The organism is Hydrogenophaga sp. (genome assembly GCF_036675665.1).
Classification (GTDB): Bacteria; Pseudomonadota; Gammaproteobacteria; order Burkholderiales; family Burkholderiaceae_C; genus Hydrogenophaga.
In genome coordinates, this window is the sequence record NZ_JAKFEO010000112.1 from 1 (window position 1) to 55,619 (window position 55,619).

Below are 55,619 nucleotides of genomic sequence, written 5' to 3' on the forward strand. Positions count from 1 at the left end.
GGACAGCAGGATGGGCAGCAGCAGCAGGTTGGTCACGATCAGCATGGCCACGCCGATGCTGGCGATCAGCGCCAGGTCCTGGATCACCTTGATCTGGATGATGAACAGCACCGCGAAGCCCACCGCGTCGCACAGCAGCGCGGTCAGCCCGGCCACGAACAGGCGGCGGAAGGTGTAGCGCGCGGCCACCACGCGGTGCGTGCCGCGCCCGATGTCCTGCATGATGCCGTTCATCTTCTGCGCGCCATGGCTCATGCCGATGGCGAACACGAGGAACGGCACCAGCACCGAATACGGGTCGAGCTCGAAGCCCAGCAACGCGAGCACGCCGAACTGCCAGACCACCGCCACCAGCGAGCACGCCACCACCAGCGCCGTGCTGCGCCGGCAGCGCGTGTAGCCGTACAGCAGGGCCGTGGTGATGGCCAGCGCGAGCAGGAAGAACAGCAGCACCTGCTGCAGGCCTTCGATCAGGTCGCCCACCACCTTGGCAAAACCGGTCACGCGGATCTGCAGCGTGTCGCTGTCGTAGCGCGCGCGCAGCGCCTCGATCTGGCGCGACAGCTCGCCGTAGTCCAGCGCCTGGCCGGTCTCGGGGTTGTGGTCCAGCAGCGGCACGAAGACGATGCTGGACTTGAAATCGCCCGCCACCAGCTGGCCGATCTCGCCCGAGCGCTCCACGTTGGCGCGCAGTTCGGCCAGGCTTTGCGGCGAGCCGTCGAAGGCATCGGGGATCACCGGTCCGCCGTCCAGGCCTTCTTCGGTCACGGCCACCCAGCGTGTGTTGGAGGTCCAGAGCGATTTCATGAACGGGCGGTCCACCCCGGGCAGCAGGAAGATCTCGTCGCTGATCTTCTGCAGCGTCTCCAGGTAGCGCGGGTCGAAGATGGTGCCCTCTTTGGCTTGCACCACCAGGCGCAGCGCGTTGGTCTGCCCGGCCAGGTCGCCCTTGTGCGCGAGGTAGTTGGCGATGTAGGGGTGGCCGGTGGGAATGGTCTTCTCGAAACTGGCGTTGAGCTGCAGCCGTGTGGCCTGCCAGCCCAGCACCAGGGTGAGCAGCAGGCTCAGCAGCAGCACCCAGGGGCGGTGGTTGAAGAAGGCGCGTTCGATGGAAGAGCCCGATGCCGGGTCGAAGTCCTCCAGCCGTGTGACGACGGGCTGGGCGTCGAGGGGGGAATCGTGGTTCATGGGAACAGGGTTCACTCGATGGGCAATGAGGCCAGGCGGCGCATGCCGCGCAGGCTGGCCAGCACCAGGGCGCCGTCGGCGGCCAGGACGGCGCCGGCGATGGGCAGGGCTTCGCGCACCGGCAGGCGGCGCAGGGTGGAGGCGTCGGGCGGCGCGGCAAACACCTCGCCCACCTGGCTGACCAGCACGAAGCCGCCGTTGGGCAGCACGGCGCTGGCGCCCAGCGTGGCGGTGGTCTGGCTGTCCAGCCGCTCCCAGCGAGCGGCGTCGGGGCCGGCGCGGTAGGCCGAGCCGCGCAGGCCGTGGGCGATCAACTGGCCACCTGGGGTCTGCAGCAGCCCGAGGAAGCTGCCCTTGTAGGGCGAGGGCAGGGCCGAGAAGCTGGCGCCGCCATTCACCGAACGCATCAGCAGGCCCTGCTCGCCGGCCACCACCAGTTGGCTGGCGGTGGCGCGCAGGCCATAGAGGTGCAGTCCCTGCGGGTTGGCCGCTCGCGCCGAGCGCGATTGCCAGGTCTGGCCGCCGTCCACCGTGGCGAACAGCAGGCCGTAGGCGCCCGCGGCGAAGCCGCGCCGCGCGTCGATGAAGCTCAGGTCGAAGAAAGGTTTGTCCGGGCCTTCGTCCACCAGGGCTTGTGCATCGGCGAGGGCCGCGGTGTCGCCCGATGCGCGCGCGGCCTCGGCCACGCGCGCGGCGGCGGCGATGCCGTCGAGCTGCTTGCGCCAGCTCAGGCCACCGTCGTCGCTGTGCAGGATGGTGCCCAGATGACCGGCGGCCCAGCCGTGGCGTTCGTCGGCGAAGCTCACGCAGGTCAGCGTCACCTGTACCGGCACGGCCGCCTGCCGCCAGTGTTGGCCGTGGTCGTCCGACAGCAGCACCGTGCCGCGCTCGCCCACGGCCACCAGCCGGCTGCCGGCCCGCGTGACCGCGAGCATCGCGGCACCCAGCGCCTTGGGACTCATCAGGGCCGGGCGCGAGAGCGCGGCCGGGGCCGCAGCGGTCTGCGCCGCGCGGGCGCTGGCGGGCAGCAGGCCCGCCACGGCCCAGCCCGCCAGCCCCGCGATGGCGCGGCGGCGTGCAGCCGATACCAGGGCCACCGCGGAACCGGCTTCGCCGGGCCGCAGGTGGCGCCCCCCTGGGGGGGAGGCGCCGAAGGCGCTTCGGGGGGGAGCCATCACCGGCCGCCCTCGTTGGCCAGCGACTCGGGGCTGAACACCGTGCGCGCCATCGGCGGCGTGACCTCGTACTGCCGGGGCAGTTCGTTGGAGGCCATGTTCAGGTAGTAGGCGCCGGTCTGCAGGTCGTAGCCGCCCCACATCACGAAGCTGGTCACGGCCGGGATGTCGGGCGCGGTGAGCATCAGCGAATAGTTGGTGCGCCAGAGCTGCCCCTTGGCGTCCCAGCCGTCGAACAGCACGATCTGCCAGGAGTCTTCGTCGATGTAGTACTTGCGCTTGGGCACCACGTGGCGCTTGCCCGCGGCCAGCGTGGCCTCGACTTCCCACACCCGGTGCAGTTCCCAGCGCACCTGCGCCGGGTTGAGCGTGCCCGGCGTCACCAGATCGTCCACCTTGGCGGCGGCGGCGCGGTTGTTGTTGTAGGGGATGTAGACCTCCTTCTTGCCGACCAGCTTCAGATCGTGCTTGTCGATCGGGCCGAACAGGTTGAAGGCTTCGTCGAACAGGCCGATGCCCGAGGTCACCGAGTCGGGCGTGTCGTAGGCCACCGAGGGGGCCTTGCGCACGCGGCGCTGCCCCACGAGGTACTGCCACAGGCCGCGCGGCGCCGATGCATTGACGCCGTCGTGCGCCAGGATCGCTTCGCCGGCCTTGGAGCCCGGGGCGTTGGCCACGAACTTGCCGAACTGGTAGAAGCCGTCGAACTTGTCCAGGCTGCCACCCTTGTCGTAGTAGGTCTGGCTGATGGTCTGCACACCGCCCGAGGCCATGCTGCGCTGGCCGTCGGCGGTCACCACCCACACGCGCACCGGCATGGTGTAGTTGCCACCGCGCCAGGCCAGGCGGTGGTTCCAGATGGCCTCGTAGCCGTCTTTGGGAATGGGAAAAGGAATGCCACCGTAGGCGCCTTCCACGCCATGGCCCTGTTCCACCGTCTTCGCCCGGGTGGCATTCAAAAACGTGTTGTCGTACACGAACTGCGGCATGGCGGCGCTGCGCCGCGTGGGGTAGACGTCGATGCGGAAGTCCGGGTGCTTCTTCATCAGCGCCTGCACACCGTCGGTGAGCTTGTCGGCGTGTTCGGCCATGTTCTTCGCGCTGATCGACAGCAGCGGCTTGTCGGCGGCGAAGGGGTCGGGGCGCGCGTCGCCGTTGCGGTAGGCCGCGGGGGCCTTGGTGAGGCCACCGTCCCAGGCCGGGATGGTGCCGGCCTTGTTGCCCGCTTTTTCTGCGCCCACCGGCGTCAGGCTGGACTTGAGCCTGGCGGCTTCATCCGCGCCGACCGCGGCCAGAGCGGGGAGGGTGACGGCCATCATGGCGGCCAGGACCAGGGAATGTTGTGTGGTTTTCATGGGGTGTGTGCGGGAGGTTCAGAAAGTCCGGGAGACGTTGAGCGAGAGGTAGTCGCGGTCCTTGAGGGACTGACCGAAGGACAGCATGCGGGTCGGGGTTCTCGGGTCGGCCACGGTGAAGGTGTTCTCCGTGCCGAAGAACGTCGTGTAGCTCAGGCCGAAGTTCCAGGCGTTCTGGTACTTGCCCTTGATGCCGATGCTCAGGTCGCCCGCGTTGCTGGCGCCGCCGGCGAAGTTGAAGATGGCCGAGGAGCGACCGCCGAAGTTGTAGCCCAGGCCGATCGGGATCGACAGGTCCAGACCGGGCAGTGCCTGGAAGTACTGAGGCTCGAAGATCATGCGAAAGGCGAGGGCGTCGCGGGTGGTGTTCGGGTCGAGCCCGCCAAAGCCCACCGCGCTGGGGTTTCGGGTCACGCTGAGCAGGCGGTTCCAGGCCAGTTCGGCCACCAGGGCACCACCGTCCCACAGGCCCGACTTGTTGAGCACATAGATGCCTGAGAGGTTCAGGTGTGCCGTCTTGCCGATGGCGTAGCAGGGGTTGCTGGCGTCGCCGCTGCAGTTGGCCGGCGGCATGAAGGGCGCGCCACCGAGCACGGCCGGGTCGTTGGTCAGAGGCGCATCGGCGCGCACCGAACCTTCGAGCGCCCAGTTGAGCTGGCCGATGGACGAGGTCACGCTCGCCCCCAGGGTCTTGATGCCTTTGGCGTAGACCCTGTGCGCGTTGCCGTTGATCAGATCGAACACCGGCACCGCGGGGGTCTTGTCGTGGTAGCGCGCCGCGTAGAAGCCGAACTCGTAGTCGCTGCCCGCGGGCGACCACCGCAGTTGGGCGCCGAACTGCCCGCTGTTGCCCGGCAACTGGTCCTTGCTGTTGTCGGTCACCAGCACCGGTGGCAGCGGTGGGCCGAAGAACACCTGGCCGCCACCGATGTAGTCCTGGTTCGAGAAGTAGCTGCCCACGCCCGGGATCTTGCTGGGCCGCCACTTGAGCTGGTAGTAGCCACCCAGCGTCACGCTGTTGCTCACCTGCAGGGTGCCGGAGATCTGCTCCACCGGCAGCAGCACTTCCTTGAACTGCCAGTTGGGCACCGAGACGATCTTGGCCACGTCCACCGGGCCCTGGGCCGCGGCAATGCCGTTCTGTCCGAAGAACAGGCTTTCACCGTACTGCAGGGCGTGTTTGCCAATGCGGATCGAGCCCGGCAGGTCGCCGAGCGAACCCTTGGCGAAGACGAAGGCGTCGAGCACCTCGCCACCACGGCCGTGCTGGCTGCGCGTGGCCGGAATGAACGCGTTGGCCGCCTGGCCCGGCTGGTTGTTCACGCCCATCGTGCCCGGGTTGTCGTTGCGGCCCAGGTACTTCGAGTCGTACCAGGCCGCGTGGCTGAAGCGCAGGCCCCAGTTGCGACGGCTGTAGTCGAACTCGGTGAGCAGGTCCAGGCGGTTGGACACCACACCTTTGCCGAAATTGAGGTCGCCGTCGTTCTCGTTGGTCACGCCACCATCGCCGCGCGCCGCGGGCGAGGTCAGCACGGCCGAGGGGTCCTTGAGCCGGTAGGCCAGGCTGACCTTGGGCGTGAAGTCGAGCCGCATTCTGGTGTCGGGGTCGTCCGACTTCAGTTCGATCGCGAAGGCGGGCAGCGCACAGGCCAGGCCGCAGGCCAGGGCCAGCGCATGGTGTCGGTGGGCGGTGAAGTTTCTTTGCATGCTTGTCTCCTCGTTGTGGGTGGGGGGCTCGGTCGGGGGCATGTCATGGATGCCCTTTGTTCTGATCAGATGTAGGTCGAGGCCAGGCCGCCGTCGACCGGCAGGTTGATGCCGCTGACCCAGCGCGACGCGTCGCTGCACAGGAAGGCGATCACCGGGGCCACCTCGTCGCTGAAGGCGGGGCGCTTCATGCGGTGGGCGTCTTTTTCCACGCGCTCGTGGCCCAGCATCTGCACGAAGTCGCCCAGGATGGGCGTGAACACCGGGCCGGGGGCCACGCAGTTCATGCGCACGCCGCGCGCCAGGAACTGCTTCTGCGACTGGGTGTAGGTCCAGACGATCAGGGCTTCCTTGAAGTACTGGTAGCAGGTGTCCTGCGGCACCGGGTGTTTCGCGAGCCAGGCGGCGCCGGTCTCGAAGCTGGGGGTGGCGCCCAGTTCGCGGTGCAGCTCCAGCCGGGCCGGCCATTCGGCGCCCAGGATGGACGAGACGTTGACGACCGAGCCGCCCTCGGTCATGCGCTCCATCACGCGCTGCGTGAAGTGGCGCAGGCCCAGGTAGTTGACCTGGCCCACCAGCTCGGCGGGCGCCGTGCCGGGCACGCCGGCGATGTTGGCCAGCGCGTCGATGTGCACGGGCAGCTGGGTCATGGCCGCATCGATGGCAGCGGGGTCGCCGAGGTCGATCTTGACGAAACCGTCCAGCGTGAGCATGGGGTCGTTGCGGTCCACGCCGATCACGCGCGCGCCTTGCAGGCGGGCGAGTTTGGCGAAGTCCGAACCGATGCCCGAGCCGCAGCCCGTGACAACGATGGTCTTGTTGGCGAGCGTCATGTGCGTTGTCTCCTGGTGTTGTGGGTCGAGGTCAGAACGGGAACGCGGGTGGGGCGTCCTTCACCGTGATCCACTGCCACTGCGTGTACTCATCGATGTCGGCCGGGCCGCCCACGCTGCCGCCGTTGCCACCGATGCCGGGGCCACCGAAGGGGTTGGTGCACTCGTCGCAGACGGTCTGGTCGTTGATGTGGACCATGCCGGCGCGCAGGCGCTGGCCGATGGCCATGGCGCGGCCGATCGAGGGGCTGATCACCGCGGCGGCCAGGCCACCCTGGCTGGTGTTGGCCAGTTGCACGGCCTCGTCGTCGGTGCGGAACGTGACCAGGTTGACCACCGGGCCGAAGGGCTCTTCGTCGAACGAGCGGATGCCGGGCTTCACGCCCGAGAGCACGGTGGGCTGGTAGAAAAGGCCCTCATGGGTGCCACCGGCTTCGAGCACGGCGCCCTGCCTGATGCTGTCCTGGATGACGTCATCGAAGTGCTTCAACTGCCTGGCGTCGATCATCGGACCCAGGGCCACCTGGCCACTGGCGCCGTCGCCCACCGGCAGGTGCGTGGCCTTGCCGACCATGCGCGCCTTGAAGCCGTCGGCGATGGACTCGTGCACCAGGATGCGGTTGGCCGCCATGCAGATCTGGCCCTGGTGGAACCAGGCGCCGAACGCGGCGGCGCTGGCCGCGGCATCGAGGTCGGCGTCTTCCAGCACGATCAGGTTGTTGGCGCCCCCCAGCTCCAGCGACACCTTCTTCAGGTGTTCACCGGCCAGCGCGCCGATGCGCCGGCCCACGGCGGGCGAACCGGTGAAGGCGATCATGGGCACGCGCGGGTCGACCACCAGCGCCTCGCCGGCTTCGGCGTCGCCCGGCAGCACCTGCAGCACGCCCGCCGGCAGGCCGGCTTCTTCGAACACGCGGGCAATGATGAAGCCGCCGCTCACGGGGGTGCGCGTGTCGGGCTTGAGCACCACCGCATTGCCCAGTGCCAGCGCCGGGGCCACCGCGCGCAGGCTCAGGATCAGCGGAAAGTTGAACGGCGAGATCACGCCCACCACGCCGTGCGGCACCCGCCGCGCGAACGACAGCCGGCCGGCCGCGGCGGGCAGCACCTGGCCCTGGGCCTGCATGGGCAGGGCGGCGGCCAGGTGGCACAGCGTGATGGACTCGTTGACCTCGTGCTGGCCCTTGGGCACGATGCCGCCGGTCTCGCGGGCGACGGCCATGGCGAGCTCGGCGAAGTGTTGCTGGAAGAGCGCGGCGGCGCGGTGGAACACGGCCGAACGTTCGCGAGGCCCCATGGCGGCCCAGGCGGGCTGGGCCGCTTGTGCCCGGCCGATGGCGGCGCGCATGTCGGCCGCGCTGGCGATGCCCACCTGCGAAAGCACCTGGCCGGTGGCCGGTTCCTTCACATCGCGCACGCTGGCGAGCGCGGTGGACCACGTGCCGTCGAAGGCCTTGCCGGACGTGAGGCGGTTGTCGAGCCAGACCGGATTTTCGGAAACACCCATTGTTTTGCTCCTGTTGATCGTTCATGCACGCCACACGGCGGCTGCAACAGGTTTCGCAACGGGCGTACCAGCGCGGGCCGGCATCCCGGTCTGGAGGTCGGCATTTCCGCGTTTTTTCAGAGGAGCCGATCAGGACTTTCCCTAGGGGGTCCATGCGGGTCTGAATGGCCTGCTGAGGACTTAAAAAAGTTACTATCAATCAACAAATTTGATGTTCACATTTCATCAAAACATCCATTTATTGATGTTCGCCATGTCCAAACAACGCATTTCCCTGGCCGATCTGGCCCGCATCGCGAACAGCAGCAAAGACGGACACCGGGCCGAACCCGGGCATCTGGTGATGGCCGGGTTCGACACCAGCGGCATCAGCCAGCAGGCGCATCCCACGGTGGCCGACCTGAGCGAGTGCCTGTTCTTCTCACCGGGGGACGGCCGCATCTGGCTGCAGGACCAGCGCATGGTGCTGTTGCATTCGGAGTCGCTGGGCTCGTTGCGCCGCGAACTCATCGACAGCATCGGCCTGGACACCGCGCGGGGTCTGCTCACGCGCGCGGGTTACGTCAGTGGTGCGCGCGACGCGCAACTGGTGCGCCAGCAGTGGCCCGACGCCGACCCACCGGCTGCCGCGATGGCGGGCACGCGCCTGCATGCGCTGGAGGGCGTGGTCCAGGTGGAACTGGTGCACGCGGCCTACGACGCGGTCACTGGTGTCTACGAAGGCGAATTCCTCTGGCACAACTCCAGTGAGGACGACGAGCACATCGCCGCCTATGGCGTGGGCGGCTCACCCGCCTGCTGGATGCAGGTGGGCTATGCCACCGGTTATGTGAGCACGCTGTTCGGGCGGCTGATCGTTTTTCGCGAACTGAACTGCCGGTCCTCAGGTGACGCCCACTGCCGCGTCATCGGCAAATCGGCCGAACACTGGGACGACGTGCAGCAGGACCTGCGCTACCTGAATGCGCAGGCCTTTGTGGGTGCCTCCGCAGCGGAGGGCGGCTCGGTGCCGGTGGTCGATCTGCAGGCGTATGCGGCGGCCAACCCCGGCGCCGAGCAGAGCATGGTGGGCACCTCCTCGTCGTTCAACGCGGCCTGCCACATGCTCCACCGCGTGGCGCCGACCACCGCCACCGTGCTCTTCACCGGCGAGTCCGGCGTGGGCAAGGAGATGTTCGCCAGCACCTTGCACCGCATCAGCCCGCGCAAGGACAAGCCCTTCGTGGCCATCAACTGCGCGGCCATCCCCGAGACCCTCATGGAAAGTGAACTCTTCGGCGTGGAGCGGGGCGCCTACACCGGCGCCGGCGCTTCCCGCCCAGGCCGCTTCGAGCGCGCCCATGGTGGCACGCTGTTCCTGGACGAGGTCGGCACCCTGAGTTATGTGGCCCAGGGCAAGCTGCTGCGCGCCTTGCAGGAGGGCGAGATCGAGCGCGTGGGCGGCACACGAGCCATCGGTGTCGATGTGCGGGTGATCGCGGCCACCAACGTGGACCTGCGCCAGGCGGTGCGCGAAGGGCGGTTTCGCGAAGACCTGTTCTTCCGCCTCAACGTCTTCCCCATCCACCTGCCCCCGCTGCGCGACCGGCGCGACGACATCCCGCTGCTGATGAGCCACTTTCTGGGGCACTACAACAAGCGCCACCACCGCCAGGTGGCGGGCTTCAGCCAGGCCGCGGTGAAGGCCATGTACAACTACGCGTTCCCGGGCAACATCCGCGAGCTGCAGAACCTGGTGGAGCGCGGCGTCATTCTGGTGAGCGACGGCGAAGCCATCGATGTGCACCACATCTTCAGCAGCGGCGAGTCGCTTGCGCAGGACGTGCTCTCGCTGGCCTGGCGCGATGGCGGTCCCGCCACGCTGAGCCTGCTGGGGTCCCGCACACCACCCGCGCCGGACGAAGCGACGGGCGTTCCGAAGAGCGGTGCGCTGGAGCAGGCCGAACTGGCGCTGCTGCGCCAGGCCATCCGCCGCAGGGGGGGCAACCTCGCGGCCGCGGCGCGCGACCTCGGCGTCAGCCGCGCGACCGTGGCCTACCGGGCGAGGAAATTCGGTCTGACCGTCTGATCGGAAGTCCCCGCACCGCTGTCTTGGGCGGATGGGCCTGGCGTCTCAGATCAAGGCCAGCGCCATGAGCGGGAAGACGGCAATCAGCAGCAGCACGATCAGCATCACGGCCACATACGGCAGGGTGCCGGCGAAGATGCTTTCCACCGACACCCGGGGATCGTTGAGGGTGGATTTGACGGTGAACACCGAGATGCCGAAGGGCGGTGTGAGCAAGCCGATCTCCACCGCGATGACGGTGATGATGCCGAAGTGGATGAGGTTGAAATCGAGACCCGCCGCGATCGGCACCGCCACCGGGGTCATGATCAGCAGGATGGAGCTGGAGTCCAGGATCATGCCCAGCAACAGCAGGATCACCACGTACAGAAACAGGAAGCCGTAAGGGCCGAGGCCTGCGTCCTGTACCAGATCGCTGATGGCCATGGGCACGCCGGCCACCGACAGCATGCGGCTGTAGAAGCCGGCCGCCACCAGCAGGATCAGGATGCCCACCGACACCGCGCCGGTTTCGGTGAGCACGCGCCACAGGTTGCCACCGCCCAGCTTGCGCCGCAGGATGGCGATGATGAAGGCGCCGAAAGCGCCCACGCCGCCGGCTTCGGTGGGCGTGAAGAAGCCCGAGTACAGACCGCCCAGCACCAGCGCCACCAGCGCGGCAATGGGCACCAGCCTGGCCAGCATCTCGGTGGTGGTGAGCAGGCGCGCGGTGCTGCGTTCGGCGGCTAGCTGGGCCTGGCGCTTGAGGTCGAACACCAGGCCGGGTGTGAAGCGGGCCATCAGCATGATCATGGCGGCGAAGGCCGCGGCCATGGCGAAGCCGGGGATGATGCCGGCGATGAACAGGGTGCCGATGGACTGCTCGGCCAGCACGCCATAGATGATGAGCAGCAGGCTGGGCGGGATCATCATGCCCAGCACCGAACTGCCGGCCACCGTGCCGGCGGCAAAGCTGGCGCGGTAGCCGTGCGTCACCATCTCGGGCACGGCGACCCGGGTGAACACGGCGGCAGACGCGATGGACACGCCGGTGACGGCGGCAAACACGGTGTTGGCCGCCACGGTGGCCACGCCCAGACCGCCGCGCAGGCGGCGCAGCAGGGTTTCGGCCACATCGAACGTGTCCTTGCCGACGTTGGAGATCGAGACCAGCAGCCCCATCAGCACGAAGAGCGGAATGGTGGCGAAGATGTAGTCGGCCACGCCGTTGTAGGCCGAGAGGTACAACAGGCGCATGGCCATGTCGACGTCTTCGCGAATCAGCCAGATGCCGGCAAAACCCACGGCCGTGAGAGCCACCGCGATGTGCAGGCCGATCAACACGAGGAATACCAGGGCTCCGATCAGGAGCCCGCCCATGGCCAGTTCGCTCATGCCTGTGCTCCGGTGGACGGTGGCTGGCGCAGCAGCGAAGGAATGCAGGCGAGATAGGCCACGGCAGCCACCACCGAGCCCAGCACGATGAGGGCACGGAACGGCCAGGTGACGACGGTGAAGACGCCTTGCACGCCGAAGTACTCCTTGATCTTCATGGCTTCGGTGAGCTCGGGCCAGGCGATGAAGGCCAGCGCGAAAAAGAGGAGTGCGCCAATGACCACGTTGAACACCTCCAGCGCCTTGAAGGTGGCTGGCGAGCGTTTGCCGATGATGCGCAGCAGGAAGTCGCTGCGGGTCATGCGGCCCGAGCAGACGGCCGCGGCCAGCTGCAGGAAGACGATGGAGGCGACCGAGCGGGCGGCGAATTCGGCCACGCCGGTGATGGGCGCGTCGAAGAAGTTGCGGCCCAGCACATCGGCCACGATCAGCAGCATCATGAGGAAGATCCACACCGTGCCCACGGCGGCCAGCACGTTGGCCACGCCCTGCAGCGGGTTGGCGAGGCCGGCCACCGCTGGGGTTTCGCTGGCGAAGTCGGGTTCGTTGTGCACAGGTCACCTGTGAAAGCGGAGAGACACACCACCCGGCAACGCGTCGGCGCCACCGGGTGGACAAGGGGGGCGGTCAGCGGTTCTGCAGATCCCAGTCGCGCAGGGGCTTCACGCCACGCGCGCGCAACTCGTCGAAGTACGCCTTGAGCACCTGCTTGCCCGCCTCACCCGTGCCTTGCAGCCAGGGCGCCACGATGTTGGGCAGGCTGTTGACCCACTTGGCCTTCTCGGCCTGGGGCAGGTCGGTGATCTGCAGGCCGGCGGCCTTCATGGTGTCCAGCGCGGCATTGGCGGTCTTGGTGACGTGTTTGCCGTGCGCGATCGAGGTGGCCTTGCCGGCCTTGAGCATCGCGTCCTGCACGTCCTTGGGCAGGCCGTCGAACACCTTCTTGTTCACCGCCACGCTGCCGAAGTACATGGCTCCGATGTCGATGCGGGTCAGGTTCTTCGCCACTTCGTACACGCGGGCCGGGCCGATGCCGCTGGCAAACGACAGCGCGCCATCGGTCACACCGGTCTGGATGTTGGTGTAGTAGGTGGTCAGCGCGCCGTCCACCGGGGTGGCGCCGGTCTCGCGCAACCAGTTGGCCGAGGTGCCGGGCGCGTTGATGCGCTTGTTCTTCAGGCTGGCCATGTCCTTCACCGGGAAGGTGGCGTAGATGTCGTAGCTGTCGGTGATCAGCGAGGACAACGGCACCATGTTCTGGGCGGCCCAGCTGTCGCGCAGGGCGGGCACGCTGGCGTTGAGCTTGTCGAAGATCTCGATCAGCTGTTCGTGGTTGGTGGTGGCGAAGGGGGTGAAGTAGGTCACGTTCTGCAGCGGCATGGCGGAGTTCTCCCACACCGTGCCGACCATGCCCACGTCCACGATGCCGTCGCGCACGGCAGCGCGGGTGTCGGTGAACTTGTAGAGCGTGCCGCCGTAGTTCTCGCGCCAGCGCACCTCGTACTTGGCGCCGCCTTCCTTCAGCAGGCGGTCCACCTCGGGCTGGAACACTTCCTTCATCGCGAAGGCCCAGATGTTGGTGGTGGGGTGGCTGGAGCCGATGTTGACCGTGACGCGCTGCTGCGCCATGGCGGATCCGGTGGCCAGCGTGGCGCCCATGGCGATCAGGGCCGCGACGGCGATTCTCTTGAGTTGCATGTTGTCTCCTCGGTGGGTGTCATGGCTGAGCTTTCAGCCGGGTGGGCAGGGCGCCGGTGCCCCCGCACCAGCTTCATCAAAAGGGTGGGTCAGCGTTGGGACGGGCGCTTGCGCGTGCTCCCGGTGGTGTCGGCAAACTGATCGCGGCTGGCGTGCAGGTAGGCGCGCACGCGGTCGCGCACCAGCTGTTCGTCGTAACCCTCGTGGGCGCTTTCGCTGTAGACGTCCTGCGCGTAGATCCAGCGGCGCATGGTGATGTAGAAGAAGCCGCCGTGCAGGCCCATGAGCAGCTCCATCTCGCGCTCGCTGGGTTTGGCGCGGCTGACCAGGCCGCGGAAGCGGCGCGTCTCGCGGATCAGGCGCGGGAACAGGCGCGCGCGCAGCATGGCGAAGAAGCGGTCGGTGATGGTGTGGTCGGTCAGGCCCGAGAACACCAGGATGCGCACGAACTCCTTCGAGAGCGTGATCGTCACGTACTCCCAGTAGAAGGCGGTGAGCTTGTCTTCCACCGCCATGTCGGGGTCGTCCAGCAGCGCATCCCATTCGGCGCGCCAGCGGCCTTCGAACACTTCGAGATAGACGCGGTCAACCAGCGCCTGTTTGGTGGGGAAGTAGTGGTAGAGCAGGGCGTGGGTCACGCCGATGCTTTTGGCCAGGTCGCGCAGCTGGCCATTGAATCCGTGCACCGAGAAGAACTGGATCGCGCCGTCGAGGATCTGGCGCTCGCGCTCGACCACGCCCATGCGCCTGCGTGCCGGGGCTTCCGGTGCTGGCTTTTGAGCCTTCCTGGCCTTGTCAGGGTTTGTCTGGATGCGCATGCTATTTACCAACGGGTCAATGATTCGTACCATTGTTAACCGACTGGTAAACAAAAACACCCGTGAAAACCCGAGGATTCAAGGCATGGAATTGACTGGAGACATCCTGATCGGCGCACCCCGCGAGAAGGTCTGGGCCGGGCTCAACGACCCGGAGATCCTGACGCGCTGCATTCCCGGCTGCGAAGCCATGGAAGCCACCAGCCCGACCGAGCGCACCGCCCGCGTGGCCGTGAAGATCGGCCCGGTGCGTGCGCGCTTCGTGGGCCATGTGCGCATGGAAGACATCCGCGCCAACGAAGGCTGCGTGCTGCGCTTTCAGGGTTCGGGCGGCGCGGCCGGCATGGCCAAGGGCCACTCGAACGTTGAACTCACCGACGAGGCCGGTGGCACACGCCTGCGCTACACCGCGCAGGCCGCCATCGGCGGCAAGCTGGGCCAGGTGGGCGGCCGCATGATCGACGCAGCCTCCAAGCAGATGGCCGACCAGTTCTTCACCGCGTTCAACGAACAGATGGTGGGTGTGCCGGTGGTGGAGGCTGTTGAAGCAGCGCCCGCGGAAACCGCGGCAAGCGCCACCGCTGCGCCGCAGCCCGCCTTCGTGCCGCGCACCGTCCACGCACCCCAGCCCGCCGCCAGCGGCGAAGGCGTGCGCGTGCTGTGGTTCGTGCTCGGGTCCCTGTCCACCGGCTTCGGCGTGTGGATCGCTTCGCTGTTGACTGCTTGAGGACCGCCCGATGAAAGCCGCCGCCTTCGACTACGTCAAACCCGCCTCCATCGACCAGGTCATTGCCCTGCTGCAGGAACACGGCGACGACGCCCGCCTGCTCGCCGGCGGCCAGACGCTGATGGCCACCCTGAACATGCGCCTGTCCGAGCCGCAACTGGTGATCGACATCACCGGCATCGAATCCTTGCGCGGCATCAGCGTGCAGGGCCAGGTGCTGCGCATCGGCGCGCTGGCCACGCACACCGACATCGAGTTCAGCCCGCTGGTGGCGCGCCACGCCCCGCTGCTCAAGGCGGCCGCGCCCCACATCGCGCACCGCGCCATCCGCAACAGCGGCACCTGGGGCGGCTCCATCGCCTACGCCGACCCCGCGGCCGAGTGGCCCACCTGCCTGCTGGCGCTGGGCGGCACGGTGGTGGCGCGCGGGCCGCAAGGCGAACGCCGCATCGCGGCCGACGATTTCTTCACCGGGCTCTACAGCACGGCGCTGCGGCCCGACGAGCTGCTGGCCGCCTGCGAGATTCCGCTGGCCGGCGCGGACCACTGGTTCGGCTTCAGCGAGCTGGCGCGCCGCCACGGCGACTACGCCATCGTGGGCCTGGCCGCCACCGCGCGGCGCGAGGGCGCGGCCCTGCACGACCTGCGCATCGTGCTGCTGGGTGTGGACGCCACGCCCGTGCGCGCCCGCCAGACCGAAGCCCTGCTGGAGGGTCGCGCGCTGGACCTGGCCACCGTGACGCAAGCCGTGGCCAGCCTGCGCAGTGAAATCGACCCGCTGCCCGACCTGACCAACACCCCCGACACCAAGCGGCATCTCGCCGGCGTGCTGCTGCACCGCATGTTGCCCACTGTGGCCACTGCCAGCGCCTGAGCCTCCAAGGAACACCATGGCAGACCTGTACCCGATCAAAGTCACCGTCAACGGCAAGCCGCACCAGTGCAGCGTGCAGCCCCGCACCCATCTGGTGGATTTTTTGCGCGAAGACCTCGGCCTCAAAGGCAGCCACCTCGGCTGCGAACACGGCGTGTGCGGCGCCTGCACCGTCGAGCTCAACGGCCAGATCGTGCGCGGCTGCCTCACCCTGGCCGTGCAGGCCGACGGCGCACGCGTGCAGACCATCGAGGGTGTGAGCCAGTCCGGCGTGATCCGCGACCTGCAAGAGGCCTTCGTGCGGCGCAACGCGCTGCAGTGCGGCTTCTGCACCTCGGGCATGTTGATGGCGGCCAAGGAACTGGTGGAGCAGATGCCGGGCGCCAACCGCGCCGAGGTGCGTGAATGGATCTCGGGCAACTACTGCCGCTGCACCGGCTACCAGGCCATCGTGGACGCGATCTGCGACGTGCTGCAACAACGCAAGGAGGCCACCGCATGAAGCGCGATACCGTCAACCTCGAACCCGGCGTGGACCACAGCCGGCCGCTGACCCCGGTCAACGACGACCAACGCTACATCGGTGCTTCGGTGCAGCGCGGCGGCATCGAGCGGCTGACGCAGGGCCTGGGCCAGTACCTGGACGACATCGAGCTGCCCCGCATGGCCCATGTGGTCTATTGGCGCAGCCCCGTGGCGCACATGCGCATCAAGTCGGTCAACGCCGAATTCGCCCGCGCCATGCCCGGCGTGCTGCTGGTGGCCGACGGGCATGACTTGGCCAAGGTCTGCAAGCCCTGGGTGGCCACGCTGGGCCACCTGGCGGGCATGAAGTCCGCACCGCAATACGCGCTGGCGCTGGATCGCGCCTGCTGGCAGGGCGAGCCGGTGGTGGCCGTGGTGGCCGAGACCCGCGCCGAGGCCGAAGACGCGCTGGCCTACATCGAGGTGGACTGGGAAGAGTTGCCCGCGGCCACCGACATGCGCACCGCGCTGGACCCGGCCACGCCGCTGATCCACCCCGAACTGGGCGACAACCTGTGCTTCACCCGCACGCTGGACGTGGGCCAGGTCGACGAGACCTTCGCCAACGCCGACGTGGTGGCCGCGATCGACTTCGAGTTCGGCCGCCACACCGGCGTGACGCTGGAGCCACGCGCGCAGATCGCGCACTGGAGCCCGGCCGACCGGCGCCTGACCGTGCACCACTCGTGCCAGGCGCCGCACATGATGCAGGACCTCTATGGCCGCCAGTTCGACCTGCCGGCCAGCGCGATCCGCGTGGTCTGCAAGGACGTGGGCGGTTCCTTCGGCATCAAGGTGCACGCCTACCCGGACGACTTCGCCACCGTGGCGCTGTCCATCCTGCTGGGCCGCCCGGTGAAGTTCGTGGCCGACCGGCTGGAGAGCTTCACCAGCGACATCCACGCGCGCCACCACCACATCCAGGCGCGCATCGCGGTCAACCGCGACGGCGAGATCCTCGGCTTCGACATGGAGGACCTCACCGGCATCGGCCCGTATTCCATGTTCCCGCGCACCAGCGCGATCGAAGGCAACCAGGTGGTCAACCTGGTGGGCGGCCCCTACAAGCACAAGCACTACCGCGCCAGGCTCGACGTGGTGTTCCAGAACAAGACCCCCACCTGCCAGTACCGCGGCGTGGGCCACCCGATCGCCTGTGCCGTGACCGAGGCGCTGGTGGACCTGGCCGCGCAGAAGATCGGCATGGACCCGCTGACGATCCGCGAACTCAACGTGATCCCCGACGACGCCTACCCCACCGCCGGGGCCTCGGGCATCAAGCTGGAAATCCTCTCGCACCAGGCCAGCCTGAAGAAGCTGCGCGAGCTGATGAACTACGACGCGCTGCGCGCCGAGCAAGCCGCGCTGCGACAGCAGGGCATTCACCGCGGCATCGGCTTTGCCACCGTGATCGAGCTCACCAACCCCAGCGCCGCGTTCTACGGCGTGGGCGGCGCGCGCATCGCCTCGCAGGACGGCGCCACCGTGCGGCTGGACCCCGAAGGCCACATCACCGTGCTCATCGGCGTGGGCGAACAGGGCCAGGGCACGGAGGGCATCTACCAGCAGATCGCGGCCGACGCGGTGGGCGTGGACATCGCCAAGGTGCGCGTGGTCACCGGCGACACCGACGCCACCCCGTATGGCGGTGGCACCTGGGCCTCGCGCGGCGCGGGCATTGGCGGCGAGGCCGTGCTGCTGGCCGGCCAGGCGCTGCGCGAGAACATCGTGAAGGTGGCCGCCGTCATCCTCAAGCGCGACGGCGCCACCCTGGCGGTGCGGCGCGACCGCATCGTCGACGCCGCCACCGGCGAAGCGCTGCTGCCGCTGGCCGAGCTGGGCCGCATCGCCTACTTTCGCTCCGACACGCTCCCCGCCGAGTTCACGCCCGAGCTCATGGTCACGCGGCACTACGCGCAACGCGACTACCCGTTCATCTTCACCAACGGCGTGCAGGCGTCCTGGGTGGAGGTGGACCTCGACACCGGCTTCGTGAAGCTGCTCAGGCACTGGGCGGTGGAAGACTGCGGCCGCGTGCTCAACCCCATGCTGGTGGACGAGCAGATGCGCGGCGCCATCGTGCAGGGCATCGGCGGCGCGCTGCTCGAAGAGTGCCTCTACGACGACAGTGGCCTGATGGTCAACGCCAGCATGGCCGACTACCTCGTGCCCATGTCGGCCGAGATGCCCGACATCGAGGTGGCCCACATCCAGACGCCCACCGCCACCTCGAAGCTGGGCGCCAAGGGTGCGGGCGAGGCCGGCACGGCGGGCGCGCCCGCGGCGGTGATGAACGCCATCAACGACGCCATCGCACCGTTCGATGCCCACGTGTTCTCGCAGCCGATCACACCGCAGAAGGTGTTGCGGGCGCTGGGCAAGGTGCGCTGATTCAGGGGGGCGGCGGTGTCACCGGCCAGGCCTGCATCTTGAAGGCCTCGGCCAGAAAGTCGATCAGCAGGCGCACCTTGGGCGAGACGAACTTGCGCGAGGGGTAGACCGCGTACACGCCGAGTTCCAGCGAACGGAACGTGGGCAGCACCTCGACCAAAGTGCCGGCCCGCAGATCGGGCCCCACCAGAAACGAGGGCTGCAGCACGATCCCCAGGTGGCGCAGCGCGGCCATGCGGCAGGTGTCGCCGTTGTTGCTGCGCAGGCGCGGTGACACCTTCACCGCCACCGGACCGTCGGGTCCGGTGAAGACCCAGTTCTCGCCCATCGAAAACAGGCTGTAGGCCACCACGGCGTGGTGCACCAGCTCCGACGGATGCTGCGGCGTGCCGTGCTGGCGCAGGTAGGTGGGCGAGGCGCACAGCACCAGGCGGGTGCTGGTGAGCTGGCGGCTGATGAGGGTGGAGTCGGGCAGGCGGGCGATGCGCACCGCAAGATCAAAACCTTCGTCCACCAGATCGACCATGCGGTCGGACAGCGTCACGTCCAGCGTGACCTTGGGGTGCATCGCCATGAACTCCACCCACAGCGGCGCCAGGTGCAGCAGGCCGAAGGTGAAAGGCGCGTTGATGCGCAGCAGGCCACTGGCCTCGCCGCTGCGCGAGGTGATCTCGGCCTCGGCCTCGTCCACGGTGGAGAGCACGTCCTTGCAGCGCGCATGAAACACCTCGCCTTCTGCCGTGAGCGAGAGCTTGCGGGTGGTTCGATGCAGCAGCCGCACACCCAGGCGCGCTTCGAGCTCGGCCACGTGGCGCGACACCGCTGCCTTGGACATGGGCAGCGCGTCGGAGGCGCCCACGAAGCTGCCCGCGTCCACCACCGCCGCAAACACCCGCATTTCTTCAAATCGGTCCATCCGGATCCATTTATGTCATTTTTCGGAACAGTCAGTCTCATTGGATCATGTTTATCTTCTGGTGTGGAACTTCTAAAGTCCAGTCATCGATTCACCCTCAACCCCTTTTTCAGGAATTCACCATGAACAACGTCACCACCGCTCCCCCCCTGCAACGCCTGCTGACCACCAGCGCCGGCTGGGCACCGCTGGCCCTGCGCATTCCCATCGGCATCGTCTTTGTGGCGCACGGCGCGCAGAAACTGTTTGGTGCCTTTGGCGGCTACGGCCTGGAAGGCACGGGCCAGTTCATGGACTCGCTGGGCCTGAGCCCGGGCTACCTCATGGCGCTGCTGGCCGGCTCCGCCGAGTTCTTCGGCGGCCTGGCCTTGCTGCTGGGTCTGCTGGTGCGCCCGGCCGCCGCCGTGCTCGCCGTGACCATGCTGGTGGCGATCGCCACCGTGCACCTGGACAAGGGCCTCTTCATGGCCAACAACGGCTACGAGTTCGCGCTGGCCCTGCTCGCCGCCGCCGTTTCGCTGCTCATCAGCGGCGCCGGCAAGGCCTCGGTGGACGCCACGCTGGCCCGCCGCGCCGACTGAGATTCATCCACCACACGGCGCCCGGCGCCGCAGGAGAAACGCATGACCCGCTTGCCCACCGTTTTTGTGTCCCACGGCGCGCCCACCTTCGCGCTGGAGCCCGGCCTGGCCGGGCCGCAACTCAGCGCGCTGGGCCGCGCCTTGCCCCGGCCCCGGGCGGTGCTGATCGTCTCCCCGCACTGGATGACGCAGGGCGCGCGCGTGGGCCTCTCGCAGCAACCCACCACCATCCACGACTTCGGCGGCTTTCCGCAGCCGCTGTACGAACTCAGCTACCCGGCCAACGGCCACCCCGAGCTGGCCCGCCGCACGCTGGCCGTGTTGCAGCAAGCCGGCTGGACCGCGCAGGGCGACGAGCGCCGCGGCCTGGACCACGGCGCCTGGGTGCCGCTGCGCTACCTCTACCCCGACGCGGACGTGCCGGTGTTCCAGGTGTCGCTGCCCGCCACGCTGGACTCCGCCGGCGCTTGGGCATTGGGCCAGGCGCTGGCGCCGCTGGCCGATGAAGGCGTGCTCATCGTCGGCTCGGGCAGCCTCACGCACAACCTCTACGAGTTCCGCGCCGGGCACGGGCATGAAGAGGCCTACGCCACCGAGTTCGTGGCCTGGGTGCGCGAAGCCGTGCGGCAGGGCGATGGTGCGCGCCTGCAGCGCACGCTGGAGATCGCTCCCCACGCGAAGCGCGCCCACCCCACCACCGAGCACTTCCTGCCCCTGCTGGTGGCCGCCGGTGCCGCGGGCGAGTCGGTTCCCGCGCGGGTGATCGACGGTGGCATCACGCACGGCGTGCTGTCGATGGACGCCTTCGTGTTTGGCGAGGTGGCGCAGTGAGCCACGACCGCGTGTTCCTGCGCCTGGGCGCCACGGCCACCTGGCTGGCGCGCGATGGGGATGAGGAACAGGGGAGGTCGCTCGCGCTTGATCTGGGCAGCGCGAGCACGGCGCAGCGCTTCTTTCGCGGTGACCTGCCCACGCCACTCGAACTGGAGCGGGCGATCGATCATGTGGAAGACGAATTGATGCGCGCCACGGCCTGGACGGCCGGGCGCTCCACGCTGGTGACAGACCACCCGCTCGTGCGGGCTTTGGCTCAGGCCGAAGGTCAGGCCGGGGCGGTGCTCACGCGGGACGTGGTGGAGGGCTTGTTCCAGCGCCTGGCCTCGGGCGCGCTGGGCGATCCGTCAGCGCTGCGTGGCCTGCCGGCGGGCAAGGAGGCGGCTGCAAGCCTGCTCATCCTGCGCGAGCTCATGCACCACCTGGGTTTCAGCCAGGTGGAGGTGGCGCCACCGTCTCCTGGCGCTGCACTTCCTTGAGCTTCATGGCGATGTAGGCCGGGCCGTCCATCTCGCGCAGTTGCTCGGCGTAGCGTTCCGTGGCGTCGAACCAGGTCTGCAGGCTCAGCCGTGTGGCGTCGCCACCGGGCTTGTCGTGCGACATCAGGTGCGACTGCAGAGCCAGGTAGTAGCGCAAGGTGTTGCGCTCCACCACGCCGCGCACGCCGTCCACCGTGACCGGCAGGCCCGCGGCCGTCTTGCCCACCACGCTGAAGCCGCGCTTGTCGCGCCCCAGCGTGGCGAGATACGTCTTCATGGCCCAGCGCGCGGCCGTGCCGTAGCCGTAGGAATAGGTCATGCGCAGCAGCGACTGGCCATTGGCGTGCGGCACCGCCTCCACGCTCATGCGGTAGTCGTGTGTGCCCAGCGGACCGGTGGGGGAGCGCAGCACGGCCAGCAGATGGTCGCTGCGATCGGTCACCACACGAAAGCCGAAACGCACCCAGTGCACCTCGGACAGCGGCTGGTCGAACTTGCGGCCCACGCCCGAGACCAGTTCCTCGCCTGCCGCGGTGCGCTGGGCGCGGCAGTACTTCACGTTGATGTGCAGGATCAGCACGTCGCACCACTGCTCCGCCCGGGCCAACTGCTGGCGCACCTGCTCGAAAGGCTCGTCGATCAGCGCATGCACCTCGCCCTGCATGCGGTCGGCCGATTCGGTGGAGCGCAGGTAGATCGACTGGTCCATCAACTGGCCCGTGCCCTTCTCGCGCAAGGCGTTGAACTGCGCATGCAAGGTGTCGGGTGACGGGGTTTGCGCCCAGGCGAATGGCGCCGTCAGGCCGCTGAGCAGCAGCAGGCCGAAGAGCAAGTGGCGAAGTTCTGGCAAGAGGGTTCGGAGAAGGCGGTTGGTGGGTTGCATCGGCCATTGTGGGGCATGGGGGGAAAGGGGCAATGCAATGCTTCAATCCGGCGCCATCGCTTGCGGGGGCAGGGTGTCAGCCTGCGGGCAGGCGCAGTTCGCGCAGGCGGGACTCGATGGTCGCCACGTCCTGACCGGTGAAATCGGCGTCGTGCACCCATTGAAGCCGGGCGGTCACGTTCGGGCTCAGCGCGGCCTTGAGTTCCCCGAGGAAGGGGCTGGAGGCCGTGAGCCACAACGAATCGTATTCACCTGTGCTCAGGCCTTCCTCCAGCCGCTCGGACAGTTCGCGGGCGAACTGGTGCAGCACCTTCTTGCGCGTGCTCGTGTGCGGCTCGAAGTGCGTGGCGGCGCTGCTGTTGTCGCTGCTCTCGTGACCTTGGCGGTCGCGTTCGAGCTCACTGCCTTTGAGGCGACCTTCGGGAAAGTCGATGGTCTCCAGCGGCACCATCGGATCGCTCGCGTCGGTGCGGCTGAAGAGACGGGCCAGGGAGCCGTTGGCGACCAGAATCCATTGCTTCTTCATGGCGGGTCCTTTCAAGGTGTAGGTACCCAATCTAGGACCAGCGGGTGCGCGCAACGTTGAGTTCGATCAACACCCGCGCAAGCGGTGGCGCGACCAACCTGCCCGGTCATTGAGCACGCTCAAGCGCGCCGGTCGCAGCGCCCTGCAGACTGGGGGTTTTGCTGCGCACGACGACGAGGGAGCCCGTGCCGCGAACAGCCCTGGAATCAAGGAGTCGGACATGTACAAGGTGTTGATCGCGATCGACGGTTCGGCACACGCCAACCGCGCCATCGAGGCGGTGGCCGCGCTGCCGCGCGAGCCCGGCGATCTGGAGGTGGTGCTGGTGAATGTGAGCAACCCGATGTACTACGGCGACATCCCGGCCTCGGCGCTGCAGCAGGTCGACGAAGCCCGGCGCCTGCAGCAGGAGCGCGTGCTGGAAGACGCGGCGCAACTGCTGCGCGCCAACGGCCTCACGGTCGGTGCCCGGCATGGCACGAGCGGGCCGGTGGCCGCGGAGATCGTGGAACTGGCGCGTGAGACCGGTGCGCACCTGATCGCGATGGGCACGCGCGGCATGGGTGCGGTGGGGAGCCTGTTCCTGGGCTCGGTGGCCCTGAACGTGGTGCACCAGGCGCCGGTGCCGGTGCTGCTGGTGAAGTGAGGCGATTCGTGAAACGCATCCTCGTGGTCTATTACTCCCGCAACGGTCACACCGAGTTCGTGGCGCGGCAGATTGCGGCGCGTTGCCACGCCGATCTCGAGCGCGTCGAGTACCGCCACCGCCGCCAGGGTGTGATCGGCTATCTGCGCTCGGCGGCGGAGGCGGTCCTGGGGCTGCGCCCGGCCATCGAGCGCATGCAACGCCGCCCGGCCGACTACGACCTCGTGATCGTGGGCACGCCGGTGTGGTGCTGGAACGTGGCCAGTCCCCTGCGAACCTGGCTGCAGCGCCACCACGGTGCCCTGGACAACGTGGCAGTCTTCTGCACCTGCGCTGGCTCCGGCCATGCCAAGGCACTGGATGATCTGGAGGGTTTGTGCGGACACCGGGCGCTGGCGCGGCTGGCCATGACCGAGCGGGCGTTGGGGCAATGCAGGGGCGACCCGGCGTTTCGCCATTTCCTGCTCGAGCTCAAGCGGGTGCGCTCGGCCTCGGAATCGCTGCCCCCCACGCAGGACCGGGCGCCCGCCTGAAACGGCATGAAAACCGCGCTGCTCCTGCTGCTGGGTCTGTGGTTGCCTGGTGTGTTCTGCCAGCCGCTGCCGATCGAGCGCAACGAGCAGGTGGCGGGTTCGTCGGTGCGGACCGAGACCGCGGTGAAGGGCGACTTCACGGCGATGGGGGCGCGCGTGGTGGTGGACCAGCCGGTGTCGGGGGACGCCTTGTTGTTCGGTGGCACGGTCGATGTGCGAGCCCCGGTGGGTGACGACCTGCGCACCGCCGGGGGCGACGTGGTGGTCGAGAGTTCGGTCGGCGGTGACGTGATGGCCGCCGCCGGCAACCTCAAACTCACCAACGGTGCTCAGGTGGCGGGCCGCGCGGAGCTCGCCGGTGGCGAGGTGCTGGTGGATGGCCGGGTGGATGGTTCGCTGACCGTGCGGGCCCGGCGCCTGGTGCTCAACGGGCCGGTGGGCGGCAACGTCGAGGCGTCCGTCGAGACGCTCGAACTCGGACCTCAGGCCCGTGTTGGCGGGGGCCTGCGCCATGCCTCGACCACGTTCACGCGGGACCCGGCCGCCTCGGTGTCCGGCCCGATCGAGCGTGTCGATCGCTTGTTTGACCGTGGCCCGGGCCGCGGCGGTCGACACCCCATGCACGACGACGGGTGGCCAGGCATGGCCGGATGGTGGCTGCTGGTGCCCCTGTCTATGGGCCTGCTCGGCGTGCTGGCTCTGGCGGGCGTCATCCTGTTCGTCTTCTCGCGCTTTGCCGGTCAGGCCGCGCGCCGGATCGAGACCACACCGTGGCACGCCCTGGGCGTGGGCGCCGCTCTGCTGGTGGCCCTGCCGGTGCTGGCGCTGTTGCTGTTCTTCACGCTGCTGGGCATTCCACTGGCTCTGGTGGTCATGGCCCTGTACCCGCCGCTGTTGCTGTTGGGCTGGTTGATCGGCGCGTTGTTCGTCGCGCGCTGGCTGGCTTCCAGCGCTTCGGGGAACCACCCCAACGGCCAGTCCGTGCCGTTCGGCTGGATGGCACTGGCCGTGATCGCGCTGCTGGTGGCGGGGGCGGTGCCCTTGCTGGGACCGCTGCTGGTGACGCTCACCATGGCCGCTGGCCTGGGCGCCTGCGTGCTGGAGTGGCGCCACCGGCTGGCTGGCCGAGCGGAGGGCGCGCCATGAGCAGCGGCGATGCCTCACCCCGGGTGTTGACCATCGAAGGCCCGGGCAGCTGGCGCAGCCGTGCCCTGAATCTGGTGCTGCGCCTGGCCTCGGGCAGCACCCTGAACCCCGACGCCGACTTTGCCGCGCTGCGCGAGCGCTACGAACGCATGGACGCGCGCTGCTTTCCGCTGCACCGCTCGGTGCGCCGCGAGGCGGTGGACTGCGACGGCGTGCCCGCCCACTGGGTGAGCGTGCCCCAGAGCCTGCCCGGGCGCACGCTGTTCTACCTGCACGGTGGATCGTTTGCGTTTCGATTCCCGCACGCCCAGACGGCGTTTGCCGCACGCCTGTGCCGCCAGTTGCGCGCCAGCGCCCTGGTGCCCGACTACCGGCTCGCGCCCGAGCACCCGTTTCCGGCCGCGCCCGACGACTGCGAACGTGCCTGGCGCTGGGCGCTTGCACACGGGTGTCGGCCCGGCAACACCGTTTTTGTGGGGGACTCGGCTGGTGGCACGCTGAGTCTGGTCACGCTCAACCGCAGCCTGCGCAACGGCGAGCCGCTGCCGGCTTGCGCGGTGCTGCTCTCGCCAGCGGTGGACTGCACCCTGGCCAGCCCCAGCCTCACCGACAACCACCGCTTCGATGCCGTGATCAGCATGCCCCGGTTGCTGGCGCTGCGCGAAGGCTATGTGCCCAGCCCCGAGCTGTATCGCCACCCCGATGTGTCACCGTTCTTCGCCGACTTCACCGGTTTCCCGCCGCTGTTCATGCAGGCCGGCAGCACCGAACTGCTGCGCGACGAAGCCCTGCGCGTGGCCGACAAGGCCTGCGCTGCCGGGGTGGATGTGGAAGTGGAGCTGTGGCCCAGCGTGCCGCACGCTTTCCAGCTGGCCGCCTTCCTGCCCGAGGCGGCGCTGGCGATGAAGAGGATCACGGCGTTTGTGGTGGCACGCACGGGCTGGGTACCTTGAGGAACGGGACGCTCAGCAGATCACCAGATCTGTGTGCCCGAAGCCCTTGGTGTAGTCGAGCACGGAGATGACGACCGGCGTCACGCGGAACACGCGGATCTCGTCCGGCGTCGGCATCTTGAAGGGCAGTGCCTGCGCCAGCGCCTGTGGGTACTTCAGCGGCAGCAGTCGCAAGACTTCCTCTGCCTCTGCGCGGTCATGGACCGCCCGGGCATGCGCTGCCATGGACAGGCCTGTGATCATCATCAAGTCCGATGTGTCGTGGTCGATCGTGAGTGAGATCCGATCGTCCTGCGCCAGGTTTTTCGCCTTCTGGCTGTCCAGTCCGCAGAGGAAATACAAGGTCAGGTCTTTGTTCACGTAGCCCACCGTTGTGGCCTGTGGCCAGCCGTCCGGACGCAGCGTGGCCACGGTCATGATCCTGTGCTGGTCCAGCAGCAGGAGGATTTTTTTTCGGATCTCGTTGTCCATGGCTGCGTTGCTCCAGGTTGGCTCAGGCGGCGGGCCAGCCCACGGTCTGTGCCAGCACGATGCGCTGGGTGGGCCGCAGGCCGAGGTCGTGGGCCAGTTGACGGCGGTCCACGAGGCCGCGCACCACGGTAGCCAAGCCTGCGCCGGCACAGTACAGGTACACGTTTTGCGCGATGCAGCCGGCGTCGGCGCCAGCGAGGAAATGGCGCTCTTCGGCCGTCGCGCCATTCATGCAGTCGAAGTTGGCCACGTAGACCAGGTTCACCGGCGCCTCGCCCACGAAGTCCTGCGTCCCGGTGGCAGCGCGCAGGTCTTCGGCCTTCACCAGGTCGAGCCGGTGGTTGTGCGCATCGAAGCGGTAGCTGCCCTGCGCCAGCACCACGAAGACATCGATCTCCTGCCAGTTGCGGGCCGACGGGGCAGTGCGGTGACGGGTGGATGGTCGGTTGATGCCGAACGCGGCCCAGAGCAAGGCCGAGAGTGCCTCTGCCGGTACGGTTTCCGCTGAAAACGCGCGAACCGAGCGCCGCTGGCGCAGTGCCTCGGCCAGCGTGATTTGAGGCGCGACAACGGGCGCTGGCAGCACGAACAGGTCGGACTGCAGGTCGAGTGCGATCTGTCCCATGTCAGCCGGTGACCTTGAGTTCGTTGAGCACGCTGGTGATGCCCGGCGCCGAGAACGCCGCGCCCTGCGCCGCGTTGCGCTCGGCCCACGAATGCACCTGGCCGCGCAGCGTGGCCGTGGTGCCGTTGACCGTGACCTCGATGGCCTTGGCCTCGCGCTCGGCCTGGCGGCTGAGCGCCTGCTCGATGCGCTCGGTGATGTTCGAGGGCGTGGACGTGGTCTTGAGCGTGATGCTGTTGGTGACGCCGCGCACGCCGGTGAGGGGTCGCACCGTCTGCTCGGCCACACGGCGCTGGTAGTCCCAGTTCACCTCGCCCGTGAGCGTGACCCAGCCTTGTTCCACCTTGACCTGGATGCGGTCGTTCGGGATGAGCGTGTGCCAGGAAAACGCACCTTCGATGGCTTGTGCGATGTCGGAGTCGCTGCGCACATGGCTTCGGGCCAGCTTCACGTCGATTTCTTCGGCAATCGCCCGCACGCCGGCGACGCGCCGCACGGCGCGCTCGGCCACGTATTTCTCGGCGAAAGTCTCCAGGTGGCCGGTGAGCGTGACCACGCCGTCCTTCACCGCCACACCGATGTGGGCAGCTTCCACCGCGGGTTCCCACTCGAGTTCGGCCTCGACGTCTTTCTTGAGTTGTGCATCGGTTTTCATGGATGGCTTTCCAGAGATTTCAGGCGTGTTCCGCCGTGTACATGTGGTGTCGGTTGAACGGGTAGTCCGACTGGGCGCCCCGCAACGGTGTGTCGTTCAGCCGCCCGCTCGGCCGGCTCGCCAGCAACTGGTGGATCGAGATCCAGCCGCGCTCGAACGCGACCGCGCAGCCGGCGAGATAGAGCCGGTAGGCGCGCACCGTGGCTTCGCTGGTGAGTGCCCGCGCGCGATCGAGCTGGCTCTCCAGCGCGGCTGACCAGGCCCACAGCGTGCGTGCGTAGTGCGGCCGCAGGTTTTCGGCGTCCAGCAGTTCCAGGCCGCTGGCGCTCAGGCTGCGCGCCACGCGCGAGACGTGCACCAGTTCGCCACCCGGAAAGATGTACTTGCCGATGAAGTCCCCCATGCCGCCGCCAAGCTGGTGGTTGTCGGTGCCGCCAGCGGTGATGCCGTGGTTGAGCAGCAGGCCTCCGGGTTTGAGCAGGCGCTGCAAGCGACCGAAATACCCGTCGAGCCGGGCGCTGCCCACGTGCTCGAACATGCCGACCGAGGCAATGCGGTCGAAGCGCGCGGTGGGCGGCAGGTCGCGGTAGTCGAGCAGGCGCATGGTCACCCGGTCGCGCAGGCCTTTTTCGTCGATCAGGCGGTTCACGTAGGCGTGCTGGTCATGCGAGAGCGTGATGCCCATGGCGTGCACGCCGTGGTGTTCGGCGGCCCAGAACAGCAGTCCACCCCAGCCGGCACCGATGTCCAGAAACATCTGACCCGGCTGCAGTTGCAGCTTGCGGCAGATGTGTTCGAGCTTGGCCTCTTGAGCTTGGGCCAGCGTCATGTCGGGACGCTCGAAGTAGGCGCACGAGTACACGCGCAGCGGGTCAAGCCAGAGCGCGAAGAAGTCGTCGCACAGGTCGTAGTGGAAGCGCACCTGCTCGGCGTCCTTGTGCGGGCGGTGCAGCCAGCGCGATCGCAGGTGGTGCAGCAGTTGGATGCCCAGCCCTGCGTGGCCTTGCGCCAAAGGGTCGCCCACGAGTTCGGCGGCGATCTCCATCACCTCGCGCAGGTCACCCTCGATCTCCAGGTCACCGCGCACATACGCATCGGCCAGGGTGCCGATGTGGCCACTGGCCAGCGACTTGAGCTGTTGGGCGTCGTTGATTTTCAGGCGCACCGGCGCGTCGGCCACGCCCGCGCGGCCACCGGGCCATTGCAATGCCAGGGGGCGCGAGAGTTGCCCGATGCGCGCTTCAATCAGTGAAGGCATGGTGAGCTGCATGGTGGCGATCTCCTCAAGCTGCCAGTTGGCGCAGGCCCGGGGGTTTGCAGGTGCTGTGGCGCTGGGAAGGGTGCCGTGTGCCGGACACGCCGGGTTCGTCCAGCGATCTGCGGGTGCTGCGCGAATACGTCTTGAGTCCGTCCATGTCGAGGATCTCCACATCGCGGTCGTTCACATGGATGAGCCCGGTCATGGCCAGGGACGTGAACGAGCGGCTCACCGTCTCGTGCGCCACGCCCAGCATGCTGGCGATGTCGCGCCGGCCCATGCGCAGGTGAAAGCGCCGCGGCGACTGACCGCTGGCGGCCAGCTGGCGCGAGAGCTGCAACAGGAAGCGTGCGAGCCGCACCTCGGCCGCCACAGCGGCCATCACGTCCACCAGTTCGTTGGTGTGGGTGAGCGCCCGGCTGCCGGCACGCTGCAACTCGCGCTCGAACCCCGGCGCGGCGCGGCTGAGGGCGGGCAGGTCGGTCTTGCGGATCACGTAGACGGTGGAATCCTCCAGCGCGCTGGCGGCGGTGGGGTGGGTCTCCATGCACAGCGCGTCGAAAGCCAGCACTTCGCGGCGCCCTGCAAAGGCCAGCACCTGTTCGTAGCCGTCTTCGTCGGTGCGGAAGATCTTGAAGGTGCCGGTGCATACGAAGTACAACGCCTCACTGGGCGCACCCATGTGGATGAGGTGCTCGCCCGCCAGCACCCGGCGCAGCCCCACAGCCGTGTGGGCTGCGGTCGGATCCGAACCGGGGTTGTCCAGCGCGTCGTTGCCCAGCATGCGCATCAGGTCGGCGAGAGTGCCGCGCCCGGTTGGAGCGACATCGGAGATCCTGGCCGGAGCCAGGCGGATCGGCGGGGTGAACGGTGGGTTCAAGGGTGGCTCCTCGAGGGCTTGGGGAACTTGTGGACTGGTTCAAGGATGCGCCAGCGGCCTTCGAAGCACCATCGGAATCCGGCGCGACCTGCGTTCGGATTGAGGCTTGATGCGATGGCCTGGATTCCCACGACCCGTTCGGAAAACTCCTACCCCCTGGTGGAGACGTTGATGCGTATCAACATCGACCAGTGGCGGGGCTGGTTGATCTGCCCAAACCTTTCTAAGATGCCCCCACAGGTATCCACGCACACCAGACGTCATGACGGCACATGCCATGCCCCGTGTTCCCCCGCCCGTGGCGGCGTTGGCGGAGCCCCGGCTGGCGCATGCGGCGCTGGAGGGGGTGATCACGGTCGATCACCAGCAGCGCATCGTCATGATCAATCCTGCCGGGCTGAGCATGTTCGGCCTCACCCGTGAACAGGCCCTGGGCATGGAGCTCGCCCGCCTCATACCCCAGCGCCTGCGCGCGCCGCATGCGGACCACATCCGGGAATTTCACGATTCCGGCCAGATCGAGCGTCCGATGGGCAAGCGCGGCCGGGTACTTGGGCTGCGCGCCAACGGCGAGGAGTTTCCGCTCGAAGCGGCCATCTTCAAGAGCGAGGTGGTCCAGCCGTCGGGCACCCAGACCTACTACACCGCGCTGCTGCGCGACCTCACCGAGCTCAACCGCATGAGCTCCATCATCGAGCAGCTCAACCTGCGCCTGCGCTCCGTCTTCGAAATGGCACCGGTGGCCATCTGGATCACCGAGCAGGAGCGCGTGGTGTTCGCCAACCGCGCCTGCGCGCACCTGATCGGCCTCGAGAGCCCGGAACAACTGATCGGTCTCTCCATCTTCGAACTGCTCTCGCCCGCTTCGCACGAACCGGTGCGCAGCAAGCTGAAGAACCTGGGGCCGGAAGAGGGCGTGTCGGTGCTGATGGGATCCATCCAGCGCAGCGACGGCAGCTTGCGAGAGGTCGAGCTGGTGGTGGCTGTGCTGCCCGATCACGAGCGCAGCTTCGTGCAGATGGTCATCAACGACATCACCCAGCGCTCGCGCGAGAAGAAGGATCTGCTGCGCTCGCGCCGCACCTTGCGTGAACTCTCGGCCAGCATGGTGGAGGCGCGCGAGGAAGAACGCCGGCGCATTGCCCGCGAACTGCACGACGAGCTGGGCCAGCGGCTCACCGCCCTCAAGCTGGAGATGACCGCCTGCCAGCGCGACCACCCCAACCCGGAGGCAGGCGAGCGCGCGCAACTCATGCAGGACATGCTGGACGACACCGTGGCGTCGGCCCGCCGAATTGCCATGGACTTGCGCCCCCTGATGCTGGACGACCTCGGCTTGCCGGAGGCCATCGACTGGCTGGTGAAGGAATTCAAGCGGCGCACCGGCATCGAGATCGACACCCGGTTGGGCGAAGGACTGCGTGAACTCTCGCCCAAACTGGCAACCACGCTCTACCGCATCGTGCAGGAGGCGCTGACCAACATCACGCGCCACGCGCGGGCCACGCGGGTGGCGCTCACGCTGGAATGCCACGACCAGAAGCTGCGGCTGACCATCCAGGACAACGGTGTGGGGTTCGTGAACGGCACCCGCTCGCGCATCCCCGGATCGTTTGGCCTGCTGGGCATCCGCGAGCGGGTGCTGATGCTGGGCGGGCGACTTTCCGTGGGCAATGCGCCCGAAGGTGGCGCCCGTCTCGTGGTGCATGTGCCTCTGACACAACCCCCCGCGCATGCGCCGGACGAGGATTTCAAGGACTCGACGGAGCCGCTTTTCGACGAATCCACACGAGGCACCCTGGACCCTTGAACAACGGAGGCAACACCATGAGCGACTCACCAACCTCTTCAGCCGCCAGCCGCGACGCCCTGGCGCATGAGCTGCGCGTGCACCAGATCGAACTGGAGCAGCAGAACGAGGAACTGCAGCGCACCCAGTCCGACCTCGCCCTGGCGCACGACCGCTACCGCGACCTGTACGACTTTGCGCCGGTCGGCTATTGCACGTTGGACGAGCAGGGTTGCATCCTGAAGATCAACCTCACCGGCGCCGGCCTGTTGGGGCAACCGCGCGCGGCGTTGCACGGCAAGCCGCTGGCGCGCTTCGTGAGCCAGAACGACGCCGACCGCTGGCACCTCTACCTGCGCTGGGCGCTGGCGCGCGAGACACCGCAGCGCATCGACCTCACCATGAACTTTGCCGACGGCACGCTGCACTGGTTCGCCGCCGTCAACAGCGTGCGCGTGCTGGCCGACGATGGCGCGCCCACCTTGCGGGTGTCGATCACCGACGTGACCGACCGCATGCGCTCGGAGGTGGAGCGGCGCATCGCCGCCATTGATGCCGACGCCCGCGAATCGGAGCGCCGGCGCATGGCGCTGGAGCTGCACGAGGATCTGGGCCAGCGGTTGAGCGCCATCAAGATCAACCTGGCCAGGCGCAATGACGACGACATGGTGGGCGAGATCGATCAGGCGCTGGCGCTGGTGCGGCGCATCACGACCGACCTGCGCCCACCCATGCTGGACGACCTGGGGCTACACCCCGCCATCGAGTGGCTGGCCAGGGACACGGCGCGTCGGCTCAATCTGAAGCTGTCCCTGCGCATGGACAACGACCTGCCACCACTGGGCCGTGCGGTCTCGCTGGCGCTCTACCGCTTTTTCCAGGAATCGCTGTCCTACCTGCTGCACGAGACCAATGCCTCGGAACTGATCATCGTGGTGCAGCGCCCACTGGGCCAGTTCATCCTCACCCTGCGCGCACGGGGCGACGAGTTGAAGACGCCGTGGCGCCTGGACACCCGTTCGGAGCCGTCGCTGATCCTGGAGCACCGCGCCCGCCTGCTGGGCGGGCGGCTCGGGTTCGATGCAGCGCCCGACGGCTCGGGCTGGATCGGCCTGCAACTGACCCAGAACCTGGACCTGAAGGAAACCCCCGTCAACCGGGCGGGGCGGCCGGCATGAAAGCATCTTCTCTTCAGGTCCAGCTGCGCCTGCTGCTGGTGGACGATCACACCGTGGTGCGCGAGGGCCTCAAGCGTCTGCTCGATCCGCTGGGCAATCACTGGTCCATCACCGAGGCGGGCACCGGTTTCCAGGCGCTCGAGTGCCTGCGGCGCGAGTCCTTCGACCTGGTGATCGCCGATCTGTCCTTGCCCGGCATGAGCGGACTGGACCTCATCCAACGCATCAAGGACGGCTTTCCCGGCGTGGCCGTGCTGGTGTTGACCATGCACAGCGAGGAGCAGTACGCGCTGCGCGCCTTCCAGGCCGGGGCCAGCGGCTACGTGACCAAGGACAGTGCCAGCGACGAGCTCGTGGCGGCCGTGCGCAAGGTCGCCTCGGGCGGGGTCTTCGTGACCTCGGTGCTGGCCGAGCGGGTGGTGCAGCAACTCAATGGCAGCCGCCCTGTCGCCGACATCGGCACCCTGTCCAACCGCGAGCTGGAGATCATGCAGCGCATCGTGGCGGGCGAGCGCATGGTCGACATCGCCGAATCGCTGCACCTGTCCATCAAGACGGTGAGCACGCACAAGACCCGCATTCTGGAAAAGCTCCAGCTCGACAGCACGGCCGCCCTGATCCGTTTTGGTCTGGAGCACCGGCTCGACAAGGTCGATCTGGGCGCGACCCCGGACCTCGGCTGAGCCCGGTGCCCGGGTGACAATACCCGGCATCGAGGAGCGGACATGGTCACGAAGAAGCAGCAGACATTGCCCGGCGGCAACGGGAGTGCCGACGCCCAGGCGCCCACAGCGGCCGTGGAGTGCGGACGCCCGGTGGTGGCGTTGGGCGCATCGGCCGGCGGCCTGGAGGCCTTCGAGCAGTTCCTGCGCGCCATGCCGCAGGACAGCGGCATGGGCTTCGTGCTGGTGCAGCACCTCGACCCCACCCACCCCAGCATCCTGGCCGAGATCCTGCAGCGCAGCACCCGCATGCCGGTGGTGGAGGCCACCGACGGCATGCCGGTGCAAGCCAACCGCGTGCACGTGATCCCGCCCAACCGCGACATGGTCATCTCGCGCGGCGTCCTGGGCCTGAGCCTGCCGACCGAGCCGCGCGGCCGTCACCTTCCCATCGACAGCTTCTTCCGCGCGCTCGCCGCCGACCAGGCCGAAGCGGCGGTGGGCATCATCCTCTCGGGCACCGGCACCGATGGCACGCTGGGCATCCGGGCCATCCACGGCGCGGGGGGCCTGGGGCTGGTGCAGGAGCCCGCCAGCGCGCGCTTCGACGGCATGCCGGCCAGCGCGCTGAAGTCGGGCTTCGCCACCCAGGCCCTCGCCGTGGAGGCCATGCCGGCACTGTTGCAGGCGCATGCCCGACGCCTGGGTTCTCGTCCGGGCGTGGGAGACGGCAGCGAGGCATCGCGCCGGCTCGCGGGGGTGCTCATGCAGCTTCGCCTGGGCACGGGCCACGACTTCTCGCAGTACAAGAAGAGCACCTTGGGCCGGCGCATCGAGCGGCGCATGACGCAGCAGGGCATCGAGGACATCGCCACCTACGAACGCTTCCTCAAGGAGCACCCGCCCGAAGTGCAGACGCTCTTTCGCGAGATGCTGATCAACGTCACCAGTTTCTTTCGTGACGCGGCGGTGTTCGACACGCTCAAGCGCGAGGTGCTGCCGGCCATGCTGGCCCGGCGGCCCGAACACGAGGCGCTGCGCGTGTGGGTGGCGGGCTGCGCCACCGGCGAAGAGGCCTACTCGGTGGCCATGCTGTTGCGCGAGCTGGCCGACGAGCAACACCACGACTGGCAGGTGCAGATCTACGGCACCGACATCGATGCCGACGCGATCGCGGTGGCCCGCGCGGGCCTGTACCCGCCCAACATCGCGCAGGACGTGACGCCCGAGCGCCTGCGCCGCTTCTTCGTCAAGGAAGATGGCGGCTACCGTGTGCGCAAGGAAATCCGCGAGATGGTGGTGTTCGCGGTGCAGAGCGTCATCAAGGACCCGCCCTTCACCCGGCTGGACCTGCTGACCTGCCGCAACCTGCTGATTTACCTGGAGCCCGAACTGCAGGAGCGGCTGATACCGATATTCCACTACGCGCTGCGTCCGGGCGGCGTGCTCTGCCTGTCACCGTCCGAGAGCATCGGCAGCCATGGCGAGCTGTTCGACACGCTGGAGCGCCGGCTCAACATCTACCGCGCGCGGCCCACCGTGGCCTCCCGGCGCGCGGTGATCAGCAGCCGGCTGTCCTGGACCACCGACGGTGCGGGAACGGCCCTGCCGGTGGTGGTGACCAAGCCGCGCGAAACCGCGGTGGCCGACCTCGCGCGGCGCACGCTGCTGCAGACCTTCGCCCCCGCCTCGGTGCTCACCGATCTGCAGGGCGAGATCCTGTTCGTGCACGGCGAGACCGGTAGGTTCCTGCGTCTGGCGCCGGGTCAGCCCTCGCACAACGTGGTCGACATGGCCCACGACAGCCTCCAGATCGATGTGCGCGATGCCCTGCAAAAGGCGGCTGCGGGCGACCTGACGCCGTTCAGCCGCGACGTCCTGCACAAGATCGACGACGAGGTCCGGACGGTGACCTTGAGCGTGCGGGCGATCGCAGGGCCTGAGCCCAGCCGCCATCTGCTGCTGTTCAGCTTTCAGGAGCGGGACCACTCGCAGGCGCGCAGTCCGGCGCGGCGGCGCAAGGCCGGCGCCAGCACCGAGGCGCAGCGCATGCAGGCGCTGGAGCACGAGCTTCTGCTCAGCAAACAGACGCTGGGCGCGATGGTCGAGGAGCAGCAGATCTCGAACGAGGAGCTGCAGTCCACCAACGAAGAGCTGCAGTCCACCAATGAAGAATTGCAGTCCACCAACGAGGAGCTGGAAACGTCGAAGGAGGAACTGCAGTCGGTCAACGAGGAGCTGGTCACGGTGAACTCCGAACTGCAGACCAAGGTGGAGCAGCTCACCGGCATGCAGGACGACATGAAGAACCTGCTCGACAACATCAGCGTGGGGTCGATCTTTCTCGACCGTCGGCTGTTGATCCGCCGTTTCACGCGCGACGCCTCGGCGGTCTACCGCCTGGTGCCGTCCGACGTGGGACGCCCGCTGGCCGACATCCGCTGCGAGCTGCAGGGCATGGACCTGCTGGCCGAGGCCCAGTCCGTGCTGGACACCCTCACGCCGGTGGAGCGCGAGGTGCGCACCAGCGGCAACACCTGGTACCTCGCCCGCATCAAGCCCTACCGCACGGTGGACAACGTGATCGACGGCGTGGTGCTGACTTTCAACGACGTGACCGAGCGCGTGCTGGCGCTGGCCGTGCGCCAGGCGCGCGACCTGGCCGAGGCGGTGGTGGACACGGTGTACGAACCGCTGGTGGTGCTCGACGCGCAGCTGAAGGTGCTCACCGCCAACCGCGCCTTTCTGGACCTGTTTGGCGGCCAGGCCGACAACACCCTGGGTGAGGGGTTCTACGAGATCGCGAACCATCAGTGGGACTTCGCGGCCATGCACGAGCTGCTTGACGGCCCGCTGCCCGGCCAGCGCCCGGGAGAAGACCGCGCGGTCAGCCACGAATTCGCCGGCATCGGCCTGCAGCACCTGCGGGTGCGCACGCGCCGAGTGCCCGACAAGAGTGGCAACAGCGGCTTGGTGCTGGTGAGCTTTGCCGCAACCTCGGCGCCACCGGCCTGAGGGGCTTCAGGGCACCGCGTTCGCCGCCTCCAGCGCCGCGCACACCTCGTCGTCGCCGAGCTGGTGAAAGTCGAGGTAGTGCAACCCGATGGCGCGAAACGGTCGCGGCTCGATCAGGCAGACCACCTCGTCCACCTCGTCGCTCAGGGCCGCGATGGTGGCGTGCGGCCCCACCGGTACCGCCACGATGAGGCGGGCCGGGTGGCGCCGGCGCAGCGCCCGCAACGCGGCCCGCATGGTGGTACCGGTGGCAATGCCGTCGTCGACCACGATCACGGTGGCGCCCTCCACGGGCCGCAGCGGACGGCCTGCCATGTACACGCCACGGCGGCGTTCGATCTCGCGCAGCGCGGTGGGCAACTCGCCCTGGATCCAGGCGTCGTTCACGCCGGGCAGGTCGGCGGTTTCTTCGTTGACCACCACATCGGGCGGTGAACCCTCGACCACGGCGGCCACCGCCAGCTCGGGATGGAAGGGGGCGCCGATCTTGCGCACGAGCAGCAGATCCAGCGGTGCGCCCAGCGTGCGCGCGATCTCGGCGGCCACCGGCACGCCCCCGCGCGGCAATGCAAGCACCACCACGGGCCCTTTCAAGTCCAGCAGTTGCAGCTCGCGGGCGAGGGCGAGGCCTGCCTGTTTGCGGGTTGCAAAGGGTTTTCGGGCCATGGTCGCGCCGGGGTAGCCGGAAGCGACGCCGCGTGAGTCTGAAAACTGGTCGGTGTCGCGTCTCACGAATGTGTTCATGCGGACCTCCTGACACACAGGTACTGTTCAAACCAGCTGGAGGCGAACAGCGCCACGCTGTCGAGCGCGCCCGGTTCCTGGAACAGGTGGCCCGCGCCGGGCACCACCTCCAGCCGCTTGGGTGCATGCAGCTGGCGCAGTGCCTGGCGGTTGAGTGCCAGCACTTCGGTGTCCAGCCCGCCCACGATCAGCAGGGTGGGCGCCTGCACATGAGGCAGGCTGGCCAGGGCGAGGTCCGGACGCCCGCCGCGCGAGACCACGGCCGCCACGCGATCCGGTCGCTTGGCCGCACCTGCGAGCGCTGCGGCCGCGCCCGTGCTGGCGCCAAACAGCCCGAGGCGCAGGTCAGCCAGGTCGGGGTGGTGCTCGGTCCAGTGGATGGCCTCGACCACGCGCCGCCCCAGCAAATCGATGTCGAACACCATGCGACGGTCCTGCGCTTCCTCTTCGGTCAGCAGGTCGAACAGCAAGGTCGCCAGGTGCAGCTTCTGGAACTCGCCGGCCACCCAGCGGTTGCGCGGGCTCTGGCGCCCGCTGCCACTGCCGTGCACGAACATCACCACGCCCAGCGCCTGGGGTGGGATCACCAGATCCCCCGGCAGCGCCAGCGAGCCGAGCTGCACGGGCTCCGTCATGAGCAAGGTAGACATGGGTGCCTCGTTTGAAAACCCCGGAATATTCCGGAAACGGAAGTCAACGACAACCCATTGTTGGTTCTGGCGGATCTGGTGCATTGAGCGTGCGCAATGCACCGACCTTCTGAGGTTTCAGTGGGTCGACACGGGAACATTCATGGTGTTGTGGTGCGAAACGGTCGGCACCGCACCCGTTTGGGGAGTTTGTCGGGCCCGGTGCACCAGACCCGGCACGCCGGGTTGCACCAGCGCATGGCATGGACTTTGCACTGTGCAGGGCATGACGGTTCCCGAGACTTCCTCCAGCCCCGCGATCGAACTGGTCGCGCTCACCAAGCGCTACGGCACCGGCATCCCGGCGGTGGACAGCATCAACCTGCGCATCGAGCGCGGCAGCTACTGCTGCCTGCTGGGCCCCTCGGGCTGCGGCAAGAGCACCACGCTGCGCATGATCGCCGGGCACGAGTCCGCCACCAGTGGCGACATCCTGCTGGAGAACCGCAACATCACCGACCTGCCGGCCGCCAGCCGTGGCACGGCCATGATGTTCCAGAGCTTCGCGCTGTTTCCCCATCTCAGTGCACTCGACAACGTGGCCTTCAGTCTGAAGATGAAGGGTGTGGACAAGGCGCAGCGCCATGCCCGCGCGGCCGAGCTGCTGGAGCGCGTGGCCATGGGGCACCTGAGCGCGCGCAAGCCCTCCGAACTCTCGGGCGGGCAGCAGCAGCGCGTGGCGCTGGCGCGCGCCTTGATCACCCAGCCGCGCGTGCTGCTGCTTGACGAACCCCTCTCCGCGCTCGACCCGTTCCTGCGCATCCAGATGCGCGCCGAACTGCGTCGCTGGCAGAAGGAGCTGGGCCTGACCTTCATCCACGTGACGCACTCGCAGGAAGAAGCGATGGCGCTGGCCGACACCATGGTGGTGATGAACCACGGGCTGATCGAACAAGTGGGCTCGCCCCACACGGTCTACAACCGCCCGGTCAGTGAATTCGTCGCCCGCTTCATGGGTGGGCACAACGTGCTGGACACGCCCAACGGAAAGGTGGGCGTGCGCACCGACCAGATCAGCGTGTTGCCGCTGGCGCAAGCCGGTGCGGACGGTGCCACCAACCGCCGCGCCGTGATCACCGACGTGGAGTACCAGGGCACCTACGTGCTGCTGGGCTTGCAGAACGCCGGTGCCGCCATCTCCGCCAGCACCACTGCCGAAATCTCGGTGATGGTCTCCGAGGCCGCCTTTGCCGCCCAGCCGTTTGCGCTGGGTGAAGAGGTGCAGCTGGCCTGGGCCGCGGACGCCGCGCACGCACTCGCTGCCTGAATCCTTTCTTTCCGCTTTCCACCCACCCTTGCTCAAGGAGCTCACCATGTCAGACCAACCTCAACACGACACCGACCCACAAGGCGGCCACGTCCAGCGCCGCTCGCTGCTCAAGGGCACGGCCGGCATCCTGGCCGCCGGCATGTTCCCGGCCGTGCACGCGCAAGAGAAGATCGTGTTGCGCTACCTGGGTACCGCGGTCAACCAGGACAAGGCGATCGCCGAGAAGTTCATGGCCGACACCGGCATCCAGATCCAGTACGTGGCCGTGACCACCGACGACGTGACCAAGCGCGCCGTGACCGCGCCCAACAGTTTCGATCTGCTGGACACCGAGTACTTCTCGCTCAAGAAGATCGTGCCCACCGGCAACCTCAAGGGCATCGACACCAAGCGCATCAAGAATGCCGACAAGATCACCCCGCTGTTCACCAAGGGTGAGATCGCCGGCAAGCAGGTGGGCGACCAGGGCACCGCGCCCAAGAAGGTGATGTACCTCGAAGGTGAGAAGTCGAAGAAGTTCGCCACCTCGCCCACGCAGTTCATGAGCCTGATCCCCACGGTCTACAACGCCGACACGCTGGGCATCCGCCCCGATCTGATCAAGCGTCCCGTCACCAGCTGGGCCGAGCTGCTCAACCCCGAGTTCAAGGGCAAGGCCGCCATCCTCAACATCCCCTCCATCGGCATCATGGACGCGGCCATGGTGGTGGAGGCCATGGGCATCTACAAGTACCCCGACAAGGGCAACATGACCAAGAAGGAGATCGACCTCACGATCAAGACCTTGATCGAAGCCAAGAAGGCCGGCCAGTTCCGCAGCCTGTGGAAAGATTTCAACGAGTCGGTCAACCTCATGGCCTCGGGCGAGGTGGTGATCCAGTCGATGTGGTCGCCCGCCGTGACCGCCGTGCGCTCCAAGGGCATTGCCTGCACTTTCCAGCCATTGAAAGAGGGATACCGCGCCTGGGCCGCCGGCTTCGGCCTGCCCACCACGCTCTCGGGCCGCAAGCTCGACGGCGCCTACGAATTCATCAACTGGTTCCTCGACGGCTGGGCCGGCGCCTACCTCAACCGCCAGGGCTACTACAGCGCCGTGCTGGAAACCGCCAAGGCCAAGATGGAGCCCTACGAGTGGGCCTACTGGATGGAAGGCAAGCCCGCCGAGAAGGACATCAAGAGCCCCAACGGCGACCTGCTGCACAAGGCCGGCGGCGTCCGCGACGGGGGTTCGTACGAGCAGCGCATGGGCGGCATCGCCTGCTGGAACGCGCTGATGGACGAGAACACCTACATGGTGCAAAAGTGGAACGAGTTCGTCGCGGCCTGAACGTGATCTGACGCTGCCATGAGTTCACCCGCCGTCTCCGAGCACGCAGCCACCACCGCCAGCCCGGGCCAGGCCGCCTGGTGGCAGGCGCTGCCGCTGACGGCGGTGTTCGTGCTGTTCTTCCTGGCGCCGCTGGCGCTCATCGGCATGGTGAGCTTCTGGGACTTCAACGAGTACGAGTTGTTGCCCGCTTTCACGGTCAAGAACTACATCTCGATCTTTGAAGGCTGCGGCAACACCGCGGAGATGTGCACCACCTTCAAGACGTATCTCTCCACCTTCAAGTTCAGCCTGCTGGTCTGGCTCATCACGCTGGTGGTGGGCTTCACCGTCTCGTATTTCCTCGCGTTTCACGTGCGCTCCAGCACCGTGCAGACGCTGCTCTTCGTGCTCTGCACCATCCCGTTCTGGACCTCCAACGTGATCCGCATGATCTCGTGGGTGCCGCTGCTCGGGCGCAACGGCCTGGTCAACCAGACGCTGGTGGAGTTGGGTGTGGTGGAGCAGCCCATCGAGTGGCTGCTGTTCTCCGACTTTTCCGTGGTGCTGGCCTTCGTGCACCTCTACACCATGTTCATGATCGTGCCCATCTTCAACTCGATGATGCGCATCGACCGCAGCCTGCTGGAGGCCGCCAGCGACAGCGGTGCTTCGGCCTGGCAGACGCTGTGGAACGTGATCGTGCCGCTCTCGCGCACCGGCATCATCGTCGGCTCGATCTTCGTCATCACCATCGTCATGGGCGACTTCGTCACCATCGGCGTCATGGGCGGCCAGCAGATCGCCTCGGTGGGCAAGATCATCCAGGTGCAGACCTCGTACCTGCAGTTCCCGCTGGCCGCGGCCAACGCGGTGATCCTGCTGGCGCTGGTGCTCATGATCATCTGGGCGCTCACGCGGCTGGTCGATGTGCGCAAGGAGCTCTGAGCCATGAACCGCGACAAGCGTCCGGCCAGCTTCTGGTTCCTCGCCGCCTTCTTCGCCGCCTTCGTGGTGTTCCTCTATGGCCCCATGCTGGTGATCGTGGTGCTCAGTTTCCAGGGCCCCGAGGGCGGGCTCACGTTCCCGATCCGGGGGTTCTCGCTGCACTGGTTCCGCCAGCTCGCCGAAGGCCTGGGCGTGGTCGACATCGGCGCGGCGCTGCAGCGCTCGCTCGGCCTGGGCCTGGCGGTGATGGTGTTCACCGTGGTGCTGTCGGTGCTGGCGGGCCTGGCATTTCGCAAGAAGCTGTGGGGTGGCAACGCGCTGTTCTTCGTGGTCGTGGCCAGCCTCATCATGCCGTCCATCATCGTGTCGCTGGGCATCGGACTGGCGTTCCGCCTGCTCGACACCGGGCTCAAGTGGGTGTTCGAGACGCTGGGCATGACCGGCATGCAGGAGACCTTCAACACCACGCTGGGCCTCTACACCTCGGCCCTGGGCGCGCACCTCACCTGGACGCTGCCGTTCGGCCTGCTGATCATGTTCGCCATCTTCAACCGCTTCAACCCGGCCTACGAGGAGGCCGCGCGCGATCTCGGTGCCACGCCCTGGCAGGGCTTTCGCCATGTGGTGCTGCCGTTGATCGCGCCATCGGTGGTGGGCATCGCCATGTTCGGCTTCACGCTCAGCTGGGACGAGATCGCGCGCACCTCGCAAGCCATCGGCGACGTCAACACGCTGCCGCTGGAACTGCAGGGCCTCACTACCACCGTGACCACGCCTGCCATCTACGCGCTGGGCACGGTGACCACCGTGGTCTCGCTGGTGGTCATGGCCGCCGCATTGGCCCTGGCCGCGTTCTTCAGCCGGCTGCAGACACGGGGCAAGCGCCCCTGAGCGTGTGAGTGCCGCAGGCGAAGCCGAAGGTACACCAGTGTCCCCGCAGCTGCTGGTCATCAACCCCAACACCACGGCGCTGGTCACCGATCTGCTCGCCCGCCACCTGGGCGGCGTGCTGTCCCCCGCCGTGCAGGTGCGCGCGGTCACGGCGCGTTTCGGCCCACCCTACATCTCCGACGAAGCGGGTTGCGCAGTTGCCGGCCACGCCGTGCTCGACGCCTGGCTGCACGCCCTGCACACCGACGATGCCGCACCCCACGCGGTGCTCATCGGCTGCTTCGGCGACCCCGGCCTGCTGGCCCTGCGCGAAAGCAGCCCGGTGCCCGTGAGCGGTCTGGCCGAGGCGGCCTTCATCGAAGCAGCACGGCTGGGTCCTTTTGCCGTGGTCACCGGCGGCGAACGCTGGGGGCCCATGCTGAAGCGCCTGGCGCACACGCTGGGCTTTGGCGACGCGCTGGCGGGCGTGCACACCGTGGCGCCCACTGGCGCGCAACTGGTGGCCGACCCGGTGGGGGCGCGCGCGCTGCTGGGGCGTGCCTGCCGCGATGCACGGCAGCGCTGGGGCGTGCCTTCGGTCATCGTGGGCGGCGCGGGCCTGGCCGGCATGGCCGCCAAATTGCAGGCGGAGGTGGACGTGCCGCTCATCGACAGCGTGTCCGCCGCGGGCCACTGGGCACGGCGGCAACTCGGCACCACCGCGTGCAGCGCGCCGCGCCCGAGCCCCGAGTTGCTCGCGCAACTGCGCCGCGCAAGCCTCGACCTGTAGCGTTTCCGTCAAAAGTGCTGCAACTTCTGCCGCCTCTCATCGGGGCGGCGCCCGCACACCGTGAGGGGCAGAGCAGAGTTGCCGGGAATGTGCCTTGCCCCGTCACCCGCCATGAACCGCAGCATCCACCTGTTCGGCCACCCGGTGCACCCACTGCTGGTGCTGTTCCCCGGCGGGTTGCTGTTCAGTGCGGTGTTGGTCGATCTTTCCACCTTGGTCGGCACGGGCCCGCGCGCCGTGCAGTTGGCGCAGGATCTGCTGGCCCTGGGGCTGGCAGGAGGCCTCTTGGCCGCGCCCTTTGGCTGGCTGGACTGGCGCCGCATCCCGCGCGGTACCCGCGCCCGCCGGCTGGGCGCGCTTCACGGCGGGGGTAACGCGGTGGCGTTGAGTCTCTTTGCGCTGAGCTGGTTCCTGCGTGAGGAGGGGTTGCCGCCTTCCGCCGCGGTCCTGGCGCTGAGCCTGGTCGCGGGCGCCTGCATGCTGGGGACGGTGTGGCTGGGCGGCGAACTGGTGACCCGGCTGGGTGTGGGGGTGCACGCGGGCGCCCACCCGGATGCGCCCGGTTCGCTCGCGTTCCATTCGCCCGTGCCACCCAGGACCCCGGACCCCGATCCCGGCCCGGCCGATCCGTCTGTCTCCCTGCTCCTATCGGTCGCGGGAGAAGAAGACCCCGGGGCCGCTGTCGATGCCCCCGCGCCGCCGAACCATGGCCCGCGGTCCACGCGCCGCTGACCACCGCTTCACGGGATGACTGCTGAGTTGGCCAGCGAACAGTCGACCAGTGCGGATCGGATTTAGGCTGGCGTCCTCGATGTTTTGCAGAGGTCACACCATGTCCACCGAGCTCACTCCCTGGTTCACGATTGACGCCAACGGCCCCCCCGAACGCGAGGGCGTGTATGAAACCACGGCGCTCGGCATTCCCGGCGAGAGCCACAGCGTTCTCCAGCACGGTTTTCGGCACTGGGGTGAGCACGCGGCGGGGGCGGGCTGGGGCGAGCTTGGCTCAACACCCGACGGTGCGCTCGCGGCAAGGGACCACCGCCCGACATTCCCGTTCACCGTTCGCCACTGGAGGGGCAGGACGCAGCCCCCGGAATGATCGCCAGCGCGTCCCGCACCTGGCCTGTGCGGCCAGCGTTGCCGTACAGTCATGGTCACTTTTCTCAAGCCGGAGTGCAACGGTATGTCGACTCTCGATCGTGTGGATTTGACGGACTCGGAGCGCCTGAGGCTGCTGGATGCGGTGCGGGACTACGCCATCTACATGCTCGACCCCCAGGGTCATGTCCAGAGCTGGAACCGAGGTGCCGAGTTGATCAAGGGCTACTCGGCCTCGGAGGTGATTGGCAAGCACTACAGCATGTTCTTTCGCCAGAACGACCGTGTGGAGGGGCTTCCAGCCTGGCAACTGCAAAGGGCTCTTCTCCACGGAAGAACGGAAGAGGAGGGATGGCGCGTTCGCAAGAACGGCACAACGTTCTGGGCGAACATCGTGCTCACGCCCATCCATACCAGCGAGGGCGTGCTGGCAGGCTTTGCCAAGGTGACTCGCGACATGAGCGAACGCCACAGGCTGCATGAGCTGGAGGACTCGTTGCGCCGCACGAACGAGTTTCTGGCGATGCTGGGACATGAACTTCGCAATCCTCTGGCGCCCATGCGCAACGCTGTGACCCTCATGCAGCGGGAGCCATCGTTGAGCCCGTCGCTGTCCGTCGCGCGCGACGTCCTGGACCGTCAACTGACCCACCTCAATCGGTTGATGGGTGATCTGCTGGATGCCGGACGGCTCACCAGCGGCAAGATTCATACGAAGCCCGAGCGGATCACTTTCAACAGCGTCGTGACGCAGGCCGTCGAGGCCGTCTGGCCAGAGATGAACGCGCGATCCCAGGTGCTCGACGTCGACATGCCCGAGGGCCATGTTTGCCTGAACGCCGACGAGATTCGTCTCATCCAGGTGCTCCAGAACCTGCTGTCCAACGCGGCGAAGTTTTCACCGGACGGCGGCACCATCCGGTTGCAAGCCACCGTGGTCAATGACTGGTTGCGGGTGGAGGTTTCAGACAATGGTGTGGGGATGGACCCGGCGACCATCGATCGGCTTTTTGTGCTGTTTGCTCAGGGGGATGGCGTGAAGGAAAGTCGCCAAGGGGGTCTGGGCATCGGGCTCGCGCTGGCGCGCTCGATTGTTGAAATGCATGGGGGCAACATTTCAGGGTCGAGTGCTGGCGTCGGAAGAGGCAGCACCTTCACGGTCGAGTTGCCCGGCGCAGCACTCGAGGAGCACTCCGCCACGTTCCGCAACGGGTGAGCCGGTGGCGCAGGGAGATGTCAAGATCTCCCCGCCGCGACCGATACAGGAGGTATCTCCATCCACCAGGAACCACCGTGGACGTATCTCCCCTTGAAATCGTGGGCGCGCATGTCGCCAACAAGCAGGCCAACGCGGCCCAGGAAGTGCAGCTGGCCGTGCTGAAGAAGGCGATGGACATGCAGGGCGCAGGTGCCATTTCGCTGCTGAACAGCCTCACCGGCAACCTGCCGCTGGCCACCAGCGGCAGCGTGGGCACGCAACTCAATCTGCTGGCCTGAGGTCGCTGCGCTGCGCGCAATCCCATGAACGCCGAACCGCACGATGCCAACTCGAAGCCCCAGGGCGCAGGCCCTGTGGTGCAGATCGACCTGGACGCTGCCTGCCAGCCGGTGCCGCGCCTGCTGTTCGTGGAGGCCGCGCGCCGCGCGCTCAAGCTCATGGGTCACAAGCTTCAGACCGACCTGCAAGCGCTGGAGTCGTATCCGGTCATCCCCGGCATCGAAGACCTGCCTTCGCTGGAGCTGGGCATGCAGTACATCCAGCACCAGTTCGTCTCGGCGGGGCAGCCCCAGGCGGTGGCCATGGCGGCGGCCCTGCGTTTCGTGGCGGTCATGTTCACGCGCCGCTACCAGTACAACTATCAGGACCTTCGGGTTGGCCACGACAGCGGCACGCTGTTCTGGGCGCCGAGTGGCCCGATGCTGGCCGCGGCGGCGAACATCCCGTTGCAACTCTGGGCGATCGATTGCCCGCGTTTCGTCGAAGCGGAGCTCATCCGCGCCGCGCACGCGATCCACCGAAATTTCGACCATTTCGACGAAGGCGCGTTGATCTATATAGAGCGGTTCATCTAGAACCGCCCGGTGCCGCAGACTGCGGTCGATGCGGGGCGTTCCCGTGACCCACGGCACGGCGGGTTGAACCAATCCCGTGCACCCTGTGTCTTATGACACCTGCGGCTTGTTCGCCGCTGCCTACATTGGGCTCAAGGGCAAGCGTCCGTCTTTGCTCCAGGAGCTCTCATATGCACCACACCACCCACACCCAACGCGTCATCCTGGTCGATGACAGCGACAACGACAACTTTTTCCACGACATCGCCCTGCGCAAGTGCGGCTTTGGTGGCGAGATCAGGATCTACGACAAGGGTGAGGACGCGCTCGCGTTTCTGCTGCAGGACGGCGTGAGCGTGCCCACCCTGATGTTCATGGACATCAACATGGCCGGCATGGGCGGCTTCGAGCTGGCCCGAGCGCTGGACGAGCAACTGAAGCCTGGCGTACCGCTGCAGCTGCACATGCTGACGTCTTCTTCCTGGTCGGTGGACAAAGCCACATGCGATTCGATCGGCCGAATCCAGAGTTACCTTGTCAAACCCCTGACGCAGGAAACGGCGGCCGCGCTGATCGACCTGTGCTGACCTCTGTGCAACAAGTTCAAGACATGCCCACCCCGATTCCAGCCAACGAACCCGATCGTCTGGCTGCGTTGCGGCGGCTGCAGATCCTGGACACGCTGCCCCAAAAGGCGTTTGACAGCATCACCAGCCTGGCTGCCGGCATCTGTGGCACACCGATCGCGCTGATCTCGCTGGTGGATTCCAACCGCCAGTGGTTCAAGTCGCGGTTGGGCACCGAGCTGGCGGAGACCTCGCGCGACGAGGCGTTCTGTGCCCACGCCATCATGGAGCCGAGTGAAGTGCTGGTGGTGAATGACGCCACGCACGATGAGCGCTTTCACAACTACCCCATGGTGCGCAAAGGCGATCTGATGTTCTATGCCGGCGCGCCCATCGTCACCTCCGACGGCGCCGCGTTGGGCACTGTGTGCGTCATCGACAGCGTGCCGCGCCAGCTTGACGACGCACAACTCAACATGCTCAAGCACCTGGCCGATCTGGCCATGGAGCTCATCGAACACGAGCGAAGCCGCCGCGACCAGTCCGATCACATGGTCGAGCAGATCGTGAAAGGTCATCAGATCGTTCGTGATGTGCTCAACGAGGGCCGGGACATGGCCGCCTTCATCGACCGCGATCACTGCTACCTCTTCGTCAACCCGGCGTTTCAGCGCTACTGGATCCGGGAGCCGCAGGAGATCATGGGCATGCAGGTGCAAGACCTGATCGATCCCACGAGCTACCGCGCCCTGTTCAAGCCCAGCCTCAACCAGGCGCTGGCGGGCCACGAATCGCAGTTCGCACTGGAACTGGGGTTTCCGGGCATGGGCGTGCGCTACCTGGAGGTCACGCACACGCCGGCGCGAGACGGTGGTGAGGTTCATGGCGTGGTTGAGCGCACACGCGACATCACCGCGCGCAAGCAAAGCGAACGACAGCTGGATGAAGCCGTGAAGGAGCTGCAGGCCAAGCGCCTGGCCAACCGCAAATACGTCTACAGCGTCTCGCACGACCTGAAAGAACCGGTCAACGCGATCACCAACGCGACCCTTCTGCTGGCAGAGGGCGCCGCGCTGCGCGCCGACCCGTTGGAGACGCGCTGCCTTCGCATCGCCCAGGAAGCCAGTGCCAAACTGTCGCGCGTGCTGGAAGACCTGCGCCTGTACAGCGAGGTGGACATCAGCGACGTGCGGATGCAGCCGCACCCGGCTCACAGCATCTACGCCGGGGCTCTCACGGAGATCGAGGCCGAGCTGGAAGCCGGGGGCGTGGAGGTCGACCTGTTTGTTGCGGGCACCATCCGCGTGGATGCGCCGCTCCTGAGTCTGGCCATCCGCAGCATTCTGGGAAATCTGCTGAGTTCGGCGAACCGCCAGGGCTCGGTGCCGGGCGATTCGCTGGTGGTCATTCGATCGCAGGAAGAGCTGTTCACGCACCGCGTGGACATCACGGTGCAGCGCCGCAGTACCCCGCCCACCACCTCCGTGGTCGCCACTGTCGATGCCACCACCCGCCCGATGTCGGCACGGCGCACCCGAAAGCGGGCCATGGCCGATGTCCGCGAACTGGGGCTGGGCCTGTCCATTGCTTCCCACATCGTCGACCTGCACCAGGGCGTGCTGCAGATCGAGCTCAGGTCCGACGGCACCAATTGCTACTCCGTCATCCTGCCAGGCCCCGACAGGGCGATCGAGCTTCAACGCACCGGGACCGCCGCATGATCTTCACCACCCCGATCCAGCGGGTCGTTCTCATCGACGACAGCGAAAACGACAACTTCTTTCACGAGATCGCGCTGCGCAAGGCTGGGTTCGATGGAGAGATCCGGATCTTCGAAAGCGGTGAACGCGCACTCGAATTCCTGTTGCGAGACCAGATCGGCGTGTCCACCCTGATCTTGCTCGACATCAACATGCCCGGCATGAATGGCTTTGAGGTGGCGCGCGCGCTCACCGACCGGTTGCAGCCGCGCGCGGCCCTGCAGCTCCACATGCTGACCTCGTCGGCATGGTCGGTGGACAAGGCCGCGGCCCAATCCATCGGCATCATCCGAAACTACCTGGTCAAGCCTTTGACCAAGGAGACCGCTGCGACGCTGCTCGACGTCGAGTGCTTCATCTGACGCTGCCCGGCTGAGACGGTAGCAGCAGGGACAGCAGGTGCGCCAGCGGCGGGCTGGGCGGGCGGCCCCGGGCCGTGAGGCAGCCGAACACGCCCAACTGCTGCCGCACGGCGTAGCGGATGCAGGCCAGCATGCCGTGCGATTCGTAGCGCGCCGCCACCTCGGCCGGAATCACCGCGATCATGTCCGAGCGCACCAGCAGGTTCATGGTGGTGAGGATGGATGAGGTTTCGACAAGCCCGCGCGGCAGGCGGGCCTTGTTGCGGCGGAACTCCTGCTCCAGGACTTCGCGCATGGGACTGCCGCGCGGCTGCAGGATCCATGGGTGCTCGAGCAGCTCGGCAAAGGCCACGCGCGGTTTGTGGGCGAGCGGGTGGGTGGGCCCTGCCACCACGCTCAGCGCCTCGTCGGCCACCGGTTTGAACTCCATGTCGTCCAGCGCGCCTTCGGGCACGCGTCCGATGACCAGGTCAAGGTCGCCACGGCGCAGGGCGTCGGTCAGGCGATCGCTGGTGTCCACCATGATCTCGATGGCCAGCTGCGGATAGGTCTCGCGCAGCCGCAGCAACGACTCCGACAGCAGCTCCGGCGAGGCGGCCATGATGCTGCCGATGAAGAGCTTGCCGCTGCCGCCCTGCTCGATGCCGTCGAGCTCGCGCGTCAGCGCATCCAGGCTGCCCTGCAGCCCCTCAAAGTAGCCCAGCGTGCAGCGGCCCGATTCGGTGAGCTTCAGGCCCCGGCCCGCGCGCTCGAACAGCGCGTGCCCGAGTGCGTTTTCCAGCTCGTGCAGCATCTTGGTGGCGGCCGGCTGGGTCATGCCGAGTTCCGCGGCGGCCGCGCGCAGCGTGCCGCTTTTGCCGATGGCCAGCAGCAGCGCCACCTGGCGCATGCGCATGCGGTTCAGCAGCTGTTGGGTGGGGGAGGTGGCCATTGCTCAAATGATAACTCTGGGTTATCAATGGTTTCCAAACTTTCAATATACGGCGATCAATCGGCAACCTACCATCCGTTCGCCTCACACCACCATTCCCGACGGAGACACACCATGAAGACAATCAAATGGGCGCTGGCCGCGCTGGCGCTGGCCCTCACCACCGGCGGCGCGACCGCACAGGACTGGCCGCGCCAGAACGTGAGGATCCTGGTGGGCTCGTCGCCCGGCGGCGGCACCGACGCCATGGCGCGCGCCATCGCCGACCGGCTGGGCCCGCTGCTCAAGCAGAACGTGGTGGTGGAGAACCGCGCAGGTGCCTCCAACACCCTGGCTGCCGACCTGACCGCCAGGTCCACCGACGGGCACACCATGATCATGGGCGTGTCCACCGCGCACGCCATCGCGCCGCACCTGCTCAAGCTCAGCTACAACAACGACAAGGACCTGGTGCCGGTGGCCTTTGTGGGCTCGGTGCCCAATGTGCTGGTGGCCAACATGGCCCTGCCCGTGACCAGCGTGGACGATCTGGTGAAGCTTGCCAAGAGCCACCCCGGACAGCTCAACTACGCCACCAGCGGCTCGGGCAGCACGCAGCACATCGCGGCCGAGATGTTCAAGGACGTGACAGGTCTCTTCATCACCCACATCCCCTACCGCGGCAGCGCGCCCGCGCTGGTCGACCTGATGGGTGGGGCCGTGCAGGTCAGTTTCGACACCATGCCCTCTGTCATCGGCCATGTCCGCAACGGCAAGATCCGTCCGCTGGCGGTGGCCGCGGCCAAGCGCAACCCGCAACTGCCCGACGTGCCCACCATGGCCGAAGCGGGCGTGAAGGGCGTTGAGATGAGTGCCTGGTACGGCATCTACATGCCATCGTCCACGCCCAAGGAAGTCATCGCACGCGTCAATGCCGAGGTCAACAAGGTGATCGCCATGCCCGAAACGCAGGCTCGCCTCTCGGCCATCGGTGCCGACCTCACCCCCATGACACCCGAGGCCTTCCTGGCTTTCCACAACGCCGAGAACAAGCGCTACAGCGACCTGATCCGCCGCAAGAACATCAAGCTCGAGTGAGCACGAACCGCTGACACCCCGAGTCCCGAGGAGACCCTGTGAACCCGACCGACCTTCCCGTTGTTGCCCTGGCCCTGGGCGACCCCGCCGGCATCGGCCCCGAGCTGATCGCCCGCCTGCTGGGCCAGACCGATGCTGCCCGGCACGCCAACCTGGTGCTGGTGGGCGACCCCTGGCTGTGGGCGGCTGGCCAGGAGGTGGCGGGTGTTCAGGTTCCCACCATGCCGGTGCGCAGCTTCACCGAGGTGCGTGGGCGCGCCGATGCGCACACGCCGGCCTGGCTGGCGATGGACACGGTGGCGCCCGAGCAGGTGCAGCGCGGCCTGGCCCAGGCGCCGGGCGGTGCCTCGGTGCTGCGGGTGCTCAACGCCTGCATGGACGCGGCACAGCAAAGCGAGGTGGATGCGATCTGCTTCGCGCCGCTCAACAAGTTCGCCATGAAGCAGGGCGGCCTCAAACACGAGGACGAGCTGCACCACTTCGCCGAGTACCTCGGCGTGCAGGGCTACTTCTGTGAGTTCAACACGCTGGGCGAGCTGTGGACCTCGCGCGTGTCCTCGCACATCCCGCTCAAGGACGCCGCCAGCTTCCTCAGCAAGGACCGCATCAAGGACGCCGCGCGCCTGATCTACCGCTCGCTGCAGGCGGCGGGTTTCGCCCAGCCCAGGGTGGCGGTGGCGGCCTTCAACCCGCACGGCGGCGACGGCGGCACCTGCGGGCGCGAGGAGATCGAGATCATCGAGCCGGCGGTGCGCGAGCTCGCGGCCGAGGGCATCGCGGTGGGCGGCCCGTTCCCGGCCGACACCATTTTTCTCAAGGCGCGCGACGGCGAGTACCAGGCCATCGTGACCATGTACCACGACCAGGGCCAGATCGCGATCAAGCTCATGGGCTTCTCCAAGGGCGTGACCGTGCAGGGCGGCCTGCCGGTGCCCATCACCACGCCGGCCCACGGCACCGCCTACGACATTGCCGGCCAGGGGCGCGCCGATGTGAATGCCACCTACAACGCTCTGCGCATCGCTGTCCGCATGGGCGCCGCGCGCCTTGCCTGAACCCTTTCATCCCAACCTGACATTCCCATGAAGATCAAATCCGTCCGCGCCCGCGTGTTCGAGTGGAAAGGCAAGACCGTGCCTCCCCAGGGCAATTTCTGCTCCAACGCCATGGACCTGCTGTACTCGAACGCCGAGACCATGAGCACCTTCCGCTTCCATTCGTGGACGGTGGTGGAGATCGAAACCGACACCGGCATCGTCGGCCTGGGCAACGTGGCGCTGGCGCCCAAGATCGCCAAAGCCATCATCGACGAGTACCTCACGCCACTGGTGCTGGGCCAGGACCCCTGGGACTACGAATACCTGTTCCAGCGCATGTACCGCGGCACCCACGCCTGGGGCCGCAAGGGCGTGACCATGGCGGCCATCTCGGCCATTGATCTTGCGATCTGGGACATCCTGGGCAAGTCGGTCAACAAGCCGGTGTTCAAGCTGCTGGGCGGGCGCACCAAGGAAAAAATCCCCTGCTACTACAGCAAGCTCTACCGCACCGACCTCAAGGCCATGCAGGAAGAGGCGCAGACCTACAAGGACCAGGGCTTCAAGGCCTTCAAGATGCGCTTCGGCCATGGCCCGGGTCACGGCCAGCAGGGCGTGGTGGAGAACCTCAAGTCGGTGGAAGCGGTGCGCGAGGTGATTGGCTACGAGAACGATTTGATGCTCGAGTGCTACATGGGTTGGAACCTGGAGTACGCCAAACGCATCCTGCCCAAGCTGGTGAAGTACGAGCCGCGCTGGCTTGAAGAACCGGTGATCGCCGACGACATCGACGGCTACGCCGAACTCAACCAGCTCACCGACATCCCGATCTCGGGTGGCGAGCACGAGTTCAGCCTCTACGGCTTCAAGCAGCTGCTCGACAAGAAGGCGGTGAGCGTGGTGCAGTACGACACCAACCGCGTGGGCGGCATCACCGCGGCGCACAAGATCAACGCGCTGTGCGAGGCCTACAGCGTCCCGGTGATCCCGCACGCCGGCCAGATGCACAACTACCACCTGACCATGAGCACGCTGGCCTCGCCCATGAGCGAGTACTTTCCGATGTTCGATGTGGAGGTCGGCAACGAGCTGTTCTATTACATCTTCGACGGCGAGCCCGTGGCCGAGAACGGTTTCCTGGACCTGCGCGACGACGTGCCCGGCCTGGGCCTCACGCTCAAGACCGGGTTCCTCGACCAGTTCAACATCATCGGCTGAGCGCGCGATGAACCGACGCTACAAGGGCGTGTTCCCGGTGGTGCCCACCACCTTCCATGAAGACGGCACGCTCGATCTCGAAAGCCAGAAGCGCTGCCTCGACTTCATGATCGACGCCGGCTCCAACGGCCTGTGCATTCTGGCCAACTTCTCCGAGCAGTTTTCGCTGTCGGACGCCGAGCGCGAAACCCTCACCCGCGTGGCGCTGGAACACGTGGCGGGCCGCGTGCCCGTGATCGTGACCACCACCCACTACGGCACCGCCGTGTGCGCCGAGCGCAGCCGGCGCGCGCAAGAGCAGGGCGCGGCCATGGTGATGGTGATGCCGCCGTACCACGGCGCCACCTTCCGCGTGCCCGAGGCGCAGATCTTCGAGTTCTACGCGCGGTTGTCCGACGCCATCGACATTCCCATCATGGTGCAGGACGCGCCCGCCAGCGGCACGGTGCTCTCGGCGCCATTCCTCGCGCGCATGGCCAAGGAGATCGAGCAACTGTCCTACTTCAAGATCGAGACCGCAGGCGCGGCCAGCAAACTGCGCGAACTCATCCGCCTGGGCGGCGACGCGATCGAAGGTCCGTGGGACGGTGAAGAAGCCATCACCCTGCTGGCCGACCTGGACGCGGGCGCCACCGGCGCCATGACCGGCGGCGCGTACCCCGACGGCATCCGCACCATCATCGACCCGTATCTCACGGGGGACCGCGAGGCCGCGGTGGCGGCGTATGCGAAGTGGCTGCCGCTGATCAACTGCGAGAACCGCCAGGGCGGCATCCTGAGCGCCAAGGCATTGATGAAGGTCGGCGGCGTGATCGCCTGCGAGGCCTCGCGCCATCCCTTCCCTGCCATGCAGCCCGAGGTGCGCGCGGGCCTGCTCGACGCCGCGAAACGCCTTGATCCCCTCGTGCTGCGCTGGGGCCACTGACATGGTTCACGGCAACTTCATCGCGGGCGAATGGCTCGCGGGCAGCGGCTCGGCGCCCAACGTCAACCCCTCCGATCTGGCCGACGTGGTGGGCGAGTACGCGCTGGGCGATGCTGCGCAGGTCGGTGCCGCAGTGGCGGCCGCCCGCGCCGCCTTTCCCGCCTGGTCCATGTCCGGCATCCAGGCCCGCAGCGACGCGCTCGACCGCATCGGCAGCGAGATCCTGGCGCGCCGAGAAGAACTGGGTGAGCTATTGGCGCGCGAGGAAGGCAAGACATTGCCCGAGGCCATCGGCGAGGCCACGCGCGCCGGCCACATCTTCAAATTTTTCGCCGGCGAATGCCTGCGCCTGGCGGGCGAGCTGCTGCCCTCGGTGCGCCCCGGCATCGGCGTGGAAATCACGCGCGAACCGCTCGGTGTGATCGGCCTGATCACGCCCTGGAACTTTCCCATCGCCATCCCCGCCTGGAAGATCGCGCCGGCTCTGGCCTACGGCAACTGTGTGGTCATCAAGCCGGCCGACCTGGTGCCCGGCAGCGCCTGGGCGCTGGCCGAGATCATCAGCCGCGCGGGCCTGCCTGCCGGCGTGTTCAACCTCGTCATGGGGCAGGGTCGCACGGTGGGCGAGGCGCTGGTGAACCACCCCGGCGTGGACGCCATCAGCTTCACCGGTTCGCAGGGGGTGGGCCAGCGCATCGGCCAGGCCTGCATGGCGCAGCACAAGAAGGTGCAGTTGGAGATGGGCGGCAAGAACCCGCAGGTGGTGCTGGACGACGCCGACCTCGCCAGCGCCGTGGAGCTGTGCACCCAGAGCGCCTTCTTCTCCACAGGGCAGCGCTGCACGGCGTCGAGCCGGCTCGTCGTCACCGACGGCATCTACCCGGCCTTCATCGCGGCGCTGCAGGCGCGCGTGGCGGCGCTGCGGGTGGACGACGCGCGCAAGCCCGGCACCGAGATCGGCCCGGTGGTGAGCCTGGCGCAGCTGGAGCAGGACCTCGCCCATGTGGAGATCGCCCGGGCCGAAGGCGCCGCGCTGCTGTGTGGCGGGCAACGCCTGCAGCGCGAGACCGAGGGTTTTTACATGGCCCCGGCCCTGCTGGCAGACACCGAGCCCGCCATGCGCATCAACCGCGAAGAGGTGTTCGGCCCGGTGGCCAGCGTGATCCGTGTGCAGGACTACGACGAGGCCCTGGCGGTGGCCAACGACACGCCGTACGGCCTGTCGGCCGGCATCGCCACCACCAGCCTCAAGCACGCCACGCACTTCAGGCGCCACGCGCAAGCGGGCATGGTCATGGTGAACCTGCCCACGGCGGGCGTGGACTACCACGTGCCTTTTGGCGGCAGAAAAGGCAGCAGTTACGGGCCGCGCGAGCAGGGGCGCTTTGCTGCCGAGTTCTTCACCACGGTCAAGACGGCCTACACGCTGGCCTGAGGGCGCAGGGGCCCGCCAGTTGGCCACCGCCGCTCAGGCCCAGATCACCGCTTGTGGCTGCTCGTACCACTGCGGGAGGTGCGGTGCCAGCGCGGCTTCGATGCGGCTGCGCTTGATCTTCATGGTGGGCGTGAGGCAGCCGTTCTCGATGCTCCAGGGCTCGCGCGCCACCGCCAGGAACTGCAGCTGCTCGTGGCTGGCCAGCTGCGCGTTCACCTGACTCATCAGTTCGGTCAACGCCGCCGTCACCTGTTCACGCACCGTTGCG

At 67.5% G+C, this 55,619-nt stretch carries 56 protein-coding genes (1 of these 56 running past the window's edge); 34 read left to right on the top strand and 22 right to left on the bottom strand.

Annotation, left to right across the window (positions count from 1 at the left end):
- The 6 genes from V6M63_RS23205 to V6M63_RS23230 all read right to left on the bottom strand — a co-directional run.
- On the bottom strand, positions 1 to 1,188 hold a 1,188-nt coding region (locus V6M63_RS23205), incomplete at its 3' end, for an efflux RND transporter permease subunit (protein ID WP_442909641.1).
- Positions 1,189 to 1,199: 11 nt separating this feature from the next.
- A complete protein-coding gene (locus V6M63_RS23210; protein WP_332745774.1) occupies positions 1,200 to 2,363 on the bottom strand; it encodes a WD40/YVTN/BNR-like repeat-containing protein in 1,164 nt (387 codons plus the stop codon).
- The gene (locus V6M63_RS23215; RefSeq protein ID WP_332745775.1) at positions 2,363 to 3,718 is read right to left on the bottom strand and encodes a DUF1329 domain-containing protein; all 1,356 of its coding nucleotides are present in this window, start codon (positions 3,716 to 3,718) and stop codon (positions 2,363 to 2,365) included. Before V6M63_RS23215 ends, V6M63_RS23210 begins: the two co-directional genes overlap by 1 nt.
- 18 nt (positions 3,719 to 3,736) lie before the next feature.
- Complete coding sequence (locus V6M63_RS23220; RefSeq protein WP_332745777.1) at positions 3,737 to 5,425, bottom strand: DUF1302 domain-containing protein; 1,689 nt, start codon at positions 5,423 to 5,425, stop codon at positions 3,737 to 3,739.
- A gap of 65 nt (positions 5,426 to 5,490) precedes the next feature.
- Entirely contained in the window at positions 5,491 to 6,258 is a 768-nt protein-coding gene (locus V6M63_RS23225; RefSeq protein ID WP_332745779.1) for a coniferyl-alcohol dehydrogenase, read from the bottom strand.
- Positions 6,259 to 6,289: 31 nt separating this feature from the next.
- The gene (locus tag V6M63_RS23230; protein ID WP_332745780.1) at positions 6,290 to 7,765 is read right to left on the bottom strand and encodes a benzaldehyde dehydrogenase; all 1,476 of its coding nucleotides are present in this window, start codon (positions 7,763 to 7,765) and stop codon (positions 6,290 to 6,292) included.
- A gap of 253 nt (positions 7,766 to 8,018) precedes the next feature.
- On the opposite strand from V6M63_RS23230, the gene V6M63_RS23235 reads away from it, so the two are divergent.
- Positions 8,019 to 9,833, top strand: a complete 1,815-nt coding sequence (locus V6M63_RS23235) for a sigma 54-interacting transcriptional regulator (RefSeq protein ID WP_442909642.1) — start codon at positions 8,019 to 8,021, stop codon at positions 9,831 to 9,833.
- Between the two features lie 45 nt (positions 9,834 to 9,878).
- Here V6M63_RS23235 and V6M63_RS23240 read toward each other — a convergent pair whose 3' ends face one another.
- The 4 genes from V6M63_RS23240 to V6M63_RS23255 all read right to left on the bottom strand — a co-directional run bounded on the left by V6M63_RS23240 (position 9,879) and on the right by V6M63_RS23255 (position 13,723).
- The gene (locus V6M63_RS23240; RefSeq protein ID WP_332745782.1) at positions 9,879 to 11,207 is read right to left on the bottom strand and encodes a TRAP transporter large permease; all 1,329 of its coding nucleotides are present in this window, start codon (positions 11,205 to 11,207) and stop codon (positions 9,879 to 9,881) included.
- Positions 11,204 to 11,761, bottom strand: a complete 558-nt coding sequence (locus tag V6M63_RS23245; protein WP_332745784.1) for a TRAP transporter small permease subunit — start codon at positions 11,759 to 11,761, stop codon at positions 11,204 to 11,206. Before V6M63_RS23245 ends, V6M63_RS23240 begins: the two co-directional genes overlap by 4 nt.
- A 73-nt stretch (positions 11,762 to 11,834) precedes the next feature.
- A complete protein-coding gene (locus tag V6M63_RS23250) occupies positions 11,835 to 12,905 on the bottom strand; it encodes a C4-dicarboxylate TRAP transporter substrate-binding protein (RefSeq protein ID WP_332745787.1) in 1,071 nt (356 codons plus the stop codon).
- An 89-nt stretch (positions 12,906 to 12,994) separates the two neighbouring features.
- The gene (locus tag V6M63_RS23255; RefSeq protein WP_332745788.1) at positions 12,995 to 13,723 is read right to left on the bottom strand and encodes a TetR/AcrR family transcriptional regulator; all 729 of its coding nucleotides are present in this window, start codon (positions 13,721 to 13,723) and stop codon (positions 12,995 to 12,997) included.
- An 85-nt stretch (positions 13,724 to 13,808) separates the two neighbouring features.
- On the opposite strand from V6M63_RS23255, the gene V6M63_RS23260 reads away from it, so the two are divergent.
- The 4 genes from V6M63_RS23260 to V6M63_RS23275 are packed head-to-tail and all read left to right on the top strand — an operon-like array spanning position 13,809 to position 18,240.
- On the top strand, positions 13,809 to 14,450 hold the full coding sequence (locus V6M63_RS23260; protein WP_332745789.1) for a CoxG family protein: 642 nt from the start codon (positions 13,809 to 13,811) through the stop codon (positions 14,448 to 14,450).
- A gap of 10 nt (positions 14,451 to 14,460) precedes the next feature.
- Complete coding sequence (locus V6M63_RS23265; RefSeq protein WP_332745790.1) at positions 14,461 to 15,324, top strand: FAD binding domain-containing protein; 864 nt, start codon at positions 14,461 to 14,463, stop codon at positions 15,322 to 15,324.
- A 16-nt stretch (positions 15,325 to 15,340) separates the two neighbouring features.
- Positions 15,341 to 15,826 carry a (2Fe-2S)-binding protein gene (locus tag V6M63_RS23270; protein ID WP_332745792.1) on the top strand — a complete coding sequence of 162 codons (486 nt, stop codon included), beginning with the start codon at positions 15,341 to 15,343 and terminating at the stop codon, positions 15,824 to 15,826.
- On the top strand, positions 15,823 to 18,240 hold the full coding sequence (locus tag V6M63_RS23275; RefSeq protein ID WP_332745794.1) for a xanthine dehydrogenase family protein molybdopterin-binding subunit: 2,418 nt from the start codon (positions 15,823 to 15,825) through the stop codon (positions 18,238 to 18,240). Before V6M63_RS23270 ends, V6M63_RS23275 begins: the two co-directional genes overlap by 4 nt.
- Position 18,241: 1 nt before the next feature.
- Here V6M63_RS23275 and V6M63_RS23280 read toward each other — a convergent pair whose 3' ends face one another.
- Positions 18,242 to 19,156, bottom strand: a complete 915-nt coding sequence (locus tag V6M63_RS23280) for a LysR family transcriptional regulator (protein ID WP_332745796.1) — start codon at positions 19,154 to 19,156, stop codon at positions 18,242 to 18,244.
- Between the two features lie 122 nt (positions 19,157 to 19,278).
- Here V6M63_RS23280 and V6M63_RS23285 point away from each other — a divergent pair, with 122 nt between their 5' ends.
- From V6M63_RS23285 to V6M63_RS23295, 3 genes are read left to right on the top strand one after another with little or no spacing between them, the layout of a single operon-like run.
- On the top strand, positions 19,279 to 19,737 hold the full coding sequence (locus V6M63_RS23285; protein WP_332745797.1) for a DoxX family protein: 459 nt from the start codon (positions 19,279 to 19,281) through the stop codon (positions 19,735 to 19,737).
- A 42-nt stretch (positions 19,738 to 19,779) separates the two neighbouring features.
- Positions 19,780 to 20,568: a dioxygenase family protein gene (locus V6M63_RS23290; protein WP_332745798.1), complete on the top strand. Its 789-nt coding sequence runs from the start codon at positions 19,780 to 19,782 to the stop codon at positions 20,566 to 20,568.
- Positions 20,565 to 21,050: a hypothetical protein gene (locus V6M63_RS23295; protein ID WP_332745800.1), complete on the top strand. Its 486-nt coding sequence runs from the start codon at positions 20,565 to 20,567 to the stop codon at positions 21,048 to 21,050. The genes V6M63_RS23290 and V6M63_RS23295 overlap by 4 nt, the downstream gene beginning before the upstream one ends.
- On the opposite strand, the gene V6M63_RS23300 is transcribed toward V6M63_RS23295, so the two are convergent.
- Both V6M63_RS23300 and V6M63_RS23305 read right to left on the bottom strand, forming a co-directional pair.
- Complete coding sequence (locus V6M63_RS23300) at positions 21,001 to 21,933, bottom strand: hypothetical protein (RefSeq protein WP_332745802.1); 933 nt, start codon at positions 21,931 to 21,933, stop codon at positions 21,001 to 21,003. The genes V6M63_RS23295 and V6M63_RS23300 overlap by 50 nt on opposite strands.
- Positions 21,934 to 22,009: 76 nt before the next feature.
- Positions 22,010 to 22,459 carry a host attachment protein gene (locus V6M63_RS23305; protein WP_332745803.1) on the bottom strand — a complete coding sequence of 150 codons (450 nt, stop codon included), beginning with the start codon at positions 22,457 to 22,459 and terminating at the stop codon, positions 22,010 to 22,012.
- 220 nt (positions 22,460 to 22,679) lie between these two features.
- Here V6M63_RS23305 and V6M63_RS23310 point away from each other — a divergent pair, with 220 nt between their 5' ends.
- The 4 genes from V6M63_RS23310 to V6M63_RS23325 are packed head-to-tail and all read left to right on the top strand — an operon-like array spanning position 22,680 to position 25,737.
- Positions 22,680 to 23,105, top strand: a complete 426-nt coding sequence (locus V6M63_RS23310; RefSeq protein WP_332745805.1) for a universal stress protein — start codon at positions 22,680 to 22,682, stop codon at positions 23,103 to 23,105.
- An 8-nt stretch (positions 23,106 to 23,113) separates the two neighbouring features.
- Complete coding sequence (locus V6M63_RS23315; protein ID WP_332745807.1) at positions 23,114 to 23,638, top strand: flavodoxin family protein; 525 nt, start codon at positions 23,114 to 23,116, stop codon at positions 23,636 to 23,638.
- A gap of 6 nt (positions 23,639 to 23,644) precedes the next feature.
- Positions 23,645 to 24,784 carry a polymer-forming cytoskeletal protein gene (locus tag V6M63_RS23320; protein WP_332745809.1) on the top strand — a complete coding sequence of 380 codons (1,140 nt, stop codon included), beginning with the start codon at positions 23,645 to 23,647 and terminating at the stop codon, positions 24,782 to 24,784.
- On the top strand, positions 24,781 to 25,737 hold the full coding sequence (locus tag V6M63_RS23325) for an alpha/beta hydrolase (protein WP_332745811.1): 957 nt from the start codon (positions 24,781 to 24,783) through the stop codon (positions 25,735 to 25,737). Before V6M63_RS23320 ends, V6M63_RS23325 begins: the two co-directional genes overlap by 4 nt.
- A gap of 12 nt (positions 25,738 to 25,749) precedes the next feature.
- Here the strand turns inward: V6M63_RS23325 and V6M63_RS23330 are convergent, their stop codons facing one another.
- The 5 genes from V6M63_RS23330 to V6M63_RS23350 are packed head-to-tail and all read right to left on the bottom strand — an operon-like array spanning position 25,750 to position 29,626.
- Entirely contained in the window at positions 25,750 to 26,208 is a 459-nt protein-coding gene (locus tag V6M63_RS23330) for a pyridoxamine 5'-phosphate oxidase family protein (RefSeq protein WP_332745812.1), read from the bottom strand.
- A gap of 22 nt (positions 26,209 to 26,230) precedes the next feature.
- Positions 26,231 to 26,833: a nitroreductase family protein gene (locus V6M63_RS23335; RefSeq protein ID WP_332745814.1), complete on the bottom strand. Its 603-nt coding sequence runs from the start codon at positions 26,831 to 26,833 to the stop codon at positions 26,231 to 26,233.
- A gap of 1 nt (position 26,834) precedes the next feature.
- Positions 26,835 to 27,488: a BON domain-containing protein gene (locus tag V6M63_RS23340; protein ID WP_332745816.1), complete on the bottom strand. Its 654-nt coding sequence runs from the start codon at positions 27,486 to 27,488 to the stop codon at positions 26,835 to 26,837.
- A gap of 19 nt (positions 27,489 to 27,507) precedes the next feature.
- Positions 27,508 to 28,758 carry a class I SAM-dependent methyltransferase gene (locus V6M63_RS23345; protein ID WP_332745817.1) on the bottom strand — a complete coding sequence of 417 codons (1,251 nt, stop codon included), beginning with the start codon at positions 28,756 to 28,758 and terminating at the stop codon, positions 27,508 to 27,510.
- Positions 28,759 to 28,771: 13 nt separating this feature from the next.
- Positions 28,772 to 29,626: a Crp/Fnr family transcriptional regulator gene (locus V6M63_RS23350; protein ID WP_332745819.1), complete on the bottom strand. Its 855-nt coding sequence runs from the start codon at positions 29,624 to 29,626 to the stop codon at positions 28,772 to 28,774.
- 277 nt (positions 29,627 to 29,903) lie between these two features.
- Here V6M63_RS23350 and V6M63_RS23355 point away from each other — a divergent pair, with 277 nt between their 5' ends.
- The 4 genes from V6M63_RS23355 to V6M63_RS23370 are packed head-to-tail and all read left to right on the top strand — an operon-like array spanning position 29,904 to position 36,270.
- Positions 29,904 to 31,436 carry a sensor histidine kinase gene (locus tag V6M63_RS23355; RefSeq protein WP_332745821.1) on the top strand — a complete coding sequence of 511 codons (1,533 nt, stop codon included), beginning with the start codon at positions 29,904 to 29,906 and terminating at the stop codon, positions 31,434 to 31,436.
- 17 nt (positions 31,437 to 31,453) lie between these two features.
- Positions 31,454 to 32,593 (top strand): sensor histidine kinase, encoded by a 1,140-nt coding sequence (locus tag V6M63_RS23360; protein WP_332745822.1) that lies wholly within the window; start codon positions 31,454 to 31,456, stop codon positions 32,591 to 32,593.
- Entirely contained in the window at positions 32,590 to 33,276 is a 687-nt protein-coding gene (locus V6M63_RS23365; protein WP_332745823.1) for a response regulator transcription factor, read from the top strand. Before V6M63_RS23360 ends, V6M63_RS23365 begins: the two co-directional genes overlap by 4 nt.
- A 42-nt stretch (positions 33,277 to 33,318) precedes the next feature.
- A complete protein-coding gene (locus V6M63_RS23370) occupies positions 33,319 to 36,270 on the top strand; it encodes a chemotaxis protein CheB (protein ID WP_332745824.1) in 2,952 nt (983 codons plus the stop codon).
- Between the two features lie 6 nt (positions 36,271 to 36,276).
- Here V6M63_RS23370 and V6M63_RS23375 read toward each other — a convergent pair whose 3' ends face one another.
- Together V6M63_RS23375 and V6M63_RS23380 are read right to left on the bottom strand one after the other, a co-directional pair.
- The gene (locus V6M63_RS23375) at positions 36,277 to 37,014 is read right to left on the bottom strand and encodes a phosphoribosyltransferase (protein ID WP_332745825.1); all 738 of its coding nucleotides are present in this window, start codon (positions 37,012 to 37,014) and stop codon (positions 36,277 to 36,279) included.
- A complete protein-coding gene (locus V6M63_RS23380; protein ID WP_332745827.1) occupies positions 37,011 to 37,664 on the bottom strand; it encodes a dienelactone hydrolase family protein in 654 nt (217 codons plus the stop codon). The genes V6M63_RS23375 and V6M63_RS23380 overlap by 4 nt, the downstream gene beginning before the upstream one ends.
- 265 nt (positions 37,665 to 37,929) lie before the next feature.
- On the opposite strand from V6M63_RS23380, the gene V6M63_RS23385 reads away from it, so the two are divergent.
- The 13 genes from V6M63_RS23385 (at position 37,930) to V6M63_RS23445 (ending at position 48,728) form a co-directional block, all read left to right on the top strand.
- Positions 37,930 to 38,970, top strand: a complete 1,041-nt coding sequence (locus V6M63_RS23385) for an ABC transporter ATP-binding protein (RefSeq protein ID WP_332745828.1) — start codon at positions 37,930 to 37,932, stop codon at positions 38,968 to 38,970.
- 46 nt (positions 38,971 to 39,016) lie between these two features.
- Entirely contained in the window at positions 39,017 to 40,300 is a 1,284-nt protein-coding gene (locus V6M63_RS23390) for an ABC transporter substrate-binding protein (protein ID WP_332745830.1), read from the top strand.
- 18 nt (positions 40,301 to 40,318) lie between these two features.
- Entirely contained in the window at positions 40,319 to 41,227 is a 909-nt protein-coding gene (locus V6M63_RS23395; protein ID WP_332745832.1) for an ABC transporter permease, read from the top strand.
- 3 nt (positions 41,228 to 41,230) lie between these two features.
- On the top strand, positions 41,231 to 42,118 hold the full coding sequence (locus V6M63_RS23400) for an ABC transporter permease (RefSeq protein ID WP_332745834.1): 888 nt from the start codon (positions 41,231 to 41,233) through the stop codon (positions 42,116 to 42,118).
- Positions 42,119 to 42,155: 37 nt separating this feature from the next.
- Positions 42,156 to 42,887, top strand: coding sequence for an aspartate/glutamate racemase family protein (locus V6M63_RS23405; RefSeq protein ID WP_332745835.1), 732 nt, complete (start codon positions 42,156 to 42,158; stop codon positions 42,885 to 42,887).
- A gap of 111 nt (positions 42,888 to 42,998) precedes the next feature.
- Positions 42,999 to 43,619, top strand: coding sequence for a DUF2231 domain-containing protein (locus V6M63_RS23410; RefSeq protein WP_332745836.1), 621 nt, complete (start codon positions 42,999 to 43,001; stop codon positions 43,617 to 43,619).
- 100 nt (positions 43,620 to 43,719) lie between these two features.
- On the top strand, positions 43,720 to 43,989 hold the full coding sequence (locus tag V6M63_RS23415; protein WP_332745837.1) for a hypothetical protein: 270 nt from the start codon (positions 43,720 to 43,722) through the stop codon (positions 43,987 to 43,989).
- A 51-nt stretch (positions 43,990 to 44,040) separates the two neighbouring features.
- Positions 44,041 to 45,204, top strand: coding sequence for a PAS domain-containing sensor histidine kinase (locus V6M63_RS23420; protein ID WP_332745838.1), 1,164 nt, complete (start codon positions 44,041 to 44,043; stop codon positions 45,202 to 45,204).
- Between the two features lie 77 nt (positions 45,205 to 45,281).
- Positions 45,282 to 45,485 (top strand): YjfB family protein, encoded by a 204-nt coding sequence (locus tag V6M63_RS23425; RefSeq protein WP_332745839.1) that lies wholly within the window; start codon positions 45,282 to 45,284, stop codon positions 45,483 to 45,485.
- Between the two features lie 24 nt (positions 45,486 to 45,509).
- Complete coding sequence (locus V6M63_RS23430; RefSeq protein WP_332745841.1) at positions 45,510 to 46,061, top strand: hypothetical protein; 552 nt, start codon at positions 45,510 to 45,512, stop codon at positions 46,059 to 46,061.
- Between the two features lie 170 nt (positions 46,062 to 46,231).
- A complete protein-coding gene (locus V6M63_RS23435; RefSeq protein ID WP_332745843.1) occupies positions 46,232 to 46,627 on the top strand; it encodes a response regulator in 396 nt (131 codons plus the stop codon).
- Positions 46,628 to 46,650: 23 nt separating this feature from the next.
- Positions 46,651 to 48,327: a PAS domain-containing protein gene (locus tag V6M63_RS23440; protein ID WP_332745845.1), complete on the top strand. Its 1,677-nt coding sequence runs from the start codon at positions 46,651 to 46,653 to the stop codon at positions 48,325 to 48,327.
- Positions 48,324 to 48,728 carry a response regulator gene (locus tag V6M63_RS23445; protein ID WP_332745847.1) on the top strand — a complete coding sequence of 135 codons (405 nt, stop codon included), beginning with the start codon at positions 48,324 to 48,326 and terminating at the stop codon, positions 48,726 to 48,728. Before V6M63_RS23440 ends, V6M63_RS23445 begins: the two co-directional genes overlap by 4 nt.
- Here V6M63_RS23445 and V6M63_RS23450 read toward each other — a convergent pair.
- Positions 48,721 to 49,659, bottom strand: coding sequence for a LysR family transcriptional regulator (locus V6M63_RS23450; protein WP_332745849.1), 939 nt, complete (start codon positions 49,657 to 49,659; stop codon positions 48,721 to 48,723). The genes V6M63_RS23445 and V6M63_RS23450 overlap by 8 nt on opposite strands.
- 114 nt (positions 49,660 to 49,773) lie before the next feature.
- On the opposite strand from V6M63_RS23450, the gene V6M63_RS23455 reads away from it, so the two are divergent.
- From V6M63_RS23455 to V6M63_RS23475, 5 genes are read left to right on the top strand one after another with little or no spacing between them, the layout of a single operon-like run.
- Positions 49,774 to 50,736, top strand: a complete 963-nt coding sequence (locus V6M63_RS23455) for a Bug family tripartite tricarboxylate transporter substrate binding protein (RefSeq protein WP_332745851.1) — start codon at positions 49,774 to 49,776, stop codon at positions 50,734 to 50,736.
- A 38-nt stretch (positions 50,737 to 50,774) separates the two neighbouring features.
- Positions 50,775 to 51,791, top strand: a complete 1,017-nt coding sequence (locus V6M63_RS23460; protein ID WP_332745853.1) for a 4-hydroxythreonine-4-phosphate dehydrogenase PdxA — start codon at positions 50,775 to 50,777, stop codon at positions 51,789 to 51,791.
- Positions 51,792 to 51,818: 27 nt separating this feature from the next.
- Complete coding sequence (locus V6M63_RS23465) at positions 51,819 to 52,991, top strand: L-rhamnonate dehydratase (RefSeq protein ID WP_332745855.1); 1,173 nt, start codon at positions 51,819 to 51,821, stop codon at positions 52,989 to 52,991.
- Positions 52,992 to 52,998: 7 nt separating this feature from the next.
- Positions 52,999 to 53,916, top strand: a complete 918-nt coding sequence (locus V6M63_RS23470; protein ID WP_332745857.1) for a dihydrodipicolinate synthase family protein — start codon at positions 52,999 to 53,001, stop codon at positions 53,914 to 53,916.
- Between the two features lies 1 nt (position 53,917).
- Positions 53,918 to 55,351, top strand: a complete 1,434-nt coding sequence (locus V6M63_RS23475; protein ID WP_332745859.1) for an aldehyde dehydrogenase family protein — start codon at positions 53,918 to 53,920, stop codon at positions 55,349 to 55,351.
- Positions 55,352 to 55,384: 33 nt separating this feature from the next.
- Here V6M63_RS23475 and V6M63_RS23480 read toward each other — a convergent pair whose 3' ends face one another.
- A protein-coding gene (locus tag V6M63_RS23480; RefSeq protein ID WP_332745861.1) for an AMP-binding protein crosses the window boundary here: on the bottom strand, positions 55,385 to 55,619 show its end. 1,436 nt of this gene lie beyond the right edge of the window; only the last 235 of its 1,671 coding nucleotides appear in the window; its start codon lies beyond the right edge, outside the window — the gene reads right to left on this strand; the stop codon is at positions 55,385 to 55,387.

Coding starts and splice junctions, on each gene's coding strand:
- V6M63_RS23210 (WP_332745774.1), bottom strand. CDS start 2,363: ATGGCTCCCCCCCGAAGCGCCTTCGGCGCCTCCCCCCCAGGGGGGCGC.
- V6M63_RS23215 (WP_332745775.1), bottom strand. CDS start 3,718: ATGAAAACCACACAACATTCCCTGGTCCTGGCCGCCATGATGGCCGTC.
- V6M63_RS23220 (WP_332745777.1), bottom strand. CDS start 5,425: ATGCAAAGAAACTTCACCGCCCACCGACACCATGCGCTGGCCCTGGCC.
- V6M63_RS23225 (WP_332745779.1), bottom strand. CDS start 6,258: ATGACGCTCGCCAACAAGACCATCGTTGTCACGGGCTGCGGCTCGGGC.
- V6M63_RS23230 (WP_332745780.1), bottom strand. CDS start 7,765: ATGGGTGTTTCCGAAAATCCGGTCTGGCTCGACAACCGCCTCACGTCC.
- V6M63_RS23235 (WP_442909642.1), top strand. CDS start 8,019: ATGTCCAAACAACGCATTTCCCTGGCCGATCTGGCCCGCATCGCGAAC.
- V6M63_RS23240 (WP_332745782.1), bottom strand. CDS start 11,207: ATGAGCGAACTGGCCATGGGCGGGCTCCTGATCGGAGCCCTGGTATTC.
- V6M63_RS23250 (WP_332745787.1), bottom strand. CDS start 12,905: ATGCAACTCAAGAGAATCGCCGTCGCGGCCCTGATCGCCATGGGCGCC.
- V6M63_RS23255 (WP_332745788.1), bottom strand. CDS start 13,723: ATGCGCATCCAGACAAACCCTGACAAGGCCAGGAAGGCTCAAAAGCCA.
- V6M63_RS23260 (WP_332745789.1), top strand. CDS start 13,809: ATGGAATTGACTGGAGACATCCTGATCGGCGCACCCCGCGAGAAGGTC.
- V6M63_RS23265 (WP_332745790.1), top strand. CDS start 14,461: ATGAAAGCCGCCGCCTTCGACTACGTCAAACCCGCCTCCATCGACCAG.
- V6M63_RS23270 (WP_332745792.1), top strand. CDS start 15,341: ATGGCAGACCTGTACCCGATCAAAGTCACCGTCAACGGCAAGCCGCAC.
- V6M63_RS23275 (WP_332745794.1), top strand. CDS start 15,823: ATGAAGCGCGATACCGTCAACCTCGAACCCGGCGTGGACCACAGCCGG.
- V6M63_RS23280 (WP_332745796.1), bottom strand. CDS start 19,156: ATGGACCGATTTGAAGAAATGCGGGTGTTTGCGGCGGTGGTGGACGCG.
- V6M63_RS23285 (WP_332745797.1), top strand. CDS start 19,279: ATGAACAACGTCACCACCGCTCCCCCCCTGCAACGCCTGCTGACCACC.
- V6M63_RS23290 (WP_332745798.1), top strand. CDS start 19,780: ATGACCCGCTTGCCCACCGTTTTTGTGTCCCACGGCGCGCCCACCTTC.
- V6M63_RS23300 (WP_332745802.1), bottom strand. CDS start 21,933: ATGCAACCCACCAACCGCCTTCTCCGAACCCTCTTGCCAGAACTTCGC.
- V6M63_RS23305 (WP_332745803.1), bottom strand. CDS start 22,459: ATGAAGAAGCAATGGATTCTGGTCGCCAACGGCTCCCTGGCCCGTCTC.
- V6M63_RS23310 (WP_332745805.1), top strand. CDS start 22,680: ATGTACAAGGTGTTGATCGCGATCGACGGTTCGGCACACGCCAACCGC.
- V6M63_RS23320 (WP_332745809.1), top strand. CDS start 23,645: ATGAAAACCGCGCTGCTCCTGCTGCTGGGTCTGTGGTTGCCTGGTGTG.
- V6M63_RS23325 (WP_332745811.1), top strand. CDS start 24,781: ATGAGCAGCGGCGATGCCTCACCCCGGGTGTTGACCATCGAAGGCCCG.
- V6M63_RS23330 (WP_332745812.1), bottom strand. CDS start 26,208: ATGGACAACGAGATCCGAAAAAAAATCCTCCTGCTGCTGGACCAGCAC.
- V6M63_RS23335 (WP_332745814.1), bottom strand. CDS start 26,833: ATGGGACAGATCGCACTCGACCTGCAGTCCGACCTGTTCGTGCTGCCA.
- V6M63_RS23340 (WP_332745816.1), bottom strand. CDS start 27,488: ATGAAAACCGATGCACAACTCAAGAAAGACGTCGAGGCCGAACTCGAG.
- V6M63_RS23345 (WP_332745817.1), bottom strand. CDS start 28,758: ATGCAGCTCACCATGCCTTCACTGATTGAAGCGCGCATCGGGCAACTC.
- V6M63_RS23355 (WP_332745821.1), top strand. CDS start 29,904: ATGCCCCGTGTTCCCCCGCCCGTGGCGGCGTTGGCGGAGCCCCGGCTG.
- V6M63_RS23360 (WP_332745822.1), top strand. CDS start 31,454: ATGAGCGACTCACCAACCTCTTCAGCCGCCAGCCGCGACGCCCTGGCG.
- V6M63_RS23365 (WP_332745823.1), top strand. CDS start 32,590: ATGAAAGCATCTTCTCTTCAGGTCCAGCTGCGCCTGCTGCTGGTGGAC.
- V6M63_RS23370 (WP_332745824.1), top strand. CDS start 33,319: ATGGTCACGAAGAAGCAGCAGACATTGCCCGGCGGCAACGGGAGTGCC.
- V6M63_RS23375 (WP_332745825.1), bottom strand. CDS start 37,014: ATGAACACATTCGTGAGACGCGACACCGACCAGTTTTCAGACTCACGC.
- V6M63_RS23380 (WP_332745827.1), bottom strand. CDS start 37,664: ATGTCTACCTTGCTCATGACGGAGCCCGTGCAGCTCGGCTCGCTGGCG.
- V6M63_RS23385 (WP_332745828.1), top strand. CDS start 37,930: ATGACGGTTCCCGAGACTTCCTCCAGCCCCGCGATCGAACTGGTCGCG.
- V6M63_RS23390 (WP_332745830.1), top strand. CDS start 39,017: ATGTCAGACCAACCTCAACACGACACCGACCCACAAGGCGGCCACGTC.
- V6M63_RS23395 (WP_332745832.1), top strand. CDS start 40,319: ATGAGTTCACCCGCCGTCTCCGAGCACGCAGCCACCACCGCCAGCCCG.
- V6M63_RS23400 (WP_332745834.1), top strand. CDS start 41,231: ATGAACCGCGACAAGCGTCCGGCCAGCTTCTGGTTCCTCGCCGCCTTC.
- V6M63_RS23410 (WP_332745836.1), top strand. CDS start 42,999: ATGAACCGCAGCATCCACCTGTTCGGCCACCCGGTGCACCCACTGCTG.
- V6M63_RS23415 (WP_332745837.1), top strand. CDS start 43,720: ATGTCCACCGAGCTCACTCCCTGGTTCACGATTGACGCCAACGGCCCC.
- V6M63_RS23420 (WP_332745838.1), top strand. CDS start 44,041: ATGGTCACTTTTCTCAAGCCGGAGTGCAACGGTATGTCGACTCTCGAT.
- V6M63_RS23430 (WP_332745841.1), top strand. CDS start 45,510: ATGAACGCCGAACCGCACGATGCCAACTCGAAGCCCCAGGGCGCAGGC.
- V6M63_RS23435 (WP_332745843.1), top strand. CDS start 46,232: ATGCACCACACCACCCACACCCAACGCGTCATCCTGGTCGATGACAGC.
- V6M63_RS23440 (WP_332745845.1), top strand. CDS start 46,651: ATGCCCACCCCGATTCCAGCCAACGAACCCGATCGTCTGGCTGCGTTG.
- V6M63_RS23445 (WP_332745847.1), top strand. CDS start 48,324: ATGATCTTCACCACCCCGATCCAGCGGGTCGTTCTCATCGACGACAGC.
- V6M63_RS23450 (WP_332745849.1), bottom strand. CDS start 49,659: ATGGCCACCTCCCCCACCCAACAGCTGCTGAACCGCATGCGCATGCGC.
- V6M63_RS23455 (WP_332745851.1), top strand. CDS start 49,774: ATGAAGACAATCAAATGGGCGCTGGCCGCGCTGGCGCTGGCCCTCACC.
- V6M63_RS23465 (WP_332745855.1), top strand. CDS start 51,819: ATGAAGATCAAATCCGTCCGCGCCCGCGTGTTCGAGTGGAAAGGCAAG.
- V6M63_RS23470 (WP_332745857.1), top strand. CDS start 52,999: ATGAACCGACGCTACAAGGGCGTGTTCCCGGTGGTGCCCACCACCTTC.
- V6M63_RS23475 (WP_332745859.1), top strand. CDS start 53,918: ATGGTTCACGGCAACTTCATCGCGGGCGAATGGCTCGCGGGCAGCGGC.